Source organism: Actinophytocola sp. KF-1 (assembly GCF_054661535.1).
In genome coordinates this window covers 1-56,958 of sequence record NZ_BAAFVK010000026.1, presented here as the reverse complement: position 1 = coordinate 56,958, position 56,958 = coordinate 1, and the positions used below count along the sequence as shown (strand labels likewise).

Here is a 56,958-nt window from a genome sequence, read left to right as displayed (position 1 = left end):
TCCTGCCAACCGTGATCGTCCATTGGGATCTTTCATCGCGCAGTTGTAATAGATCGGCAGTGTCGTTCCGCTCGTTGATCACCTTAGACGTGAGCGAGTGAGGAAAGTGTTAAACCTGGTCGTCACTGAGGCGAAGAAGGGACTCAAGGTAAGTTTCTGGAACGTTGAGAATGAGTGACAGTTCCCGAAGTTCCCAAGTCTGCACGTGCACGAAATGTATAGGATCTGACAAAATGTAACTGGCGCGAGTCGGGGTTAATTGCTTGTGCTGAAAAGATCGAGTTGTCGTGTTCTCAAGCTTAAGCGAGAGTTTCTTCAGTGGCTCACGTGCTCGCTGGGCGTGAACTAGCTGACTATGTCTCGCTAGGATCTGCCGCCGATTGATGGAGCAAAATCTTGTGACGTGGGTGACCAGGTCGCAGGCGTCATCATAGTTTAGTTCGGTACGCCTGGAGATACTGCCTCCGTAAATGCGTGCGAAACCATCGAACTCGCCATGAGTGAGCAACAGGGTAGGGGCGCCCATGTCCTCCGCGCGGCGGACAGCGTACCCCATTCCCCTTCGGCCCTTTTCAACGCATATCGCTATAAACCCGCTAGCATATGCCAGTGCCGAGTCCGCTTGTTCGTCCCGCGTTTGTCGATCTATTTCAATCAAATCGCCCGGCTGGATATATCGCCCCGGGAGGTCAACTTGCCATCCGAATTTTTTGGTGATGGTAGCCGCAGCAATCAGGCTTAAGTGGACGAGTTCGCTGTGGGCTGTATGCGCGATAGCGCTTATTGGAGTGGCTATGTAAATAATTGGCGCGTGGAGTTCTGTCGGGCGCGGACGGAGCAGATGTCGAGTGACCTTGATGTCGTGGCAAAGTTGGAGAATCGCCTGATGTTCTGCCTCACTATTTAGATCCGCATGGACAAGATGAGCAATAAGTTCACTGGATGGAAAGCCGGTAATCGAAACTCCGGACCGTCGCATCAACAATTCGGTACATAAAATAGCAGCTCCAACTGTCCAGCTTCGCTCGTTCGTACTCGATGTTGGTGAGCGCGGCGCAGTGAAATCGAGTATTGGTGCGCGGGTAATCGCAATCATCGAGTGCGCAATGATCTCGTGGACAGAAGCACAATGCGACACCCCCTCTGCAAGGCTGGTCGCAAGTTTTTTCAACTCTCGATCGTTGACGACTGGAGGGGAGATCGCCAAAGTCGGAGCCGGATCTGCCGCAGGAGGCAACTGGCCACTTGCACACGATATTAGAGTTTCGAGTACACCCCTCAGGTCCGCGGCCGTTAGAGATTTCATCGCCGGGGCCTCACACTTCTGGACCTGTCATTCGAACTCTAGACTTCAGGTTCTGGCTTCACTGATTCTGCGTGCGTGCTGCCAAAATAGAATCCCGTTGCCGCACTCACCAGTGCAATGAGTGGACTAAAGAGTACGTCGTACAGGGATCGGATATCCGCGGTGTTAACCCCTGTCCAATGTTGTATCGCGAGGAGAAGCAGACCTATAGCTAAGACGCCGGCCAGCAGTGCGACGAGGCGTTTTGCGAGGAACTCGCGCACGTTCTCTCTCTGTTCGGCTAAACTTAGACCGCGAACATTTTTCGCGAGATTGCTGGAGAGTACTTTTTCCCTAACTTCCTCCCCCGCGTGCGCTCCGGAGGGGCGCCTTTTGGGCGGCGCCCCTCCGGCTTTTTGGCCGCGTTCATTCGAGGGCGACGGCTGCGGTAGTTTCTTATCCGACACGTCTCCTCCTGTCGAACGCAGAATCTTGGGGTTAGGCTACTTCAGAACTAGCTGGCGGACTGTGTTCTTTTCTGGGTCCTCGATCAAGATGTTCTTGCCCTCGTCCTGCTCGTCAGCGAGGTACTTTTGAACCGCAATTGCTCGACGCAGCACCTCGGTCATCGTCGTTCCTTCGCGGTCGGCGAGGTCTCGCAAAATGTCTACGACTTCTTGTGAGAGATTCACGGTCAGCTTAGTGGTCGACTTACTACTGGGCATGGTCGCTCCTCGAGGACTCCGTTTGAGGCAGTTCGGGTACGACACAAGCCACGGAGCAGCCGCCGCGAGGCTGCGCAGCGGCTGACTGTAGCCCAAGCCATACAGCTGCCATACCGATGCTAGACGTATGTCGTCTGTATGTCAACCGTACATTATACGTACGGCCATGTGCCTCGGGAGCGGAGAAGTTGACCGGCTGGTTGTCGATCTTCGGATCGCGGCTCCGCTTGGACGGCTCGTCGATCTGGCGTGTTGCCATGGAGCTCCTGGCGCTCGACGCCAGGAGCGGAGGTCTGGGCGAGTCCGGCAGGAGACGAGATGCCTGGGCCTCTGGGGGCATCACGACCTCCCTGCTGTCTTGTAGGAGTGTCTCGCTCACCGGTCTCGGTGAGCGGTGGTTCACGAGCTTGTGTTGCTGGACGTCGCCTGCGATCAATGCCTCGTTACGTACGTACGGGGTTCGGTATGATTCGTAACATTTCTGGAGTCCCTGTCACAGCGCCGTCTCGAACAAGGGGCTATCCCTCAGTTAACTTCGCCGACGCTGCAGTAGGTTTATGGCTTGCGGTTGGGTAGTCGCCGCGGTTGGAGTAGTCACGAGGGTCCCTTGCCCCTGCCTGTTCTGATGGACAGGTCGTGCATGCCCTGGTGACGCAGTCAGCTTCCCGCTCAGTGAGGCGTTACAGATCAACCTTAGGGTCCGAAACTCTGCGGTGGCGGGGTGCTTCCCCACGATCCCGTCAGCTGCACAACCAGTGCTCATCCCTCGTCGATCCGGCACGCGACGCAGTGCGATCTTGGAGCCAATGGCCTCGTTCGTGAGCTGCCAGCCGGAGCAGAGGTCAAGGATGTGCAGTTGGGTGCGAGTTTGGGTGCGAACATGCCGCCATCCATGCCTCTGGATCTACAGGCTTGTCCTCTGATTGCGGCGTTCTCCCCAGTCGCCGAGCGTGCCACGACTTGTAGTCGATTTAGGTTCCAGCCAGTGAGGGTTCGACTCCCTTCGGCCCCACTAGCTCTGAACAGCGAACCTGTCACTGTGCCGCCATCACGCCCACCCCGTGGGGCGAAACGGGTACCTACATTCGACCCAAATGCGGTGGGTCGAGTGTGTCCTTGAGGCATCGAGCGGCTGATCTCACTGACCACGTCGTACCGCGACTGGACGCCTCCACCGGAGCGTGAGGTTGTCGGATGGTCCTCCGCACTGCGCTATGAGAGGGCGTTGGGGGCGAGTCGTGTGGCGGGTCTGTGGCGTTCGTACGCTGGTATCGACCAGAGATCTATTCTCTGGTGCAGTGAGCCGAGTAGCCGTGGACTGCTACCGCATCCACGCGCGATGCAACTAAGGTTCGTGTGATGATCGTTCCAGCTCCCGATGACGTGCATCAGGTCCTTGAGGAAGCCATCCGTCGTACTTACGAGAAGGAACGGTCTCTGTTCGACGATTGCGCGCACGAACGATCGATAGTTGCTCAGATCTGCCGGCACCTCGCCGGATTCGTCGAGGCACGAGACGGCTGGGAATCGAGGTGGTCAGTTGATGTCGAGTACAATCGCCACCACATTTACCCGTACCGTGGGCGGTACACCTCGAAGCAGTTGCCCGGCTTCAGCGAGAATGCTGTGTTTCCGGATTTGATCATTCACGACCGGCAGGCCTCGACACGGGACCACAACCTGCTTGTTCTGGAAGCCAAGCACAACCCAAGCCTCGTAGACCGGCGGAGGGAACGCCGGAAGCTCGAAGCGTTCCTGGGCGATTACGAATATCGCCATGCGGTCTTCCTCGAGTTCCCGCGGAGGGAACGGCCGCGGTGGGTGTGCATCGCGGACAGAACATCGGGTCGCGTCTAGAGTTACTCCTATCTGTTGGAATGCCGGCGCGCGACGGGAAGACACGGCGGTCGCCGGTGTTCGCATTCGAAGACCTGGCGCGGCGGCATGGTCCTCAAGCCACGTTGTGGTATCGACCATCGGTAACGATGGAAGTGTCTCCAGTGACATACGGTTCGTCATTCCAAGCCATGTCAGGAGATCTTATGGCCGAGGACATTCAGTCGGGCCAAGAGGATATCCCTGTGTCCGATGCCTTGGACCGGGTGCTGTCGGCACCTACCGCGGCGCGTGGGAGTCGTACTGATCGAATCCGCGCCTACGGGGCAGTCGTCATTTTTTACGGAACAGCCGAGCTGGTCGCGCTGTTTTGGAAAAGTCTTCAGCGGTTTGGGTTGACCGACACCCAGGGGGTGTGGATTTCGATAGGTTGCGGCATCTCGGGATCGCGATACTTCTCATCGCGCAGAGGTTCGGCGCATTATCCAAGCGAAGACATGCAACGGGTCCGCCGTTGAGCTACTCGATGGGTGCGATAGGTGCTACCGCATTCCATTCAATACGGTGGCCGAACGTGCCCGTGCGGCATCAAGCGGTTGATGTCGTGACGTCGCTAGCCATGTCGCACCCCCACCGAGCGCGAAGTCATTGGGCGATCGACCTCGCTGCGGCATGAGAGTGCCATCGTTGGAGGTCGATTCGGGGCGGAACATCAGAGGTGCGACGAGAGGCATGTTGAGCACGGCGACTCAGTTGGCCAAGCTTAAAGCAAGCGCACCGAGTGATACCAACAGGCTGAACCAGGCAGCCAAAGGGTAAAAATAGTCCTTTGTCACGGTCCAGCGATTTTGGTTTCGCATCGGATCAAGAAACAACGCATCTCTTTCCGGGATCTCGTCCAGGGAGCCGGTCGACTCACGTCGCGCTAATGAGTACCTGTCAGCGTAGTGTTGTCGAAGAGTAGGAAGCAGATCGTGACGCCTCACGGCCACCAGTGCGCTCGCGAAGTAGAGGAAACTAACGTAAACATGGAGCTTTCGTTGGAGTGAGCTTGCGCTTCCATGTTGCGACAGTTGTACGTCGATAAGTGGGTACGACTGGGCGAGTGCAAAGTCGGCCACGGCGGGCGGAGACTTCCACGTCCGTCGCCGTTGTTGCACAAGGCAAAACAAATTTCTGGCAGCTTTGCCCGCGAAGTTGACGCATTCTACCGCCTTGTATTGCTCGGCCGTGCCCTCCCTGGCAATTCTTAGAATGCGTGCTATCTCCCGGAAGAAACGGACTTCCCAGCCACCCTCGCTCCACAGCCAGAAGGATCCCACAACGGCTAACATAACCTGACCTGCAGCCAAGATGAAGGGAAAAAGTTCATCGGGTTCGTTTGTTGCGTCCTGCATGCCAGAGATCAAGAATGGCAGCGCGACCGTGCCGCTGATCAGCATCATTGCGCCAATAAATCTTGGTAAGATTCGCCACAGGATCATACTTGGTAAGCCCATGTGGAACAAGTGTCCGGAGAGTCGATGCTGGCACTCATCGAAGGACGTCGCGTTCTGCGCTTGATCGATCTTCCTTATGCAGGCATATACAGCATTCGTATCGAACAACGGGCGGAATCGTGGATGTCTCCGACTCAGGTCGATCAGAGAGTTCCAGGTTGATTCTTGCTCGTTCGTGGCTGACATCCAGATAGCTCCTGTTGTTGTCACGTGACGGCTGGCGACGCGGTTGTATCGCGCAAGAAAGAGACGGACGGACAGGTGCACGATCGTAGTCGCGGCACGGCGATCCGCCACCGGCTCTACGTCAACCTACAGCGTTAACCAGACCTCTGGCAGTCGACGGTAATACGCCTGCAAACGTCGGCTGAACCTCACGCCGACCTGACGATCACGGCAGGAAGATGCCCCGAGCTGGTGGTGCCCGATCAAGTCTTCGGGCGCCGGGCCAGGCGTCAAAAGGTGAACGCTCGCTCCTCGCATGTAAGTGCGTTCAGGATCTACGCACGTTGGCAGGACAACGACCTACGCCGATCTCGTCTATGAGGTCCCGTTGTGGCTCTCTACTCCCGGCGTCCTACGGCCTTGATGCGAGCCGGCGCAGTGTCCGGTGGGGCCGCGGCGCTGGATCGGCTGTCGACGAAGTCGGGACGTTCACTACTGGCCCTCTAAATATGCGTACGCCCAGGTCAGACGTTGTGACCGCGGGTTGTAGCCGATCTAGGTTCCAGCCAGTGAGGGATTGGCTCCCTTCGGCCCCACAGGGCCTCGCTGTGCGACGTGGATCAGTTCATGGCGGGCATCCGAAGATCGATCTGGAAGCCTCGGCTGCCGTGTGTGATCACTGCTTCGCAGTATGCGTGCCCGGATTGGTTCACGGCGGCGCTGATGAGGTGCTCGTAGCGCGCGCTCATCGTTGCCGTGAGTTCGCCTACGCGGTCGCCGTTCAGGCGTACCTCGATCGCGTAGGCGCCCTTGTGTTTGCCGGACGACACCGTGGATGACACCAGCTGTGCGGCCACCCGGGTCAGGGCCCGGGATGGCGAATGGTGACGAGACAGCACCGCCTGGTGGTTCTCCTCCTTTGTCACCGTCACCTGGCGTGCCGGATCGAGTAGGTCGATCTCCTCCGCGAGGTTCTCGAGCAGCAAGGTGTCCGCTCCTGCCAGGTGCAGGTACATGCCGTAGCGCCGGCTGTGGCCTCCGCCCGTGATTCGTGCCGGGCAGGTTCCCACGTAGCCGTCGTTCTTGAGTGCGAGAAGGACTGCCTGATAGGCAGGGGCGTCGTAGCGGCTGAGGTAACCGACGGTCACCGCGCCGGTGTCAGTGGCGACATCAACCCGCACGGCATTGTTGTCGTGAGGGTTCTCGGTTTCGGGTACGAGGATGGCGACGACCTGCTGATGTTGGCTGAAGTCGGTCCCGATTTCCGCTCCATTGGCCAGCCTGTGCAACGCCGGCTGGTAGTGCGACTCCCCGACGACCGGGACGCGTCCTTCGGCGGAGAGACGGCGTCGGCGCGGATGCGACGGGAGCGGAGCGCGGTATTGGTCGGAATCGTGTCCGGCGGCCGGTATCTGTGCCGCCGACGCGGTCCGCGAGGACGGCGGACGCCGCGCCGGCGCGGCGTTCTGGGGGCGAACTTGCCGGGTCTTCGACATGTCCGTCACTGCGCTGGCCAGTGCAGCACTCGCGGTCGTGGTGGAGAAGTCAAAGATCGCCTGGTAATTCGCTGTTCCGGTGAGTGTCAACCGCCCGTATCGGAGGATCGGCAGCTGTCGGTTGTCCTTGAAGCGGCGGTCCGGGCCGCCTTTCACGTTGACGTACCGCCACGTCTGTCCGACGACCTCGGAGTCCGACGGCACCGCCCCGTCCTCGATGAATTGCTGTGGCGCTGCTTCGGCGCGCGCGTCGTCGTACGCGACATCCGCGTAGTGCTTGCCGTCCCTGATCAGGATCCGGTCCGGCAGGAAATACACGGAGCGATGAGAGGTGGAGAGCGAAGGAATGGAGATGTTCGCCGACAGGTTCGGCGGCCCGCCGATATCCCTTGTCAAGGACAGCCGCTTCACCAGCGACGACGCGCCGGCGTTGACCTTGTGTTGATGGGTTGTCGACACCGCTCCCGCCGCGACGACGTGCCAGGCGCGCTGGGCCTGAGCGGCCTGGCCGAACGCGTCGACGAGCCGTTGGAAGCGCTGTGCCTCTTCCTCGCCGTGCACGTCGTAGAACACCACCACCTTCCTGCGGATCTCGTCCTTCCAGAACAGCCACACCGTCAGCGGCAGCCCGGCCAATAACACCAGTGGTGTCACGAACGCGAGCGCGACGGTCAGCGCAAGGCACCATGGCCAGAAACGCGGCGACCTCGCCGCGTCGTTGAGTTGGGCGACCAGATCGCTCGACCCGACTTCGGTCATTTCGAGGGCCGTCGCGCCCGACACATCGGACAGCACAACCTCACTCGGGGAGGGTGAGCCAGGAGTAGGCGTCCGCAAGCTTGCCGGAATGCGTGCCTTTCCCTGAGACGAACGGACGGTGGCGCGATATGACGCCAGGCCGCCGCCGAGTGAGACGTAAGTACCGCGTGGCCCGGTACCGAGCCGGAATCCGGGAACACCGATCGACGCTCCCAGCCCTGTGCGCGACATGTTCACTCGCACCGGGCCGACCTTGACGCTCGTGCGCAGATAAAACGACATGACCGACCTTCGACGGAGGAGTTGCTCGGACGTTCGTCGCGGATCGGCACGACCGCGTTACGAAGTGGACGCGATCTCTCTGTATTTCTGTTCGAGGCCAGTGCCTCTGGGAGGGCAGTAGCGGCTGTTCTCGACGAGGAGGCTCCTGATGACACAGTCTGCGCAGAAGGCCCACCCACAGAAGCCCGGCTTCGCCGAGGGCTCCGAGGTTCGGGTGCACCAGGTGACCGACACGAACTGGGAGACGCTCTCGCCGCTGGAGTACTTCACCGGCGCGTGTGTGCTCGAGGTCAAGGCCGGGCAGGACACGGACTTCGCCTCGGTGCCGCGGGTGTTTGTGTGGTTCCTGCCTCGTTACGGGCGCTACACGAAGGCCGCGATCCTGCACGACTACCTGTGCCGGGGGCCTGTCGCGACCGGTGAGCTGCCGAGGGCCGACGCTGACCGGATCTTCCGGCAGGCGATGCGCGAATTGGACGTCGCGTTTCTGCGGCGGTGGATCATGTGGGCGGCGGTGCGGCTCGGTGCGCTGACGACCGAACAGGGACGGCGGGGTTGGTTCCGGTCCTGTTGGCAGGTGTTCCCGATCGTGCTCGTCGCCCTGTTGGTCGTTGCCTTGCCCGCGTTGGTGATCGTCGGGGCGTTGTTCCTCTTCTACCTGGTGGAGCTGGTCGTGTGGCTGGTTCTGGTGGTGAACCGGCACGTGCGGGGTGGTGACGCCGAGCGCGTCAACGTGCCCAGCTTCTTGTTCTGGCTTTGAGAACCCGGGTTCGGCGGCTGGGACCGTCGAACCCGGAATCCTCACCTTTCCAGCAACCCGTACGCGCCGACGCCGGCGTGTTCGTGGGGCTTGTCGGCCAGCATGCGGTCCGCCACCTCGAAGGCCGTGCCCTGACCCTCGGCCACCGCGTTGGCGATGAGGCCGCCGAAGGTCGCTGCCGCGAACGACGTGCCGCTCCACGTGGCGCCGCCGTGGAACTCGCCTGGGTCGGTCGGCAGGGGGAGGTCGCCTGCCTTCTTGTACGTCACGTGCCCCTCGACGAAGAGGCTGGTCACCTCGTCGCCGGGGGCCACGACCTGCACCCAGAGCACGTCGGGGCTGAACTCCGCGCGCACGAAACCGTCGCCCGCGTTGCCGACGGCGCCGACGGCGATCGCGCCATCGCAGGCCGCGGGGAACGCCGGCAGGCGGTTGACGTCCCGCCCGTTCTCCGGCTTGGCGTCGCCGTGGTTGCCCGCGGCCGCCACGACCACCACCTTGTTGCGCAGCACGTTCACCGCCCGCTGCAACGCCAGCGGCGCCTCACCGTCGTCGGTGAAGCACACCAGCGGCAGCACGAGGACGCTGACGTTCTGGTCGACGAACTGGGCCATCGCCGTGGCGACGTCCCACACGCTCGCCGTGGCGAAGCGGTCGTGCAGCACGCCCTTCGCGATCACCACCGCGCCCGGCGCCGCCTCGAGGATCAGGCCCGTGGTGAACGTGGCGTGGCCGCTGAGTTGGGTGAACGGGAAGTCGCGCGCGAACAACGAGTCGCCGAGGGTGATCACCCGGCCGGTGAATTGCTCACTCGGGTACAGCTTCGTGTCGATCAGGCCGACCCGGACCTTGTCGCCGGTGCCCTTCGCCAGCACGGGCGAATTGTTCGTCGCCGCCGGGTAGCCGGAGCCGCCGATGTGCGGGGCGCCGTGCACGCCGTGCATCGTTCGATTCTTGCCGATCTCCGGGCACCAGCCGTCGGTGGAATTCCGGAAATGCTGGCGCAGTGCGATGAGTACCACGTCGAGATTCGACGTGGGTGCGCCCCGCAGCGGGAACCGGCCCGGCGCCGTCTTGCCGTTGGCGACGAGCAGGTCGGCGGACGTCTTGACGTCCTCGATGGTGATCAGCCCCAGGTCGAGCGTCCGGTCCACCTGCTTCGAGCCCTCTCGGACCGGCACGTTCATGGTGGCGAGCGCGTCCTCCACCAGCGGCAGGTACGGCAGGTCGACGACGATGTCCTCGGGGCCGTCGTCGACGAACGATTCCAGATTTATGACGGTCTCAGTCATTTTCCACCTCGGTCTCCAAGGGCCGTGGCCGGCCTACGTCGGTGTGGAGAACTGGTACGAGGGAGTAGATACAGATCAATATCCGGAATTTTGATGAACCGGTCCAGGAATGCGACTCGTCGTGACGCCGCGGTCACGCGTTGTTCGACAAGACCGGTGACAAGATCTCAGCAAGGTTTTCCCTGCACCCGTGCGCGAGCCTGATTTCGCCAGTCGTGGTTCGCCAGAGGGGTGGGAAATCATGGATGACACGACCGCCATCGGAACTCTCGTCGGGTGCGCGGCGGAGGGGGACGAGTCCGCGTGGGGCGACATCGTCCGGTCCTACACGCCGCTGCTGTCGGCCGTGTGCCGGCGGCACGGCCTGTCCAGAGTGGACGCCGACGACGTCGGTGGCCGGGTCTGGCTGCACCTGCTCATCAACATCTCCCGGCTCCGGGAACCCGCCGCCCTGCCCGGGTGGCTGCGGACGACCACCCGCCGGGAGTGCCAGGCCGTGCTGCGCCACCGCGGACAGCAACCGCACGCGCCGCTCGACGACCACGAGCCCGCCGACGTCGCCGGACAGTCCGTCGACGCCCGCCTGCTCGCCGCGGAACGCCGGATGGCGCTCGAGACGGCCGTCGCCGGCCTGTCCGCCGCCGACCGGCGGCTGCTCGCCCTGCTGTTCTCCGACCCGCCGACCCCCTACGCCGAGATCAGCCGCAGGCTCGGCATGCCGGTCGGCGCCATCGGGCCGACCCGCCAGCGGATCCTGAAGCGGCTGCGCCAGGCACACGTCCTGCGCTACTACAGGCCCACCGCGTGATCGGCGCCGTCGAGCGCGGCCAGCCGGACGCGGACGTCCTCCGCGTCCGGCACGGCCAGGTCGGCGTACACCGCCAGCGCCTCCTGCCACCGCACCCGGGCCTGCTTGAGGTCACCCAGTGACTCGTTGACGGCGGCGATGCCCGCGTGCGCACTCGCCTGCTCGTAGCGGTCGCCGATCTCGACGGCCACGGTCAGCGCCGCGGTGTGCCGCGCGGCCGCCTCGTCCCGGGCACCCGACTCGGCGAACGCGCGGCCGAGGCCGTTGAGCGCCTCCGCCTCGCCCGCCCGCTCGCCGATCTCCTGGAAGCGGGTCAGCGCGCACTGCAGCTCGTCGATCGCCACGTCCGCCTGCCCCAGCCGCAGGTGCACGTTGCCCAGGTCGTTCAACGCGTACGCCTCGCCGACCCGGTAGCCGGCCGCGCGGAACAGCCCCAGCGCCCGCTGGTGGTGGTCGACGGCCAGGTCGAGCCGGTCCTGCCGCTGGTACACGAGCCCGAGGTTGCCGAGCGCCTCCGCCTGCCCGACCTGGTCGCCGAGCCGTTCGTACGTGCCGAGCGCCAGCTCCAGGTGCCGGGCGGACTCGCACAGGTTCCCCTGCCGCCACTGGATGACGCCGAGGTTGCTGTGCGCGCTCGCCTGCCCCACCTCGTCGCCGATCTCCACGTACCGGTCCAGCGCCCGGCGCAGGTGGTCCTCCGCGTGCCCCAGCAGCCCCTGGTGCCAGTACACGAGACCCAGGTTGAGCAGCGCCCGCGCCTCACCGGCGCCGTCGCCGATGCGCGCGGCCGCCTCGCACGCGAGGCCGTGGATGGTGAAGGCGTCCGCGTTCAGGCCCGCCGCGTCGAGGTAGCGGAACAGCGTGTTCGCGAGGCCCACGGTGTGGGCGGGCCAGCCGTGTGCCTCGGCGTGCACGGCCGCGGCGACCAGGTTGGCGCGTTCGGCGTCCAGCCACGCCTTCGCCGCGTCGGCGGTGGGGAAGTGGCGGGGCGGCACCCTCGGCGCGGTGACGTGCGGTCGGCGGTGGCGCTCGGCCGGGTGCAGGACGTCCATGGCCGCGCCGGCGGTCGCCAGGTAGAAGTCGAACAGCCGGTCCAGCGCCGCACGCCGCTCGCTCGCCGAGTTCTGCTCGGTCGCGAGCTGGTTCGCGTACGCGCGCAGCAGGTCGTGCATCGCGTACCGGCCCGGCCGGCCTGTCTGGATGAGATGGGCGCGGGCGAGGACGTCCAGCAGCCGGCCTGCCTGCGCGACGTCGGTGTCGCCGAGGGCGGCGGCCGCCGACGGGTCGAGGTCCGGCCCGGGGTGCAGGCCGAGCAGCCGGAACGCGGCCGCGGCCTCGTCGGTCAGGTGCTGGTAGGACCAGGAGAACACGGCCCGGACCGCGGTGCGGGGGTCGAGCCCGGCGTCGAGCAGGTCCAGCCGTCGCTGCTCGTCGGCCAGCTCCTCGACCAGCGCCGACAGCGACGTCGCGGGCCGGGCCGCGGCCAGCTCGGCCGCGATGCGCAGCGCCAGCGGCAGGCGCGCGCACTCCTCGGCCAGCGCCTCGGCGGCGTAGGGCTCGGCGGTGACCCGGTGCCCGATCAAGCAGCTGAGCAGGTGCACGGCGTCGCGGAGCGGCAGCAGGTCCAGGTCGAGGCGGCGGGCGCCGTGCCGGACCACCAACCCGGCCAGCGAGTCCCGGCTCGTCACCACCACCAGGCAGCCGGGGGCGCCCGGCAGCAGCGGGCGGACCTGGTCGGCGGTCGCGGCGTTGTCCAGCAGGACGAGCATCCGCCGGTCGCTCAGCTCCGTGCGGTAGCGGGCCGCGCGCTCGTCGGTGTCCAGGGGGATCTCGCTGCCGACGAGGCCGAGCGCGGACAGGAAGCGCGCCAGCGCGTCGGACACCGGCATCGGCTGCTCGGAGTCGAAACCGCGGAGATCCACGTAGAGCTGGCCGTCGGGAAACCGGTCCCGCACCCGGTGCGCCCAGCGCAGCGCCAGCGACGTCTTGCCGACCCCCGCGGTGCCCGACACCGCCGACACCACGACCGCCGTCGAACCGCTCTCCTCCTCGCCGAGCAGGTCGTCCAACGCGGCGAGCTCACGCTCCCGCCCGGTGAAGGCGTAGACGTCCGCGGGCAGCTGCGCGGGCACCGGGCGCGCAGGCACGATCCGCCGCGGCACCGCAGGCTCGGGACGCGGGTCGAGCTCGCCGCGCAGCACCGCTTCGTGGACCGCGCGCAGCTCCTGTCCCGGGTCGGTGCCGAGCTCGTCGGCGAGCCGCGCGCCGGTGGTGGCGAACAGCTCGAGTGCCTCGGCCTCCCGGCCCGACACGGCCAGCGCCCGCATCAGCAGGGCCACCAGCGGCTCCGCCAGCGGGTGGTCGATGAGGAGCGCGCGCACGACGGTGACCACCTCGTCGGGGCGGCCGAGCCGCAACGTGCCCCGCGCCCACGACGCGACGACGTCCAGCCGCTCTTTCACGAGGCTGTCGCGAATTCGCTCCGCCCACCCGCCGGACGTCCCGCCCAGGGGAATTCCGCGCCAGAGATCAATAGCGGAACGCAAGGTCGAGACGCGCTCGTCGTCGGATTTTCCCGCGTCCCGCGCGGCCCTGGCGAGACGGCGAAAACGGTGGAGGTCCACCCGGTCGAGGTCGACGCGCAATATGTAGCCACCCGCGCCGCGCGCAAGGCTCGCCCGGGATTCCTCGACGATGTGCCGGACCCGGGTCAGGTGCGCGTACAGCGACGCCCTGGCGCTGGCCGGCCGGTTGTCGCCCCACACCCGTTCGGCCAGCGTCTGCAGTGATACCGGACGCCCCGCGTCGACGAGGAGGCTCGCCAGGACGGTCCGTTGCTGGGGCGGACCGAGCTCGACCGGCCGGTCAGCGCCATTGACCTCGACGACGCCGAGCAGTCGAAACATGATCGGGGAATTCGGCATGGTCATCGCGCGTACCTCGGCCCCTATGGGATGACCTTTCCAAGATAACGCGCACGGCAAGTGCTTTTGACGACGCGCACGGAGTGGAATCGCGGCGCTCTGGTGCGTCGCGGGCGGCGGCAGACCGGTCAGGAATCGAGAAGCGCTGGTTACCAGGGCGCCCCTAGCGTCACGGGCATGACGGAGAAACAACAGGCCACGCGCACACCCGGCACGCCAGGGGCCTTCTCGCGGTGGATGCAGCGGAAGGCGAACGCCAGGATGGCACGCAAGATCCGGAGTGGACGGGGCTCGTTCATGGGGATGGACGTCCTCATCCTGAACACGGTCGGCAGGCGGTCGGGGGCGCGTCGCGAGACGCCGGTGGCGTGGTTCGCCGACGCGGACGGGGCGCGGTTGATCGTCGCGTCGGGAGGGGGGAGCCGCCATCCGGACTGGCATGCCAACCTCGTCGCGCATCCCGGTGACGTGACGGTCGAGCTGCCCGGGGAGGGGCCCGTGCCGGTGACGCCACAGTGGCTTGACGGTGCGGAGCGGGACGCCGCATGGCAGCGGATCGTCGCTGCTCAACCCCGGTTGGGGAAGTACCAGAGCAAGTCGGCGCGGCGGTACCCGGTCATCCGGCTCTCGCCGCGCTGACCGTCCACAGTCGCTACCAGGTCAGCTCCGCCTCGTACGGGGCCGGGTCGAGGCCCTTGGCGGTCAGCCACTCCCTGTTCAGGTGTGTCGTCCGGTACGGGGCGCCGCTGTCGGTGATCAGTGTCGCCACAGGACCGTGCTCGCCCATCGTCGTCGTGAGGTGGTGGATGCCCCACAGGCTCGTGCCTGTCGCCGGGCCCGCGTCGATCCAGCGGTCGTGCAGCCACAGCAGGGCCGCCGCTGACGCCGCGTCCGGCACCGGGATCGCCAGGTCCAGCACCCCCGGGTGGAAGCCGGGCTCGACGCGGGGGCGGCCTATGCCAGGAATGCGGGACGGCATGCCGGTGCCGTAGTCGCGGGCGCCGGTGGCCCACGCCGGGAAGTACGCGGAGTTCTCCGGGTCCACCAGGGCGAGCTTGGTCGGCAGTCCTTCCCTGCGGATGTGACGGCCGATCGCGGTGGCCGTGGCGGCCGTGCCAGCGCCGACGACGATCCACTGTGGAGGTTCCGGAAGCTGGGCGAACAGCTCGTCCGCGATGGTCGGCGGCCACGCGGTCACAGCGGGTTCGGCGGCGGAGAAGTGGTCGAGGAAGTGGCCGCCCCAGCGGTCCGCCAGTGCGCGGGCCTCCTGTTGCAGTGCGGCGGGCGGGTGTTCCGCCCGCTGCCAGCGGCCACCTTCCTCGTCGATGCGGGCCAGCACGCCCTCCGCGGCCTTCGCGGGGACCAGCGCGGTGGACGTGAGGTTCAGCATGCCGGCGAAGTGGGCGGCCGCGATCGCCACCGGGCCCGCGGTCGCCGTGATCACCTCGGTGGAGTCCGTGATGTCGCCGCTCGCGATGGCGTGGCAGAACATGGCGGCCACGGTGCGGTGTTTGGTGCTGCCCGTGGGGAGCGCGGATTCGTCCTTCATGACGATCTCGACGCCGCCCGCCCGCAGCGTGCGCAGCGGGGTCGGGACGTGCCGCGCCCGGATCGTGCGGATCGCCTCGGCCGCCCACGTGGTCATGGGTCGAATCTAGATCGACCGCGGGGCGGCCGGGGTTCGCTCGTGGCTTACAAAGTCCAGCTCGGCGTCCACGCGTCCGGGACCTCGACCCGTCTGCTCTCGAGGTAGCGGCGGAGCCCGCCGAGCGCGGGGTGGGGGTTGTCGGCGCGCCAGATCAGCGACATCGGGTAGACCGGGGTCGGATCGCGCAGCGGGATGCGCCGCAGGTCGTAGCTGTCGGGCCACAGGTACCGCGTGCCCGCCCCGACGAGCGTCGCCAGCTCCGCCGAGTCCGCCAGCTCGTCGAGCAGGGCTTCGTTGCCGAAGGTGGGGCCGACGACGTCGATCGTGAGGCCGAACGTGGCCGCGAGGTCCTCGTAGTACGCGAACCACTCGGACCCGGGCGCCATGCCGGGCATCCAGATCCGGTGCCCGGCGAGCTGGGCCGGCGTGACCGAGGGCGCGTTCGCGAGCGGGTGGGCCGGGCCGACCAGCAACTGGTGCTGGTCGTCGAGCACGCGGGCGGTCCTGATCGCGTCCGGCAGCCGCCCCGCGGGCACGGCGTGGAAGGTGGCGTCGACGGTTCCCGCCGCCACGGCGGCGATCGCGGCGTGGACGTCGGCGTTCATGGTCACGACGTCCAGCTCGACCTCGGGATGGGTGCGGTAGAAGTCGTGCAGGAGCCCGGCCGGTGCGATCCGCTTGCTGAGGACGTCGACGCGCAGCGCCCGCTTTCCCGGGCGCACGGACGCGTCGGCGCGGGCCGCCACCCGCAGGAGCTCCCTGGCGTGGGGCAGGAACGCCTGCCCGTCCACCGTGAGCCGCGCGCCGCGAGGCGTGCGCGTGAACAGCCGCACGTCGAGGTCCTTCTCCAGCGCGGCGATGCGTTTGGACACCGCCTGCTGCGTGATCGACAGCGCGTCGGCGGCGTCCTGGAACCGGCCAGCGTCCGCGACGGCGACGAAGGTGTGCACGGCGTCGAGATCCATCCGGCCACCGTACGCCCACAACGGACGGTTGTGGCTCGCCGGTGATCCGGTTGTTTGACCTGCGATCCGTTGCTCGACTTCGATCACCGCAGGCAAAGAGAGGTTGTGACGTGGTCCGGAGATCGCTGGGTCGGCAGTTCGGGTGGTTGTGGGCGGCGTACGCGGTCAGCGCGTACGGCTCCGGGTTGGGTTTCGGCGCGTTGCCACTGATCGCCGTGCTGGTGTTGCACGCCGGCCCCGCAGAGGTGTCCCTGCTGTCCGCCGTGGGACCCGCCGTGGGCGCGCTGATCGCGTTGCCGCTCGGACCGTGGGTGGAGTTCCGCCGCAAGCGACCCGTGATGATCGCGATGGACCTCGTCCGGTTCGGGGTCATGATCACGATCCCGGTCACGTACGCGGCCGGGCTGCTCGGGTTCGGGCAGTTGCTGGCCGTCGCCGCGGTCGTGGCGGCGGCCAAGATCGCGTTCGGCGCGGCGAGCGGCGCCCACCTCAAGGCCCTGGTCCCGCGGGAGGACCTGCTCGTCGCCAACGCCCGCTTCGAGTCGACGACGTGGAGTGCCACCGCGATCGGCCCGCCGTTGGGTGGCGCGGCCATCGGCCTGTTCGGACCGGTGACGACCCTGGTCGCCGACGCGGTCAGCTACCTGTTGTCCGCGCTGGGCATCGCCATGATCGGCGGGAAGGAAGCGCCGCCGCGGCGCACCGGCACGAGCCGGGTGCGGGCCGGTGCGGTACTCGACGGCTGGCGGCACCTCCTGACCCACCCCGGCCTGCGGGCGCTCTACCTCAACCAGCTGCTCGTCGCCGGGCTGATCATGGCGACCGAGCCGCTGCTGGCCGTCGTCATGCTCCGCGACCTCGACTTCCCGCCGTGGCAGTACGGGCTCGCGTTCGCGCTGCCCTGCCTCGGCGGGCTGGCCGGCGCCCGCATGGCCCGCCGCGTGGTGGCACGGCACGGCACGCACCGGGTCCTGCGGGTCGCGGGCACATTGCGCGCGGTCTGGCTGATCGGGCTCGCGTTCGTGCAGCCGGTGTCGTCGGGCTCGTCACCGTGATCGGGGTCGAACTCGCGATCATCGTCTGCATGAGCCTGTACAACCCGGTGCTGGCCACGTGCCGTCTCGAGCACACTCCCTCCGACCGGCTCGCCCGCACGCTGACGGCGTGGTCGGTCAGCAGCAGCGCCGCCATCGCGGTTCTCAGCGCGCTCGCCGGGCTGCTCGCCGAGGTCACCAGCCCCCGCACGGCGATCACCGTGGCAGGACTGGTGATCCTCGCGAGCCCGCTGCTGCTGCCGCGTCCCGCGGACGTCGCCGCTCAGAAGGAGACGCGCTCCACGCTGTCCGCGCGCAGCACCGACTCCTGATCGAACTGTGCCTTGTAGTCGGTGCGGATCTCCTCCAGCTCCCGGTTCGCGTCGCGGTCGCCGAACGGGTACAGGATGATCAGGACGTACGAGTCCTCCTTGCCGCCCATCCACTGGCCGTGCGCCTCCAGCCAGGTGAGGCCGTCCGGGAACGCGGGGGTGACCTCCTTGTCCAGGAACAGCTCGAAGTCCGCCGGGGTGATGGGCGTGCCGTCCGGGCGGCTGCCGCCGAAGTACAGCTCGGTGCGGCGGTACGACTCGCCCGGCGTGGGGACGGAAGTGGCCGCCCCTCGCGAGTCCGAGGCAGCGGTGGTGGTCGCGCCTGCCGTCGTCAAACCCAGGAACAGGGCGGCCAGCATGCCGGCCACCGCGGTGCGTCGTGTCGTCATGCGCCCATCCAACCGCCGGGAACGGGATTTCCCACCTGGTGGTTAGGGTCTTGTCCGTGAGAGCAGAAGGCACCTTCACCACGCACGAGTTCACGCCGGTCGACGCCAAGCCGGCCTTCGAGGTGCGCACGGGCACCGACGTCGGGATCGCGACCATGGAGAAGCGGTACGCGGGCCAGGTCGACGGCCGCTCCGCCACCTTCTTCACCGCCGCGTTCGACCAGGCGACCGGCGTCGGCACCTACGTCGCCATGGAGTCCTTCGACGGGTCGCTCGACGGCGTGGCCGGCACCTTCAACTTCGCGCACCTCGCGTCCACCCGCGGCGGCGACCGCGTCGACGAGGCGTTCGTGATCGTCCCCGGCAGCGGCACCGGCGGGCTCGCGGGCATCGCCGGGTCCGGCGGGCTGACCGTCGACGCCGACGGCACGCACCGGGTCTGGTTCGACTACACGCTCGAGAAGTAGCGCTTCACCAGCTCGTCGCGAACGCGGCCAGGTCCGCCGCCGCGCCCGTGATCATCGGCGGTGCACGTGACAGGTCCTCACTTCGACTGCGGCAGCTTCACCGTTCCTTTCCTGGCGCGGGCCGCGGACGGCGGTGGGACGACCGGGCCGATGTCCCCGTCCGGCGCCTCGTCGAGGTCGACGATCACCGGCGCGTGGTCGCTCGGCCCCGTGCCCTTGCGCGCGTGCCGGTCCACCCACGCCGCCCGCACCCGGCCCGCCACCGGCGCGGACGCCAGCACCAGGTCGATCCGCATGCCCAGGTCCTGGTGGAACATGCCGGCCCGGTAGTCCCAGTAGGTGAAGACGCGCTCGTCCGGCCAGCGGTCCCGCACCACGTCCCGCAAACCGAGGTCGGTCAGCGCGGTCAGCGCCGCCCGCTCCGGCGGCGTGACGTGGGTCTGGCCGACGTACGCCGCCGGGTCGAACACGTCCGCGTCGGTCGGCGCGATGTTCATGTCCCCGCAGAGCATCACCGCGTCGGGCCCCGCCGACACGACCTCGCGCAGCGCCGCCAGCCACGCGAGCTTGTACCGGTAGTGGTCCGAGTCGGGTTCCCTGCCGTTCGGGACGTACAGCGAGTGCACCCGCACCCCGCCGCACGTGGCCGCGATCGCGCGGGCCTCGGGGTGCGGGAACCCCGGCGCCCCGGCCACCCCGGTCGTCACGTCGTCGAGGCCGACCCTCGACAGGATCGCGACGCCGTTCCACCGCGCCTCGCCCGCCGCCGCGTACTCGTACCCGCGCTCGGCCAGTTCCGCGCTCAGTAACGCGGCGAAGGCGTCGTCGGCCAGCTTGGTTTCCTGCAGGCACACCACGTCCGGCCGCCGCTGGTCGAGCCAGGGCAGCAACCTCGGCATCCGCTGCTTGACGGAGTTCACGTTCCATGTCGCCACTCGCACGCCACAGACGCTAGCCCCACCCACCGACAATTCACGCGACGGCGGCGGCGATCGTCCCCATCGCCGCGCGCATCTGCGCCCCGGTCGGCACGGATGCCGGGTCGACCAGCCACTGCGCGGCGAGCCCGCCGATCAGTGCCTGGAACACCGCGCCGACGGCCTCGCCCCGGATCCCGAACAGCTCGGCCAGCGCCGCCTGCGCTTGCTCGTTGGCCTGCGCGAACGCGGCTTTCAGCGCCGGTTTCCGGTCCAGGAACCCCAGCAGTTCGAACTGGACCGCCCACAGCCGGTGGTTCTCCGCGAACGACCGGATCACCTGCGTCCACATCGCCTCGAACCGCGCCGCCGGGTCCGCCTGGCCGGTCGTCGCCAAGGCCTTGCCCAGGTCGTCGCCCCAGTCGGCCAGTGCCTGGTAGAGGGCGGCGTTCAGCAGGTCGTCCTTGGTGCCGTAGTGGTAGCCGATCGCCGCCAGGCTCACCCCGGCCGCCGCCGCGATGTCGCGCGCGGTCGTCCGCGCGTAGCCCTTCTCGTACAGGCACTGGATGGCGCCGGTCAGGAGATCCTCGCGATTACCCATGACACAACTGTACAACACAAACGTCTTGCACAAGTGTCTGACACAGACGTACAGTTCTGTCCATGACGAATCGCACCGTTCTCGTTTCCGGCGCCGGCATCGCGGGCCTCACCCTCGCCCACTGGCTGCGGCGGCACGGCTTCTCGCCGACCGTCGTGGAGCGGGCTCCCGGTCCGCGCACCGGCGGCTACAAGATCGACATCCGGGGTGCGGCCCTGCGGGTCGTCGAGCGGATGGGCCTGCTCGACGACGTCCGCGCCCGCGTGACCGGCGTGCGCGTGGGCTCCGTGGTGGACGCCCGCGGCAGACGCGTCGCGAGCATGGACGGCGACACCTTCGGCGGCCGCGAGCACGGTGACGCCGAGATCCTGCGCGGCGACCTGCAGCGCCTGATCCTCGACGCCACGCAGGACGTCGAGTACCTGTGGGGCGACGCCATCGCGGGCCTCGAGCAGACCGGTGACGCCGTCGCCGTGACCTTCGCGAGCGGCGTGACCAGGGCGTTCGACCTGGTCGTCGGCGCGGACGGGCTGCACTCGGCCACTCGACGGCTGGTGTTCGGCGACGGCCACGTCCGCGACCTCGGCCACCGGGTGGCGATCTTCAGCGTGCCCGGACACCTCGGGCTGGACCGCGAGGAGACGACCTACGTGAGCCCCGGCCGCACCGCGCTCGTGTACTCGACCGCGCAGGACGCCGGGGCCAAGGCCATGTTCCTGTTCGCCGACGACGCCCCCGTGCCCGAGGACGGCCGCGCCTACCTCGCCGAGAAGTACCGGGACGAGGGCTGGGTCGTGCCCGCCCTGCTGACGGCCATGGACACCGCGGACGACTTCTACCTGGACTCCCTCAGCCAGGTCCACCTGGACCGCTGGTCGTCGGGGCGGGTCGCGCTCGTCGGCGACGCCGCGCACTGCGCCTCCGTGGCGTCCGGGCAGGGCACGAGCCTCGCGCTGGTCGGCGCGTACGTCCTCGCGGGCGAACTGGCCGCGGCGGACGGCGACCACGTGGCGGGGTTCGCGAACTACGAGGCCGCGCTGCGCGACTTCGTCGCCGCCAACCAGAAGCTCGGGCCGGCGAACGTCAAGCGCATGGTGCTGTCGACCCGGGCAGGCGTGTGGGCCTCGATGACGTTCCTGGCGCTGCTGTCGAAGCTGCCCGGCAAGGACCGCCTGATGGCGAAGGCCGTCGAGCCCATCCACCGGGCGGCCTGCGCGATCACGCTCAGGGAGTACGCGACCACCCTGTCTTGATCTCCCCGGGCGCGTCGGTGAATGCTCACCCGCAACGCTTCGACACCGCGAGGGCAGAGCATTGAACGAGCCACGCAGCCGGTGGTCCATGGTCGCGGTGTTCGCGCTGCTGGGGGCCGTCACGCAGGTCCTGTGGGTCACCTACGCGCCGGTCACCGACGCGGCGGGCCGCCACTACGACGTCGGCGACACGGCCGTCGGCTGGCTCGCGAACGTGTTCCCCCTGCTCTACGTGGTCCTCGCGATCCCCGCGGGGATCGTGCTCGACCGGCGGTTCCGCGGCGGGCTCGCGGCCGGGGCGCTGCTCACCGCGGCGGGCGCGGTGATCCGGGTCCTGGGGGACACCTACGTGTTCGCGCTGGCCGGGCAGCTCGTCGTGGGCGTCGCGCAGCCGCTGGTGCTCAACGCCATCACCGGGATCGCCGGGCGCTACCTGGCCGAACGGGACCGGCCGACGGGCATCGCGATCGGGTCGGCCAGCACGTTCGCCGGGTTGATCGCCGGGTTCGGGCTCGGGGCCGTGTTCACCGAGGACATCCGCACGTTGCTGCTGGTGCAGGCCGGACTCGCGGTGGTCGCGGCCGTCGCCGTGCTGTCGGTGCTGCGCACGCCCGCCGAACACCGCGCCGAGACCGCGCCCGCCGGGCTGGGGGCGCTGCGGAACGCGTGGGGCGACCCGTTCATCCGCCGCCTGTGTGCGCTGGTCTTCGTCCCGTTCGGGGTGTTCGTCGCCATGTCGACGTTCGCGCAGCCGCTGCTCGAACCCGCGGGCGTGCCGGAGGAGACCGCCGGGCTGATCCTCGTCGCGAACGTGGTCGCCGGGGTCCTCGGATGTGCCGTCGTGCCGGTCTGGGTCAACCGCCGCGGCCGCGAGCTGCCCGTCCTGGCGACGTCGGTGCTGGTCACGGTGGTCGCGTGCGTGGTGCTCGCGTTCGCGCCCGGGGTGGTGACGGGGTTCGCGGCGCTCGCGCTCATCGGGTTCGGTCTGCTCCCCGCGTTGCCGATCGTGCTGGCGCTGACCGAGCGGCGGGCGGGCAGCAGCGAGAGCACGGCGGCCGGGCTGATGTGGCTGGCCGGCAACCTGGGCGGGCTGGTCGTGGCGGCCGCGGTCGGTGCGCTCGTGGGGGAACCGCTGCTCGCGTTCTTGTTGCTGGCTGTGCTGAGCCTGCTGACGTTGCCCCTGTTGTGGTCCTTCAGCCGGGTGAGTACGTCCGGGACAGTGCCATCACCGACTCCGTGATCCGGTCCCGCAGTTCGGCGGGCGCCAGCACCTCGACGTCCGCGCCGAAGCCGAGGAACAGGCGGTGCGCGTGCGCCATCTTCTCGATCGGCACGGTCGCGGTCACCCAGCCGTCGGCGTCCGGCGCCGACGCGGTCTCCTCGACGGCGCGGTGGATCGCGGGCTCGACCGCGTCGACCAGTTGTGCCCGCAGCTCGGGGGAGACGCGGATGGTCGCGGTGCCGACGTGGCGGCGCGCGTCGAAGTCGTCGAGGTAGGTCTGCCAGAACGCGGCGAGGTCGAAGTCCGCGGGTCGCTGGAAGCCATCGCCGAGCACCGTCAGCGCGCGGATCTGGGACACCCGGTACGTGCTGACGCGCCTGCCCGCCGCCACGAGGTACCAGCGCCCTGCCTTGAGCACCAGTCCGTATGGGTCCAACGTCCGGGTGACCTCGGTCGGGGCACGCCAGCGGTGGTACTCGATGTGGATCCGGCGTTCGCGCCAGACCGCGTCGGCCGCGGCCGCGAGCGCGGGCGTGTCGTCCGGCTCCGCGTACCAGCTGGGGGCGTCGAGGTGGAAGCGCTGCTGGATGCGGGTGGCGCGGTCGCGCAGCTCCGGCGGGAGGGACGCGGTGAGCTTCAGCCAGGCCGCGGCCACTTCCGCGCCCAGCCCCAGCTCCTGTGCGGGACCGGGGAGGCCCGTGAGGAAGAGGGATTCCGCCTCGTTCTCGGTGAGCCCGGTCAGGCGCGTCCGGTAGCCGTCGAGCAGCTGGTAGCCGCCCGCGTGCCCGGCCTCGCCGTACAGGGGGACGCCCGCCGCGTGCAGTGCGTCGACGTCGCGGTAGACGGTGCGGACGGAGACCTCCAGCTCGCCGGCGAGCTGGGCGGCCGTCATCCGGCCCCTGGTCTGCAACAGGAGCAGCAGCTGGACGATCCGGGACGCGCGCACGGGAAGAAACCCTAGATCAGCTGACATTCGTTGTCAGTGGATGCGCCATAGCGTGCGCCCCATGACGAACAACTTCGACTTCCTCGTCGGCACCTGGCAGACGAAACAGCGCAAGACCACGCCGTTCGCGGGCACCGACGAGTGGGAGACCACCGACGGGACCATGGTCAACCACAGCCTGTTCGACGGCGCCGCGAACGTCGACGAGGTGGACCTGCCGGGCTTCGGCTTCCGGGGAATCTCGCTCCGGCTACAGGACCCGGTCACCCAGGACTGGTCCATCTACTGGGTGAACTCCCGTGACGGGAAGTTGGCACTGCCGCCGGTCGTGGGGCGCTTCGACGACGCCGGTGTCGGCGAGTTCTTCAGCGACGAGGAGTGGGAAGGCAGGCAGATCCGCGTGCGCTACCGGTGGTCGGGGATCACCGGGACGACCGCGCGGTGGGAGCAGGCGTTCTCCACCGATGGTGGCGAGACCTGGGAAACCAACTGGGTGGCGGACTTCAACCGCGCGTAGCCGTCGTCGCGGCGCGGACCCGAGGGGCGTCCGCGCCGCGGCAGGCAAAGAGTGTGGATGTCCACACCCCAACACTGTGGTTCACCCCATGGCGCGGCAGCCGCGGATCGCCGATCGTTGACCCGTGAGGATTTCCACGAACACGGGAGCAGGTCATGCGTTTTCTGGTCGGGATGCTGTCCGCCGCGGCGTTGACCGCCGGGGTGACCACGCAGGCAGCGGCACGGGACGACGTGCTGAAGGCGGCGGTCGAGTCCTTGGTGGACGCCGGTGCCCCGGGGGCGATCGGGTACACGCGCACGGGCGACAGCCGCCGGTACGCGGCCGCCGGATACGCCGACGTAGTACGGCGAGAGCCCGCCGACGCACGGATGCGGTTCCGAATAGCCAGTAACACCAAGGCGTTCACGGCGGCCGTCGTGCTGCAGCTCGTGGGGGAGAGACGCCTGTCGCTGGACGCGCCGGTGGCCACGTGGTTACCGCGGATGCCGAGCGACATCACCGTGCGGCAACTGCTCAACCACACGAGCGGCCTGTACGACCCGACGGAGGAACCGTCGTTCTGGACGCCGTACCTGTCCGGCGACCGGGGCTACGTGTACCGGCCGCGCGACCTCGTCGCCCCGGGCACTGGCCCACGATCGCGTGCCCGGCTACTCGAACACGAACTACCTGGTGGCCGGAATGCTGATCGAGGAGGTGACCGGCCGGAGCGCGACATGGGAGATGTACCGGCGGATCCTGGTGCCCCTGCACCTGGTGCACACGTCGTTTCCCACCGCGGACCCGAGAATGCACGGCCGGTACTTACACGGCTATGCGCTCGACGGCACGGACCTGACGGTCTTCAGCCCGTCATACGACTGGACAGCGGGAGCGTTGGTGTCCACTGTGGACGACCTGGCGAAGTTCCACCGTTCCTTGTTCGACGGCACGTTGCTTCGGCCCGCCGAGATCGCGGAGATGAAACGGACCGTGGTCGTGGACAGGGTGTCGATGGGACTGGGCGTGGACCGCATCGACGTGCCGTGTGGCAACGGCGAGACGCGAACTGTCTGGGGCAACTCCGGAGGAGGCCCGGGCTACAACAGCTACTCACTGATCTCGGAGGACGGTGCCCGCCAACTGGTGATCGCCATGAACGTGTTCGACATCGCGGAGGACGTGGCAGACCGCCCCGCGGTCCCGGAAGGCGCGTCCCTGCTACCGGCGATGAAGGGGGTGTTCTGCTGAACCAACCCGGCGAGCGCGGTGGGCCGGATCAGCTCCACCCGGAACCGGTTGCCCTCGTTGAGCGGGAGCACGCCGGTGTCGCCGTCGGCACCGCGGATCAGGCCCGCCTTCCCAACGTGACGAAGACGGTCATCTGGTCGGTGCCGAACATGGCGTCCGGGTCGCCCTCCACCAGGAACGACGGCAGCTTGTGCTCGTCGTCGTCCTCGCCTTCGCCGCGCCTGCCGCCGAGCGCCAGCCGCCCATGCCACCATGGCCGAGCGCACCCGCGGTACCGCCACGCACTGGACCACCCTCGGCCATCGCGCCGCCACTGGCACCGAGGCCGCCGACACCGGGCCCGGAACCAGCGGCACGCTGCCGCCACGGGTACCCAGAAGTGGAGCAACGGCAACTGATCGACAGCATCCGGTGGCGGACCGTGCCGGGTTCCCGTGGGACACCGTGCCGATGGCTTGTGGGAATAGGTCCATGGCTCGCTCGCCGCGGACAGCGAGCCGAGAACGGGCGGTCGGCCCTGCCACCGCTGCCGTGTTCGGGGTGGCAGTAGTGGGTGCCGTTGCGGACCATGGCGTAGAGGACGTCGCAGCGTCGGCGGGCTAGGCAGATCAGAGCGGCGGTTCTTGCCCCGGGGCATTTGCGGTCGTAGTAGGCGCGCCTGGTCTGGTCATGCAAGGCGGCGAACACGGTGAGGAGGATGCCGTTTGAGCTTCCGGGTCCCGGTCCGGGCTGGATGTTCGCCTGTGGTTGATGTTCCGGAGCGGCGGGTGAGGGGGCGATGCCGGAGGGCGGTCCTCAAGCTGTCCGCGAGTCGCCGCAGGACAGTGTCGGCGGCGGTGACGCCCAGACTGTGACGGGTTGCTCGTCCACTGCGGTCATGATCACCTCAACCAGTCGGTCGCCCCTGCGGGGCGCGTGAGCTTTGGCGATAGCGGTCGGGCCGCCGCAGTGGGAGAGGATTTCCAGCGCCGCGGATCCGGGTTGGACAGTCGGATGGCCTCGCGGGCAGGTCGTCGTCGAACCCGACCAGCACCTCTGGCTCGGCCAGGGTTTCGTCGCCGACGTCGACCGGGCGCAGCGTGTGGGTCAGGGCGCGAGCGGTGTCGGCGATGCGGCGCATCGCCGACACCAGGCAGACAGGCGACCCGGTGCCCGCTTGCGCGGGCCGACCGACTGGCAAAGCCGCGATCGTCGCGGGCTGGTCGACCACGACCAGCAGCGGTCCGTGCTGGACGAGGGTTGGTGAACGAAGCCCGCGGATGCGGTTGTGGTCCTGACGCCGTTGCCGGGCATCGAGGTCAGGACCCGCGAGAGGGGTATCGACGGCTTTGCGTTGTGGGAGAACGGCCTTCATGCCAGGCGGTCGCCTATGCGCAGTGCGTGAACCTTCGCGATCGCGGGCGGCGGGCTGTGGCGATGTCCGTCGTGGCCGGGTTCGGTCACAGGTCGTTGAAGGGGGCCGCGTAGGCGAACGGTCCCTGGATCCGGGAGTCGTAGGTGGACAGTGGGCGGGCCTGGAAGTGGTCGCCCCATTCGAGGACGGGAGGGGTGATGCCGAAGCGGGTGGCTGGTTCGAAGCCGAAGCGTGGGTAGTAGTCGGTGTGGCCGAGCAGTACGACCACCGGTTCGTCCAAGGCGTCCGCGGCGCCGAGGACGGCGTGCATCAGCGCGCTGCCGATGCCGGACTTCTGCACCGACGGGTCGACACCGAGCGGGCCCAGGCCCAGCGCGGGTGTCTCGGCGACGTGGGCTCGCGTGCACACCACGTGGCCCACCACCCGGCCGTCGACCTCCGCGACCAGGGACAGCGGTGGTAGCCACGCGTCGGACGCGCGCAAGGCGGTCACCAGGTTCGCCTCGATCTCCCCGTCGAAGGCGGCTCGGTGGATCTCGGTGATCCTGGGCAGGTCCGTGGTCTCTTCTCGTCTCACCAGCACGGCGGTCACTGTCGCACACCGAGCCGGATTCGGTGAGCCAATAATTCCGGCGCCAGCACCACGACGGCGCCCGGTTCCACGCGGACCAGGCCCTCGTCGGCCAGTCTGCGCAGCGCGCGGTTCACCGACACCCTCGTCAGGCCGAGCGTCTCCGCGAGTCCTTGCTGTGCACCGGGCAGCGGCACGCTGGCTGCGGCAGCACGTACCAGCCACGTCGCCACCCTGGTCGTGGCGTCCGCGTAGCTGGTCAGCACCGCGTCCTCCTGGCTGCGGCGCAGCTGGCTCGCCAGGTGGCGGAACACGTGCCTGCGCACCGACGGGACGTCGACCAGTGCCAGGAACTCGGCTGCCGGGATCAGGCGCACGCGGCTGCGGGTGGTGGTCAGCCAGGTCGCCGTGTGGCCGCCGCCGTCCAGCACCGCTGCCTTGTCGACCGCGCACGGGGCCGGGAACTCGCCCAGCCTGCGGCGGTGACCGTCCTCGGTCTCGTGGACGGCGGTCAGCGCGCCCGTCTCCACGACGATCAGGTGCCTGGCCGGCTCGCCGCGGACCGCCACCACCGTGCCGGGTGCCAGGTCGCGGGTCGGGGACACCGCCGCGAGGTGGTCCAGGTGGGCGGGCGCCACCTGGGCGAGCAACGGAACGTCGGCCAGCACGGTTCGCAGTATCGCGTGATACAGCGTCCGGCACCGGCACCGGCCTAGCGTGGCCCGCATGGTCGTGCTCGAACTCGCCTTCGACGACAACCCCGCCCGGCTCGCCGCCCGGCCCGCGCACCGGCGGCGGCTCGCCGAGCTGCACGCGGCCGGCGTCCTGGTGATGGCCGGGCCGTTCGCCGACGACTCCGGGGCCCTGCTGGTGTTCGACGCCGAGCGGTCCGAAGTGGACCGGGTGCTGGCCGGCGACCCCTACTACGCCACGGAGGGGGTGCGGGTCGTGGGGTTACGGGAGTGGTCGCCCGTCGTCCAGTAGGCGCGGCGCCGTGTCGCGGATCAACGACAGAAGGGTGGTGCTCAGCATCAGGTGCACCTGGTCGCGGGTGAGGTCACCGCGCACCAGCCACTCCCGGGCCGCGGACTTCACCATGCCGCCGTAGGACCGGACCATCGCCCGCAGCTCCGGGGGCGTCGCCGACAGGCGGGCCGCCTCCAGCACGCGGTCGGCGGCCAGCTCGTCGGCATCGGCGAGGATCGCCTCGACCTCCGGGTCCTGGCCGATGGCACCCGTGGCGGCCAGCCACGTCTTGCTGTTGCGGGCCACGCCCTCCAGGAACCAGTCCACGGCCGCCCGCACGCGGGTGTCGAGCGGGCCCTCCGGCAACTGCTCGATCGCGAACCTCGGGATGGTCACCATGCGGCGGACCACCTCGAGGTACAGGTCACGCTTGGTGCCGAAGTAGTGGTTGATCAGCCCGCGCGCCACCCCGGCACGCGCGGCCAGCTCCGTCGTCGACACCGCCGCGTACGGGCGTTCGCCGAACAGGTGCATCGCGCACGCCAGGATCTGTTCGCGGCGCTCGTCTGGTTCCAGCCTGCGCCTGCGTGGTGCCGCGGTCACTCGTCACCGATCTGTTGGCGGACGGTCAACAACCGGGAGTATAGGAGTGCCTGCCATAGTTCAACCTGGTGAACGTAGCATCGGCGGCCGCGAGTTCGTCCTCGGCGAGCAGCCGCGGCGTGCCGAGCGCCGCCGCGCGGGCGTACACGTCCGACAGCCACTCGACCAGTTCGAGCCGCTCGCACGCCTGCTCGACCGTGTCGCCGTGGGCGACCGAGCCGTGGTTGCGCATCAGCACCGCCGACCGGTCCGCGAGCGCGTCCACCACCGAGCGCGCCAGCTCGGGCGACCCGAACGTCGCGTAGTCCGCCACCCGCACCACCCCGCCCAGCCGCACGGTCAGGTAGTGCACGGGCGGCAGCACGTCGTGGGTGAGCCCGACCGCGATCGACGCGGGTGAGTGGGCGTGCGCGACCGCGCCGACGGACGGGAACGCCTGGTAGACCGCCAGGTGCAGGGGCAGCTCGGACGTCGGCGGCAGCTCCCCGGTCAGCACCTCGCCGGCCGCCGACACGAGCGTCAGGTCGGCCGGGGTCAGCGCGCCGAGCACGGTGCCGGAGCCGGTCACCAGCACGTCCTCGCCCACCCGCATGGACAGGTTGCCGGACGTGCCCGTCACGAGCCCGCCCGCCGCGAGCCTGCGGCCCGCCGCGACGAGCCGGTCAGTCGCGGGCACCGGGGCTCCCGACGAGCGTCCGCAGCCGGGACAGCAACTCGCTGCGGCTGGACGCGCCCAGCCGCTGCCGCATCCGTGCCACGTGGTGCTCCACCGTCTTCGCCGAGATGAACAACCGGTCCCCGACATCCTTGTACGTCATCCCCGACACCACCAGCTCGGCGACCTGCAGTTCGCGCTCCGACAGGCTCACCTCGGGCAGCGCCGCCGACGGCTCGTCCGACACCCGCCGCGCCGCGACCGGCTTGCCCTGCAGCAGCCGCGCGCAGTCCAGCAGCCGCACCATCGCCTTGCGGTCGGTGGTCTTGGTGGCGGCCCGGCCCGCGAGGCGGGCGCCGTCCCACGTGAAACCGGCCGCGTGCAGGCCGCGGGCCGCGTCCTCGACGGCGTCCGGGTCGACCTTGCCCGCCATCAGCTCCGCCCAGCACCGGCCCGCCGCGGCGACCATGCCGAACTGCTCGTCCTGCGCGGCGGCCCGCGCCATGGCCTCGGCGTGCTCCTCCGCCACCTCGACCTGGTTGGCGATCACGGCCGCGTGCAGCCCGCCCCACCACAGCGGGGTCGCCCACAGCGGCGGGTCGCCCAGCCCCTTGAGCAGCGTGCGGGCCTGCTCCAGGTGCGCGGCGAGCCTGCTCTCCTCGCGCAACCGCGCCGCGGCCACCATCAGCTCGCCGAGCGGGAGGATCGTGAACAGGTCCATGGGGTGGCGCAGCAGCGCCTCACCGGCCTGCACCCACGCCCGGCCCAACGTGTCCGTGTCGCCCGCGCGGCGGGCCACGCCCAGCTCGACGGCCACCGCGAACAGCCAGTCGCGGGGCTCCAGGTGGTTGCTCCGCAGGGCGTTGAACTGCTCGGCGGCCGCCGTGAGATCGCCGCGCACCATGGCGATCCACGTGCGCATCAGCTGGTGGCGCGTGGCGAGCGGCGCGCCGCCCGTCCCGGCCGCGATGGCCCGTTCCACCAGCGACGACGCGGTGCTGAGCTCACCGTGGTGCAGTGCGAGCAGCGCACCGAGCGCGGCCGGGCTGTCCGGCAGCAGCACGCCCCGGCCGACCGGTTCGAGCAGCCCCGCCGCGCGCACCATCATCGACAGCGCGGTCGTCGGCGTCCCGGACACCGACTCGTGCAACCCGTTCGCCATCAGGGTCAGCGCGCTGGACAGCGAGGTCGGTGGCCCGTCGGACGACGTCTGCGACCGCAGCTCCCGCGCGTCGGCGAGGTCACCGACGCCGAGCAGGCCGAGCGCGGCCAGCTGCTTGCCCTCGTCCGTGCCCGCCCACCGGTACAGCTGCGCGCTGCGGAACAGCTGACCGCGGTGCGCGAGCGCGGCCGCCGCCACCCCGGCCGCGTGGCGCCGCTCCGCGGCGGACTCCGTGGTGATCACCTCGTCGGCCAGCCGCAGCGCCCCGTCCAGGTCCCCGGCCAGCGCGAGCGCCTCCGCACGCCGTGCCGCGACCTGCAGGGGCGGGCGGCCCGCCGTCACCGCGGCCTCGTACAGCCGCGCCGACAACGCCGGGTCGGTGGGCAGTGCCTCGGCGGCCGCCGCCTCGAACGCCCGTGCCGCCGCGGCACCGCCGATGCCCGTGCCCAGCAGCGGCCGGACCAGCGCCAGCACCTGGCCGCCCCGCGCGAGCCGCAGTTCGGCGAGCCGCTGCCGCATCCACGCCCGCCGCTCCACCGGGACGAGCGCGCGGATGGCGCGCCGCGCGATCGGCAGCAACGCGCCCGCGGTGCCGAAGAGCCCTGTCGACCGCGCGGCCTCCGCGATCTCGCCGACCGCCGCCGCGTCCCGGTCGAGCAGCTCCGCCAGCAGGTCGAGGTGCAGGCCGACCCCGGCGTCGGCGGCCAGCACGAACCGCAGCACGTCCTCGTCGAGCCGGGCCAGCTCGGGGCGGAACTCGGCGAGCGCGGCGGCGGGCACCTCGGGTCGCTGCCCGTCGAGCGCCCGGACGAGCCGGTCGACGAACCCGGGCACCCCGCCGGTCTCGGTGTGCACGAACTCGGCGAGCTGGTCGGCCCGCCGGCCGGCGGGCAGGCAGGCCTTGACCTGCTCCCGCGTGAACGGGGCGGGTATGAGCTGCTCCGGCGCGAGGTCGAGCACCTCGGCCAGCGCGGCGGGCCGCGGCCACGGCCTGGCCGCCACGACCAGGCGGGTCCGCGTCGCGGCCGCACGCAGCAGCGCGAGGTCGGCGTCGTCGAGGAGGTGGGCGTCGTCGACCAGGAGCACGTCGCCGGTGACCTGGTCGAACGGGCCGCTGTGGACGGGCGCGCCGAGCGTGGCGCCGATGTGGTGGAGCAGGGTGGTCTTGCCGTACCCGCCGGGCGCGACCACGGACACGTGTGCCCGGGTGTCGGCGGCCAGCGCCTCGAGGTGCCGCCGCGCGGCGTCGTCCAGGATCGGCGTCACTCAGAGTCCTTGTCTTCAGCCCTCGTCGGGGTCGACGCGGCGGCGTCGCCGGGGCGGGTCGTCGGTGGCCAGTACGCGGTCGTCGTCCGCGAAGTCCCAGGACCGCTGGTCGCGGTCCAGCTCGTCGACCTCGGCGCCGCCGCGCACGCGGCGGGTCAGGCGGGCGAGGCCGCGGGCGGGCGGGTCCAGCGCGGGGATCTCGACCGGCGGCCGGGGCGGCGGTGGCCCGATGTCGGCGACCTCGGAGTCGATGTCGTCGAACCGCATGAGGTCGGTGTGCTGGGTGACCGAGCCCGTGACGGTCGGGGAGACCTGGACGGGCCGCGCCTGCACGGTCGGTTTGGCGACCCGGCCACCCGCGAGCGCCGCGCCGCGGGCGATCGTCGTGGTCGGGTCCTCGGCCGCGACCACGCGCACCCGCACCGCGGCCGACACCAGCTCGGCGATCAGCGGCACCTGCGCGCAGCCGCCGACCAGCACGACGGCGCGGAGCGCGTCCGGTCCGGCGCCCTGGATCGCGCGCCGCAGGATCTGCACGGTGTGCTCGACGACCGGCCGGATCATGCCGTCGAAGTCGGTGCGGTTGACCATCACGGTCGCCTTCTTCGCCCCCGGCGGCGCGGGGACGGTCACCGCGACGGCCGTGGACAGCCGTTCCTTCGCCTCGGCGCACGCGGCGCGCAGTGCGGCGAGCGCGGCAGGCGAGTCGGGCAGTTCGCCCAGCTCGGCGGCCACGTGCTCGGCGAGCAGGTCGTCGAAGAGGTCGCCGCCGAGCACGTCCGCGCTGTCCGCGTGCGCACGCAGCTCGAACCCGAACGCGCCCCGCCGCAGCACGGCCGCCTCGAAGCGGCCCGCGCCGAGCGAGTACACCGCGATCTCCTGCCCGACCTCGACGCGGTCGGTCGCCGCGTAGGCCTCCGCGGCCGCGACCGGCCGGGGGAGCATGGTCAGCTCGGGCAGGTTCAGCTCGCGCAGCGCCGCCTGCAGCACGGACCGGCGGTGTGCACCCCAGCCCACCGGGTGGGTGACCACCAACCGGCTGGCGGGCATGCCCTCGTGCGCCTCCACGCGGTCCACCACCCCCGCGACGAACGCGGCCGCGAGCGACTCGGCCGGGTAGTGCCGTCCCCCTAGGGCGATGGGGACCTCGTCACCGATCCGGTCGAGGAAGTCGCGGGCGACCCGGTCCGGTGCCGCGGCCGCGCCACGACGCGCGGCCGCGCCGACCTCCACAGCGTCGTCGCTGGTCAGGAGCAGTACGGACGCGACACCCTGGTCGGCGCCGTCATCGAGGGGCACGACCGTGGGCTCGCTCCAGCTGTCGTGCCGGTTGTGGCTGACCGCCGCCGTGGTGCGCGCGGTGCCGAGGTCGATCCCGAGGGCGTAGGGCATTGCGGGCGTTACCTCCGTCCGTGCGGGCGGGCTATGTCGTACCAGGGTGCGGGACCCCGTAGGGCAACCCCCAGTGGGGCGGTGGGCGAGCCCCTAACCCCCTAACGAGTGAGTCATTGTTAGCCCTATGGGGCGAAACGACAACTCGGAGTGATCCCCGATGTCCCCCGCGCCCGGCGTCCCTAGGTTGATCTCCGCACGGCGCCGCGGCGTTGTCGAGCCGCACCGTCCCCACCTGGCCACCGCCGCGCGCCAGTTCGAATCCGCTAGGAGAAATTCGTTGTCTTTCTCAGCAGAGACCCTGCACGACTTCGCGTTGAGGCTGCTCAACGACGAGGCCGCGAGGGCTGCCTACGCCGCCGATCCGGTGGGCGTGCTCGGGGAGGCGGGGTTCTCCGACTTGACACCCGCAGACATGCAGGAGGTTCTGACCTTGGTTCGCGACGACATGCCCGTGGCCGCACCGGCCGAGGCCAACGCATCGGCCGAGGCCGAGGCGACGGCCGCGGCTGACGGCTCGGCCGCCCCGATGGACGGCGAGTGCGCCACCGAGGCCCCTGCCGAGGCGCCCGCCCTCCCGGGCCTCGGCGACCTGCCGGTGCTGGGCGACCTCCCGGCGGGGCTGCCCGCCCTGCCCGAGCTGGGTGACCTGGCCGCGGGCGTGCCGGGCCTGGGTGCCCTGCCCGCGCTGGGTGACCTGCCGGTGGACGTCCCCGCCGGCCTGCCCGCCCTGGGTGACCTGCCCGTCGACGTCCCGGCCGGCCTGCCCGCGCTCCCCGAGCTGGGCGACCTGCCCGGCCTCGGCGCCCTGCCCGCGCTGGGTGACCTGCCGGTGGACGTTCCCGCCGGCCTGCCCGCCCTGGGTGACCTGCCCGTCGACGTCCCGGCCGGCCTCCCCGCCCTGCCGGAGCTGGGCGACCTGCCCACCGGCCTCCCGACCGGTCTCCCGGGCCTCGGCGACCTGTCGACCCCGCTCGGCGACCTGACCGCGGGCCTCGACACGGACACCACCCGCCTCGGCGCGGACGTGGACGGCGACCTGGTCGACACCGCGGTCGCCGGCTTCCTGTCGAACCCGTACAACTCCGACGCCCCGACGATCTCGAGCTCGACCAGCACCGCGCTGGGTGACCTCGCGGGCGGCGCGAAGCTCGACCCGGAGGAGTTCGGCGGCTCGGTCCAGGGTTCGTCGGACCTCGTCGACCTCGACGCGGGCCTGGTCGGCCACGCCAGCGGCGACGTCGCCGCCTGGGGCGCGGTGGACACGCCCGCCGGTGGTCTCGCGGGCGGCCTGCACGCCAGCACCGAGGGCTTCGCGGTCGCCGCGCAGTCCCCGCTCGGCAGCATCTCGGCCAACTCGGACGGCGACTTCACCATCGACCCGGCGAACCCGGCCGACCTGCTGGACGTCGACCACCTCGGCACCACCGGCGACGCCGTCGCCGGGACGGTCGCGCACGTCGCGTCGACCGGCGCCGCCGCGGTCACCGACGGCCTCGAGGCGGGCAGCGACCAGCTCGCGGGCTTCCTCACCGGCCCGGCCGCCCCGGTCGCGGACGTCCTGGACACCGCGACCAGCACGGTGACCGACGGCATCGAGCAGGGTGGCGACACCGTCACCGACCACGTGTCGACCCTGCCCGCCGTCGACGACCTGCCGCAGCTCCCCGAGCTGCCCGCGCTGCCGGACGTGCCGACGATCGACTCGGCCGCGCTGCCCGCGGTCGGTGACGTCACCGGTGCGGTCTCCGACACGGTGGCAGGCGTGACCAGCCACCTGCCGGCCGACACCTCGTCGCTGCCGGTCGACACGAGCGCCGTCACCGGCCTCGTGTCCAGCAACCCGGTGACCGATGCCGTCCACGACAGCCCGGTGGGTGGGCTCGTCTCGGGTGTCACCGATCACCTCCCGCAGGACGCCCCGCTGCTGGGCGACCTGGATCTGGGTCTGTAACGCGCCTTTTCAGCCCAGTGGGAAAACGGGGTTAGCCCCAACCCCGAGGAGCCGGGGTCCGTACGCAGTACGGGCCCCGGCCCCCCTTTCACCCAGATGGGGGAGCACGGCACACTCGACCGGGTGAGGACTCAGCCCTGGCTCAGCGTTCTCGACGACACCATCGCGGCGTGCATCACGCATCACCGCACTGACCTGGCAGGAAAGCTGGAGAAGCGCCGTTCGCTGCTCCTCGAACCGACGCTCCGGGTGCCCGTGATCGGCGAGCTGAACCAGGGCAAAAGTCAGTTGGTCAACGCCCTCGTGACGGCGAATGTGTGTGCCGTGGGTGACGATGTGACCACAATCACGCCAACGACTGTAACGCATTCGGCGACCCCCACCGCGGCGCTCGTGACCGAGGCGCCGACGTCCGGGCGGCGCGCGATCGGCCCGTCGAACGAGCCGACGCGGGTGCCCGTGCCGGTGGACGAGGTCGCCCAGCGGGCGCTGGTCAGCCCGCCGGACGTGCACGCCGAGGTCGGCCTGCCGCGGGAGCTGCTCGCCGCCGGGCTCGTGCTGATCGACACGCCCGCGCTCAACTCCACCGGCCCGCAGCGCACCAAGTCCACGTTCGCCGCGCTCGCCACCGCCGACGCCGTGCTCATGATCAGCGACGCCACCGGGGAGCTGTGCGCCTCCGAGCTGGACCTGCTCAAGGAGGTCACGTCGCTCTGCCCCGTCGTCACGGTCGTGCTCACGAAGATCGACATCGTGCCGCGGTGGCGCAAGGTCGCCGAGCGCAACCGCGCCCGCCTCGCCGCCGCCGGCCTGCGGGTGAAGGTCGTGCCGGTGTCGGCGACCGTCCGGCTGGCCGCCGCGCAGACCGGGGACAAGCAGCTCAACGAGGAGTCCGGCTTCGCCGACCTCGTGCGCACCCTGTCCCAGGACGTGCTGCGCAACGGCGACGCGATCGCCCGCGGCGCCACCGCCGTGCTGGCCGCGCAGGCCACCAAGGAGCTGATCGGCCCGCTGACCACCGCGCTGACCGAGACCCGCACCGGTGAGCAGGGCCGCGCCCAGACGCAGTACCGCGCCGCGCAGCACCGGCTCGACGAGCTGCGCAGGCGCACGACCCGCTGGCAGACCATGCTCTCCGACGAGGTCGCCGACCTCATCTCCGACGTGGAGTACGACCTGCGCGACCGCACCCGCAAGATCGTCCGCGTCGCCGACGAGTTCTTCGACACCGCCGACCCGGCCAGGACGTGGGAGGACTTCGGCGACTGGCTGCGGGACGCGCTCGTGGACACCGCCGAGGTCAACTTCGCCTGGCTCGTCGAGCGCTTCCAGTGGGTGGCCGAGAAGATCGCCCGGCAGGTGGCGCTGGAGGAGGCCGTGCCGGAGGAGGTCGCGACCGACGGCCTGCTCGACCACGTCGGCGGGCTGGAGCCGCCGAGGATCGAGAAGTTCACGGTCGGCCAGCAGCTGTTCGTCGGTCTGCGCGGCTCGTACGGCGGCCTGCTCATGTTCGGCCTCGCCACCACGATCGCGGGCATGCCGCTGATCAACCCGATCTCGCTGTCCGCGGGTGCCGCGTTCGGCGCGAAGAGCATCTGGGACGAGCGGACCGGCAGGCTGAAGCGGCGGCAGGCCCTCGCCAAGCAGACGGCACAGCGCCACGTGGACGACTTCTTCCTCTCCTACGGCAAGGCCAGCAAGGACACCGCCCGCCAGGTGCAGAGAAGGCTGCGCGACCACTTCCAGTCGGTCGTGGAGCGGCTGCAGTCGGGCATCGCCGAACAGGCGACCGCCGCCAAGCGGGCCGCGGAGGCGGAGCTGGCCGAGCGGCGGCGCCGCAGCCAGGAGATCGCCGCCGAGATCGACCGGCTCGCCGGGCTGCACAAGCGGATCCAGGCCCTGACCGGGCCGGCCACGCCCCGGGAGCTGACAGCGTGAGCGGAGCTTGCGGAGTGAACCGGTCGGGCACGGCAGCACGGCGTCCCGGAGCCTGCGAGGGGGCGGCGTGACCCTGGCAGACCGCGCGCACTCGATGGTGCGCGACGCACTCGAGCTGTACCGGGACAGCCCGCGCGCCACCAACTGGCTGCGCCGCCACCTCGACCGGCTCGCCGAGCCGCTGCGGGTCGCGGTCGCCGGGCAGCCGGAGACGGGCAAGTCGACGCTGGTGAACTCGCTCGTCGGCGAGGAGATCGCGCCGCTGTCGGTGGAGGAGGGCAGGCAGGTCCTCGCCTGGTACCGAGGGGGCATGCACCCGAGGGCGCAGGTGTACCCGGTACAGGCGCCGCCACGGGACGTGCCCGCCGCGCGGATGGGCGGGCGCCTCCACATCGACCTGGAGGGGTGGCGGGCCGACCAACTCGATCGGGTGGTCGTGGACTGGCCGTCGCGCACGCTGCGTGGTCTCACGCTGATCGACACGCCGGGCATCGACTCCTCGGCGGTCGGCTCGCGGATCTCGCTGGACGCGGACGCCGTGCTCTACCTCATGCGGCAGCCGCACGCCACGGACGTCGGGTTCCTGCAGTCGCTGCAGGACCACCCCATCGCGCGGGAGGCGCCGGTCAACTCGATCGTCGTGCTGTCGCGGGCCGACGAGGTCGGCGGTGGCCGGATCGACGCGCTGACCTCGGCGAAGCGGCTGGCCCGCAGGTACCGCACGGACGTCGGGCTGACCGGCCTGTGCCAGAACGTGATCGCCGTGTCCGGCCTGCTGGCGCAGGCGGGTCGCACGCTGACCGACGAGGAGATGGCGTCGCTCGGTGTGCTGGCCGAGGCGCCCCGCAGGCAGCTGGAGATCGCGATGGTCTCGGCGGACCGGTTCGTCGGCGACGGCGTGGCGCTGCGCCTGGACGCGCGCACCCGGCTCGCGCTGCTCGAACGGTTCGGGATGTTCGGCATCCGCCTGGTCACCACGTTGATCCGCCAGGGCTTCACCACCGTGGACGCGCTGTCGGCGGAGCTCGTGGACCGCAGCGGGCTCACCGAGCTGCGCGAGTCGATCCGGCAGTGCTTCACCGACCGGCACGACGTGCTGAAGGCGCGGTCGGCGCTGCTGGCGCTGGAGGTCGTGCTGCGGATGGAGCCCCGGCCCGCCGCGCGCAGGCTGGTGTCGGCGCTGGAGGCCCTGGTGGTCAGCGCACACGACTTCCGCGAGCTGCGGCTGCTGGCCGCGCTGCACGGCGGGCGGACCACGCTGCCGGACCCGCTGGCCGACGAGGCGCGCAGGCTCGTCGGCGGCGTCGGCACGGAACTGGCCGCGCGGCTGGGTTTCGAGCGCGAGGCGGCGGGGCACGAACTGCACGACGCGGTGTCCGACGCGCTGCGCCGCTGGCAGGAGCAGGCGGAGAACCACGCGCTCGGGTCGGTGCAGCGCCGGGCCGCGCGGGTGGTGGTGCGCAGCTGCGAGGGCATGGTGGCGCAGCTCGCCAGGTACTGACCGGTGGGTCGCACAGCCGTGCACCCGGCGGTGCTCTAGGTTTGTCGGCCTGACAGAACGTTCTTCCGAGGAGGAATCCCGTGGCGCGCGACCCCGACACCATCCAGCGGGAGATCGAGCAGGCGCGGGACGCGCTCGCGTCCACGCTGGACCAGCTCGGCACGAAGGCCAACCCGAAGAAGCTGGTGACCGAGGCCAAGGCGGGCGCGGCGAGCACGCTGAACTCCCCGAAGGTCAAGTACCCGCTGATCGGCGTCGGCGCGCTGATCCTGCTGCTGCTGATCCGCAAGCTCTTCCGCTGACCGCGATGCGGTGAAGGACCCCTTCGTCACCCGACAGCGTGACGAAGGGGTCCCCCATCGGGTCAGCTGCCCGAGGCGGCTGGTTCTTCCTTCTGCGATTCCCCGGCCTTCTCGGCGTCGGACTCCGCGCGCGGAGTCGGGGCCGGCTTCCGCTCCTGCTGCCCGGACTCCTCCGGCTCGGCCGGAGCGGGGACCTCGGCGGGCTGCTCCGGCTCGGTCTTCGCGAGGCGGGCCGTCAGGTACGCCGTGGTGAACTCGACCGCGTCGCCGTTCAGCAGGTGCACCACGGTCTTGTGGCCGGGCTCGTCCGGCGCGATCTTCTCCACCAGCTGGTCCGCGCGATCGCGGGCCGCGATGAGGCCCGGCGCGCGGGCCGTCAGGGTCTGGCCTCTTCCCGTGACCGCGACCGCCCAGTCGTCGCCGTCCGGTGTGTAGTTCACTTCGATCGGGTCAGCCATCTCGTACTCCCGCCCTCCTCGGTCCTCCCCGCCCCCGTGGGGAAGACACGTTCCGCTGACCATAATCGATCGGCGGTCACCGTGCGTGCTCAATTCGGCCGTAGACCGAACCAGACCAACCGCATGACAAGTTCGGCGGCGTCGGCGGCCGACACGTCACGGTGGACATACCACGTGGCCAGCCGTTCACACGCGCCGACGACGATCTCCGCGTACGCCTCCAGCTCGGCGTGCGGCACGTCCGGCAGGAACGACGAGAACAGCGTGACGTTGATCTCCGTCTGCTGCTGGCGGCCCGCCTCGATCTCGTCGACGGCCTGCTGGCCCGCGACCGTCGCCTCGGCCTGGATGATCTTCCACGACTGCCGGTGCGAGTCGATGAACTCGAAGAACGCGGTCAGCCCGCGCCGCAGCGCCTCCTCCGCGGACTCGACGCCCTCGACGGAGGCGATCGTCGCCGCGAGCAGCTCGGCGCGCGCCGTCCTGATGCAGGCGACGAGCAGGCCCTCCTTGGACCCGAAGTACTCGTAGATCATCGGTTTGGAGACGCCGACGCGCTCGGCGATCTCGTCCATGGACGTGTCGCGGTAGCCGCGCTCGGCGAAGATCTCCTCCGCGACCCGCAGCATCTGCTGCTCGCGCTCCGCGCGCGGCATCCGCTTCCTCGGCTGTTCCCTCACAGGCCCCACGGCGTTACTCTACCGGAAGTAACCTACTCCGAGTAAGGTAGGGCGGCATGGAGTTCCACACCGTGGTGATCGGCACCGGCTTCTCCGGTCTGGGCATGGCCATCCAGCTCAAGAAGGACGGCCGCGAGGACTTCGTCGTGCTCGAGAAGGCCGCCGACGTCGGCGGCACGTGGCGCGACAACACCTACCCGGGCTGCGCCTGTGACATCCAGTCGCACATGTACTCGTTCTCCTTCGAGCAGAACCCGCGCTGGTCGCGGTCCTTCTCGCCGCAGCCGGAGATCTGGCAGTACCTGCGCGACGTCACCGACCGGTACGGCCTGCGCCGCCACATCCGGTTCGGCGTCGAGGTCACCGGCGCCCGCTGGGACGCCGACGAGCACCGCTGGCACGTCACCACCAGCAAGGGCGACTTCACCGCGAAGTTCCTGGTCTCCGGCATCGGCGGCCTGCACATCCCGAACATCCCCAAGCTGCCGGGCGCGGAGCGGTTCCGCGGGAAGGCGTTCCACTCCGCCCGGTGGGACCACGACTACGACCTCACCGGCAAGCGGGTGGCGGTCGTCGGCACGGGTGCGAGCGCGATCCAGTTCGTCCCGCGCATCCAGCCGGACGTCGCGAAGCTGACGCTCTTCCAGCGCACCCCGCCGTGGATCATGCCCAAGCCCGACCACGCGATGCCGGAATGGGTGAAGACCCTGTTCCGCCTGGTCCCGGGCACGCAGCGGCTCTACCGCGACGCCATCTACTGGCTGCTGGAGGCGCGTGCGATCGGCTTCAACGGCAGGCCCACGCTGATGAGGCTCGCGTCGCGGATCGCGAAGGCGCACATGCACAAGGCGGTCAAGGACCCGGAACTGCGCCGCAAGCTCACGCCCGACTACGTGATGGGCTGCAAGCGGGTGCTCATCGCCAACGACTACTACCCGGCGCTCACGAAAGCCAACGTCGAGGTCAACACCGACGGCATCCGCGAGGTCACCGAGCACGGGATCGTCGACGACAAGGGCGTCGAGCACGAGGTCGACGCGATCATCTACGGCACCGGCTTCCACGTCACCGACGCCTTCGACTACCTGGACATCACCGGTCTCGACGGGCGTGACCTGTCCAAGGACTGGCGGGACAACGGCATCCAGACCCACCTCGGGATCACCGTCGCGGGCTACCCCAACCTCTTCTTCCTGCTCGGCCCGAACACCGCGCTCGGCCACAACTCGGTCGTGTTCATGATCGAGTCGCAGATCAGGTACGTGTCGCAGGCGATGGCGCTGGTCGAGGAGCACGGCGCCCAGGGGCTGGACACGAAGGAGAGCGCGCAGGCGCGGTTCCAGTCCGACATGCAGCGCAGGCTGGTCAAGGGCGTGTGGACGCAGGGCGGCTGCAAGAGCTGGTACCTGGACTCGCGCGGCGTGAACCGCACCATCTGGCCGGGCTTCACCTGGCGGTACTGGCTGCGCACCCGCAAGATCGAGCCTGCCGACTTCGACCTGGTCGGCTAGCCCAGGCGTGCACTGCGCCTGCACCGCTGTGCACTGGCGCTGGCGGCGGCACCGCCGTGCCCGCGACGCTTCTCCCCGAACGAACACGTGAGGGGAGACGTCCGTGGCCAAGCTGTCGCCTGCGCAGATCGCCGAGTACGCCCACGACGCCGGGTTCCGCGGTCAGGACCTGACGGTGGCGGTCGCCGTGGCGATGGCCGAGTCCGGCGGGGACACCCGCGCGCACAACCCGGTGCCGCCGGACGACTCGTACGGGCTGTGGCAGATCAACATGATCGGCTCGCTCGGGCCGGCCCGGCGCGACCAGTTCGACATCGACAGCAACCGCGAGCTGTTCGACCCGGAGGAGAACGCCAAGGCCGCGTGGGCCATCTCCGGCCACGGCGACTCGTTCCGGCCGTGGACCACCTACACGAGCGGCGCGTACAAGAAGTACCTCGACGACGCCCGCCGTGGCATCCGGGCCATGAAGAAGAAGGACGACGACCGGAAGCCCGGCAAGGATCACGGTCGCGGGCAGGGGCGCGACCGGGACGGGTTCGCCGTCGACCCGGACGCGCTGTCCGGCTACGCCCGCACGACCCGCCACATCGCCGACGACCTGCGGGACCTCTCGACCCACCAGCTCAGGAACGTCCGCGGCCTCGCCGACGACAGCTTCGGCAGGATCGGGAAGGAAACCGGGTTCGCCGCCGCGCTGGACCACTTCGGCGCGGCACTGCAACAGCAGGTCAAGGGCCTCGGCGGGAAGGCCGACCGGATCGCGCACTCGGTGTCGCGGACGGCCCGGGACTACCGCGAGGAGGAGCAGGACATCGAGCAGGTGCTGCTCGGTTTGCTGAAAGACCGGTAGGTCTGTCGCGAAAGCCGCGTTTCACCTGCTTAAACTGTCGAACGTGTACACCGTCCGGGGCATATCTGGTATCTGGGAACAGCGTGGGACCATCGACCGATGCCCACGGTTCTCACAGAGGCCGGTACTCTGAGCTACGTGGTGATGACCCAAGAGCATCAACCACTGACTCGAGATGTAGCTGACCGGGCACCGCAAGTGTCGAGAAGCCTTGCGGTCAGCGGATCGCCAGGCGGCGTGGTCCTCTTAGACCATGGCGGGATCTGCGGACGAAGGTCGACACGGGGGTTGACACGTTGAGCCAACGAGCGCCGGGGATGTCCGCCGTGCTGGCGGTCACCGAGTTCCGCGCGCTCTGGTTCGCCGAGGCGCAGTCGATCTTCGGCGACCAGCTGGCCAAGGTCGCGCTCACGATCCTCGTCTACGACCGCACCGAGTCGGCGCTGTTCGCCGCGCTCGTCTACGCGTTGTCGTACGTGTCCGCGCTGGCGGGCGGCCTCGGGCTGTCCCAGCTGGCCGACCGGTTCCCGCGCCGGTCGCTGATGGTCACGTGCACCTCGGTCCAGGCCGTGCTGGTCGGGTTGATGGCCATCCCGGGCATGCACATAGCGGCGCTCTGCGCCCTCGTACTGGGCGTCGGGCTCGCGCAGGCACCCGCACTCGCCGCGCAGAACGCCGTGACCAGGGAGATCTTCACCGACGACGAGCTGTACCTGCGCAGCCAGGACCTGCGCGGCATCACCACGAACACGCTGATGCTGCTCGGCCTTGCGCTCGGCGGCGTCCTGGTCGTCGCGATCGGCACCACGTGGGCGCTGTCGATCAACGCGGTCACGTTCCTGGTCAGCGCGGTCGTCATCCGCCGCTTCCTGCGCAACCGCCGCGCGGCGGGCCGCAAGGAGGACGGCTGGTTCGGCGCCGCGAAGTGGGTGTTCGGCAACAACCGCATGCGGGTGCTGCTGACGCTGTCCTGGCTCGTCGGGTTCGTCGTGATCCCCGAGGGCCTGGTCGCGCCGCTCGCGAAGGAGCTGAACGCCCCGGACGCCGCCGTCGGCTGGCTGCTCGCCGCCGACCCGCTCGGCTTCGTCTTCGGCACGTACGTGCTGTCCAGGTTCGTCTCGGCCGAGCACCGCGTGCGGATCGTGGGCGCGCTCGCGACGGCGTCGTGCGCGTGCCTCATCGCGTTCGCGCTCGAGCCGCACGTGGTGTTCGCGCTGGTGCTGCTGGCGCTGGCAGGCGCGTTCGGCGCCTACCAGATCACCGTCAGCGCCACGTTCAACACACTCGTCCCCAACGAGATCCGGGGCGGTGCGTTCGGCGTGATCCGTGCCGGGCTCCGGGTGTCCCAGGGCATCGGCGTGGCGATCGGGGGCGCGGTGGCCGAAGGGATTGGCTCCGCGTCCACCACGATCGCGCTCGCCGGTGCGGTCGGTGTGGTGATCGCCGTGCCTGCCACCATCGCGTGGGCCAGGCAGAACCGCGCCGAGAACGCGGTCTACGCGGCCGGGGCGAGGAGCGACAAGGCGAAGAACCGGACCGGGGGGCGGCCGGAGACGTCACGGGCGTGACGAACCGTCGAATTCGTCCGGGGACGGTGTTGGCAGATCAGTACTCGCGGTCCGACATCACGAATTCACCTCCCGCCGACGGGCTGCGATCAGTGACCCGAGCCGTCACTGACAGCGAACCTACGGAGGTGGCGCATAACTCACAGTGGGAACTCATCAGGGGGACCTCCCGCCCGGGGGCTGGCAGCAGGTGTCGTCAATCCGCCTACACCGGGTCAACGACTGAGAGAATAGTAACCGGTCGGTGTGCATCGCGGTTTTCCCACCGTTCCGCACACATTGGTGAGCGATGTTGATGCAGGATGTAGGCCCATGTCGTTCACCGCTCGAGAGGGAGCCAGGCCGGTGGCACCTGACGACGCGAGTACGCCGGCGGAGCCGGTGGCACTGTCGTCCACCAGTGTGAACGACGAACGCGCCGCGAAGAAGAGCGAGCGCAAACTGAACATCGTCCATCCCCGCGAGTGGGCGTTGTGGAGCCAGCCGCGGCGGATCGTCACCTACCACCTCGGCTTCGAGGCCGTGGCACTGGCCGCGATGATCTGGGCCTGTGTCACCGCGCCCGCGCCCGGCCGGGCGGACTGGTTCCGGTTCGTGGCACTGGCGTTGTGCGCGACACTGCACATCCAGTTGTCACGGCGGCAGGAGGAGCGGCGCCGGAGCAAGCGCACGAAGCCCCAGGTCTATGTGGACCTGACCGGCATCTGGTCCTTCCCCGGCGTGCTGGTGCTGCCCATCCACCTGGCGTTGCTGCTGATCGTCGTCAGCCGTGCCCAGCGCTGGTTCGTCGCGCGCAGGCAGCCGCACCGGTTCGTGTTCGCGGCGTTCTCGATGATGCTCGCCGCGACCATCGCCCACGAGGTCGTCGACGTGCTCGGCGACCGGGGGTGGGTGTCGTTCGGCGCGATGGGCTCGCTGAGCTCCTTCAAGGAGTTCGCGGTGATGGTCGTCGCCGGGTTGATCTACGGCGGTCTGCAGGCGCTGTTCATCGGCATCGTCCTCGCGCTCGCGGACAGCCAGGCGACCGTGCGGACCCTGTTGGGCAGCAAGGAGGACAACGAGCTCGAGGCGGTCACCATCGCGCTGGGCGTCGTGGCCGCGGTGCTCGCCGTCAACCTCCCCGCCGCGCTGGTGATCATGGTGGCCATCGGCGTGATCGGCAACCGGATCGCCGAGGTCCGTCAGTTGCAGGTGGACGTTCGAACGGATCCCAAGACGGGGTTGCTCAACATGCGAGGCTGGCGCGAGGTCGCCGAGCGGGAGATGAACCGGGCGAGCCGCGACGACCTGCCGTGCGCGTTGCTCATGGTCGACCTCGACCACTTCAAGTCGATCAACGACACGTGGGGGCACCCGGCGGGCGACGACGTGCTCGAGTACGTCGCGCACGCGCTGCGCAGCGCGACCCGCCCGAGCGACGTGATCGGCAGGTTCGGCGGCGAGGAGTTCGTCCTCCTGTTGCCCGACGCCGACTCCGCCGAGGCCGAGGCGGCCGGGGAACGAATCCGCCAGACGATTTCCGAACTGCACGTGCCGACCACGGACAAACGCGGTGGTCCGGTGGCCATCTCGAATCGGACCACCTCGATCGGGGTCGCTGTATACCCCGTTCACGCGACCGCCTTGGACTCTCTGCTGCAGGCCGCCGACGCCGCCGTTTACGAAGCCAAAGAAGGCGGCAGAAACCAGGTCCGTCTCGCGGGCTGACGAGAGCGCACACCCCGAGTTGCGATTTCGCAGAGATTTCGGATTCGAGGTTTGGAACGCGGATACCCGTTTCGATCACCCTGGGGAACCACGCGGACCCTCTCTGTAGTACCGGGGTAGGGGGCAGAGATCAGGGTCAATCCGGATGGCCGAGGTGATCTCGGCGAGTAGCCTTCGGGCCATGGGGAAACCAGGACGGTTGCCCCGGTTCAGCGCACTGGTGGCGATCGTGCTGGCGGCGGCCGGCTTCGCGGTGATCGCCTCCCGGCCGGACCCGCCGAGGTACGAGCCGCCGACGGGGGACGTCGCCAAGGCGGCACAAGCGATCGAGGACCAGCTCGACCCCGAGTCGGGGCGGGACCCGATCGCGGACCTCCCGGCGGACTTCGAAGAGGTCAGCGGGCGCGAACCGGTGCACATGACAGCGCCTGACGGCACGACACGTGCCGTGCACCCGGACGGGGGGTGCTCGTCGCCGTGGGGGGCGACGCAGTGGGACTACAGCGTGGGGTGCAAGGCGCACGACCTGGGCTACGACCTGCTCCGCTACGCCGAGGCCAAGGGGCAGCCGCTGTCGCCCGAGCTGCGGGAACGGCTCGACGACCGGCTCTCCGCCGACATGCACGCGCAGTGCCGCTACAACCCGCTCGGCTCGCCGGGCACCTGCGAGGTCGTCGCGTCCATCTACACCGCGGGCCTCGTCGTCAACTCCTGGCACCAGCGGTGGGGGCCGCCGCGCAACGAGCCGGTCGGCGTGTGGTCGATCGCGATGATCGTGATCATGTTGCTGATCATGGCGCGGGCGCCGGCCATCGCGCGCAAGGGCGCGCCGAAGGTCCGCTCGGTACACCACCGGCCCGTGCTGACCGAGACCGAGCAGGCACAGGCGCACAGCATGAGCCTGCTGCGCATCCTCAGCCTGACCGGCATCGTCCTCGGCGAGTCGCTGCTGGCGTTCACCATGCGCGGCGACTCGGAACCGGCGTGGGCCTGGCCGCTCACCTGGTTGCTGCAGCTGGTGCCGCTGTTCTTCCTCGCGGGCGGTCATTCGAACCTGCTGGCGTGGCGGGCCGTGGAGGGCCACTACGTCACCTATCTCGTCAGCCGGGTCGGCTGGCTGATCCGGCCGGTGCTCGCGTTCGTGATCGCGTGGCTGGTCATCCCGCTGTCGCTCGAACTGCTGCGGGTCCCGGAGAGCGGGGTCGCCGCGTTCAGCAGGATCATCGTCCAGCCGCTGTGGCTGCTCGGCCTGTACGTGCTGGTCGTGGCGCTCACCCCGCTCATGCACCGGTTGCACACGGCGTTCCCGGTGGTCACGCCGCTGGTGCTGCTGGCGGCGGTGGCCGGGCTGAGCTTCGTCGGCGGCTCGGTGGCCGCGCACGCGGGCGGCGTGCTGGTCGCGCTGCTGTTCGCCCAGCTGGCCTTCCACTACGCCGACCGGACGCTCTGGCGGATCCCGCGGCGGGTGCTGCTCGCGGCCGCCGCGGCCGCGTTCGCCGGGCTGGTGCTGCTCACGGTGTTCGGCGCGCAGCCGAAGCTGCAGCTCGCCGAGCCGACCGGGTACGCGGCGTTCGCGCCGTCCCTCGCCGGCGTGCTGCTCATCGGCATCGTGCAGACCGCGCTGGTGGCGCTGCCCCGCGAGGCAGGCCTGCGTGCGCTCACCACCAGCGCCCCGGCGCGCGTCGCCGCCGTGGTCAGGGCCGCGCCCATGACCGTCTACCTGGTGTACCTGTGCGCGATGCTCGTGCTGGAGGGCCTGCTCGGGGTGGTGAGCAAGGCGGGTGTCGGCTGGCTCACCGAACCGCGCATGATCTTCGCCGTCGGGCTGATCGCCATGCCGACGCTGCTCGCGTTCCTGTGGTTCGAGCGCCGCCCGCCCGCACCAGCCGAACCGGCGACCGGCCCGCCGCCCGTACGGGGCCGGCAGGACACCCTCGCCGCGGTCCTCGGCGTCGCGTACGGCGCGCTCGGCGTGGTCGGCTTCGCCGTCGCGGGGCTGTCCGGGTGGGACGGGTCGGCCGACGTGCTGGGCCTGCCCGTCGACCCGATGGCGAACCTGATCCACCTGCTCATGGGCTGGTACCTGCTGCACTGCGTCCACCTGCACACCAGCGCGCGGCCGGGGCCGTGGCTGGTGACGGCCATCGCATGCGTGCCGCCCATGCTGACGACCGTCAGCGGGCCCGGCACCGTGGTGCACGGCGTGACAATGGCCGGGGCACTGGTCGTCGCCCTGGTGTGTACGCCCGTGCTGACCCGGGCAACCAGTCCTGGACCGGCACCCGCCGGACGCTGACCCGGGGCGAAATCCCGCGTCGGTGCGATCACGTTCGGCGACGTATGCCACCCTACGGGACAACCGTGCGGGGTCCGGGCGCGTCTCTAGTCCGGGAGAGCGGTTTCAGCGGGAGCGGGAGGGAACAGGGGTGAGTTATCGGCCGCCGAGGTCAGAAGGGCCACGGCCCGGGCGTGGCCGGCAGCAGCCGCCGTCGCGTGACGGCAGGCGCACGCCTCCACCCGTGAACTCCGGGCGCGTGGTCGCGGGTCGTACCGGCGGCATCGCCGACCGGCGTGAGCGTGCCCGCGCCGAAGCCCCGACCGAGCGCAGCAAGCCCGCGCCGAGGACGTCGGACGCGCGCTGGCAGCCCAAGCCGCCGCCCGCGCCGAGGCCCCGGCCGAGGAAGTCCCGCAGGCCCGGCCTGATCGGCGCCAAGACGCTCGTCGCGCTGCTGTCCGCGGTCGTGCTGGTCGGCACCGGCTACTACGCGAACCGGCTCGACGAGTTCGCCGACGGGCTCGCCACCCGGGACGTCATCGACCAGCCGCAGGTCGAGAAGCCCGCGGACGGCGCGATCGACATCCTGATGGTCGGCATGGACAGCCGTACCGACGCGCAGGGCCACCCGCTGTCCGACGAGCAGCTCGCCATGCTGAACGCGGGCGTCTCGGACGGCGAGCAGAACACCGACACGCTGATCATGATCCGGATCCCGAATGACGGCGGTCCCGCGGTCGGCGTGTCCATGCCGCGCGACTCCTACGTCGAGATCCCCGGCTACGGCCAGCACAAGATCAACTCCGCGTACGCGCGCGCCAAGAACGAGGCCATGGCCAGGCTGCGCGAGGAGGGCGTCGCCGACGAGGCCGAGCTGCAGGTGCGCTCCAACCAGGAGGGCGCGAAGAAGCTGATCGAGACGATCCAGAACCTGACCGGCGCGGGCATCGACCACTACGCCGAGATCAACCTGCTCGGCTTCTACGACATCACCAAGGCCATCGGCGGCATCGAGGTGTGCCTGAACCGGGCCGTCAAGGACGAGTACTCCGGCGCGGACTTCATCAAGGGGCGGCAGACGATCGCGGGCCGGAAGGCGCTCGCGTTCGTGCGGCAGCGCCACGGCCTGCCCAACGGCGATCTGGACCGCATCGTGCGCCAGCAGGTGTTCATGTCCGGGATGGCCAAGAAGATGCTCTCCGGCGACATGCTCGCGCCGGGCTCGGAGACGCTCGACAAGCTGCAGGCGGCGATCCAGAAGTCGGTCGTGCTGGACCAGGACTGGAACATCATGCAGTTCGCCCAGCAGATGATGGGCATCACCGGCGGCAAGGTGGAGTTCAAGACCATCCCGCACGGCACGATCGACCTGCAGACCGACAGCGACGGCTCCGCGGTCGAGGTCGACCCGGACGAGGTGAAGGCGTTCGTCGACGGCCTGATCGGCAAAAAGGACGACAAGGGCGGAACGGGCGCGCAGACGGACGACAGCACCCAGGACAACAGCAAGACGACCGTCAACGTGCGTAACGCGTCGAACGTCGGCGGTCTCGCCAAGTCCGTCGCCGACGAACTGGGTGCCAGGGGCTTCACCAAGGGGGACGTCGGCAACGCCGACAACCGTGACTCCACTGTGGTCCGGTACCCCGCCGGCGAGAAGGCCGCCGGCGACCGGGTGGCCGCCGCGCTGGGCGGGAACATGCAGGTCGAGGAGGACGCGAACCTCCCGGCCGGCACCGTGACCGTCCTCCTGGGAGCCGACTACGCCGGCCCCGGTGCGTCCGGTTCGGACAGTGCGGCCGGGAACGGCGACGGGCTCGCGGGCGACCGGCTCCTCGACCTGTCGGGCAGCGGCGCGGCGCACGCCCAGCAGCCCAAGCAGAACACCGGTGGCTGCGTCAACTGACGTAGCCGAATCCTGCTGTTCGGACGTAGGAGTTCACCCGAAAGGGGTACTCGCAAAAGCAAATACTGAAAACCCGCGTAATCGGTCGCGGGTTGGTCGCTTCCTCATATGTCGGCAGGCCGGTCGGGGACCGGGGTGCCACGGAGAGAGGGGCGATCGTGCAGCTGGACACAGCGAACTACCAGCGGATTCTCGGCGACGAGCTGCGCCGTCTGCGCAAGCAGCGCGGGTGGACGCGGCGAGATCTCAACCGTCGGCTGCAGAGCGACATCTCCCTCCAGACCCTCGCCACGTACGAGCTCGGCACGAGACAGTGTTCGGTCGTGCGGCTCGTGGAGATCTGCCTCGCGCTCGACGAGGTGCCCCACGAGCTGATGGCGCGGGTCCACCAGCGGGTGTTCAGCGACTCCCCGGTCGGTCGCATCCGCATCGACCTGCACAAGGTCGTCCGCGACGCGCAGCCGGAGCTGCTGCCGCTGCGGCGGTGGGCGAAGGGGCGGCTCAGCGAGCTGAACGGCACGCCGGGGCCCGCGGACGTGAGCCTGGACATCTCCGCGCTGGAGCGGATGGCCGAGCTGTGCGGGCTGGAGACGGTGGAGCTGATCGCCCGGCTCCGCGCCATCTCCGGGACACCCGGTCCGGGCTAGCGCTGTCGCGCCGCCGGTTTTTGTCGGTGCACCGGTTTACTCTCCTTCGCATGGCCCGACCAGAGAACGCGGTGGCGACGGCCGCCGAGCGCCCGATGCTGGAAGTGTGGCTGGACACCTTCCGCGCCGCCGTCGTCGACAAGATCACCGGTCTGTCCGAAGTGGACATCCGGCGCAGGCTGGTGCCGTCGCTCACCACCGTCGGCGGCGTGGTGAAGCACCTGCGATGGGTGGAGACCGGCTGGTTCGAGTACTTACTCGGCGCGCGCTCCGGCGACAACCGGCGCGCGCACCCTCGGGACTGGGAGTTCACCGTCCAGCCCGATGACACCGCCGCCTCGCTGATCGAGGAGTACCGGGCCGCGTGCGCCCGCTCGCGCGAGGTGGCGAAGGACTTCGCACTCGACGACGTCGTACCGCACCACGAGATGGGCAGCGTGTCCGTGCGCTGGATCTACGTGCACCTGATCGAGGAGACCGCGCGGCACGCCGGGCACCTGGACATCCTGCGGGAGCAGATCGAGGTTTTGTAGTCACCCCGCCGGGTAGTTCTGGTGTGTACCGGACTCCAGTCGGGAGGTGCAGAACGATGCCGGACAGGAGTGGCCCAGCCGAGGGCGTCAAGGGCGTCGTCGAGGACATCAAGGGCAGGTTCAAGGAAGCGGCCGGCGCGATCACGGGGGATGACTCCAAGGTCCGTGAAGGTCAGGCCCAGCAGGACAAGGCCGGGGCACAACGCGAGGTGGCGGAGAAGGAAGCCGCCGCGGAGCGCGCGAGGGCCGAAGCGGACATGCATGAGGCGCGCGAAAGGTCCCACCAGGACCGATGAGCGCACCATGCCCACGGCGCCGGTGACGACACGTCCCGGCGCCGTGGATTGTCTCGATGCCGACGGTGGCGCCGGGGATGCTCCTCGGCGCCACCGTGCGTCCCGCTACCTGCGGACCGCCGCGACCGCCTCGAGTAGACGGTCCACATCGGACTTGCTGGTGTACGGGGCGATACCCGCGCGCACCGCGCCGCCGTTCTCGATGCCCAGCACCTTCGCGCACTCGTAGGCGTAGAACGTGCCCGCCGGTGCGTTCACGCCGCGGTCCGCCAGCGCGCGGTACGTCTCCGCCGGTGCCACGCCGGTCACCGTGAACAGCGTGGTAGGCGTGCGCTGCCGGTCCGGGTCGCCGTAGCGCTCGACGCCGGACAGGTCCGCGAGTCCGTTGTCCAACTGGGACAGCAGCACCTGCTCGTGGTGCTCCAGCGCCTCCATCGACGCGGCAAGGCGGTCGCGGCGCGAGCCCGTGCCGGGGACCAGGTCCGCCAGGAAGTCGACCGCGGCCGTCGTGCCCGCCAGCGACTCGTAGGGCAGGGTGCCGTACTCGAAGCGCTCCGGCACGATGTCCGACGACGGCAGCAGCTTGTCCGGGCGCAGTTCCTCCAGCAACGCGGGCGCGGCGGCGAGCATGCCCAGGTGCGGGCCGAGGAACTTGTACGGTGAGCACGCGTAGAAGTCCGCGCCCAGCGCGGCCACGTCGACGAACGCGTGCGGGGTGTAGTGCACGCCGTCGACGTACACCAGCGCACCGACGGCGTGCGCCGTCGCCGCGATCGTCGGGATGTCGGGGCGGCTGCCCAGCAGGTTGGACGCCGCGGTCACCGCCACGAGCCGGGTGCGCGCGGAGATCACGGTCGCCACGTCGTCGGCGGTCAGCACGCCGGTGGCGGGGTCGAACGTGGCCCACCGCACGGTGGCGCCGGCGGCCTGCGCGGCCTGGACCCACGGGCGGACGTTCGCGTCGTGGTCCAGCCGGGTCACCACCACCTCGTCGCCGGGGCCCCACGTCTTCGCGAGCGTCCGGGCGAAGTCGTAGGTGAGCTGGGTCATGCTGCGGCCGAACACGATGCCCGCCGGGTCGCCCCCGACGAGATCGGCGCCCGCCGCACGGGCGGCGTCGACGATCTCGGTGGCCCTGCGCTCCGCCGCGGTGACCGTCCCCTTGTTCGCGACCGCCGACCGCAGCACGCCGGCGACCGCGTCGGCGACCTGTGCCGGTGACTGCGAGCCACCCGGCCCGTCGAAGTGGGCGGCACCCTCGTCGAGTGCGGGGAAGTGTGCCCGCACCGCGGTCACGTCGTAGGACATGCAGACCTCCGGCCAGCCGTCGAAGTGGTACGCCACCTACATTAGGCATGGCAGACGACCGGCCGACGACGGCCAGGACACCGCGAGTCTCGCTCTCACGCATACCGAGTTGTACGTTTCGTGCAGAAGGTCGCCGGCGCGGGCGCCGGCGATGTGCATGAAACCGGCAACTCGGTGTGCGCGAGAGCGCGACTCGCGATGGTGGGCGCGGCGCGTGCTAGAGGTCCAGCTCCACCACCACGGCGGCGTGGTCGGACGCCTGCTGGTTGTGGTTCCGCATCTCCGGGTACGTGTACCAGTCGGTCGGGCGCGTGGTCCTGGTGCCCCACAGGCCGTGCCGGAACACGTGACCGGACCGGAAGCGGCGTTTCAGCGACTTCGACACCAGCACGTAGTCGAGCCGGTTGCGGATGCCGCACGCGTCGAACGTGCCGGGCCGCTTGCCGACGTCGAACCCGGGGAGGTCGTAGCACGACAGCAGCGGCCCGTCGAACAGGTCCTTCAGGTTCGCGGGCGGCTGGGTCAGCGACGGCTGGCCCTCGTTCAGGTCGCCGAGCACGACCACGTTCTTCCGCGCGGCCACCAGCTCGTCCGCGATGCGGCGGACCTCCTGCGCCTGCCGCCTGCGTTTCGCGCCACCGCCGCCCGACTGCGACTTGAAGTGGTTGACCAGCACGTGCAGCACCGCGCCGGACGGGGTGCGGATCTCGTACTGCGGGCAGTCGCGGGAGAACACCGGGTCGTCGCCGTCCTTGATGTCCACATTGGACCTGATGGACCGGATGTCGTAGCCCGCCTTGGTCATGATGCCGACGTCGATGCCGCGGTCGTCGTTGCCGTCCACCAGCATCACGTGCTCGTACCGGCCGCCGAGCAGTTCCTTGTTGAGCCGCACCAGCGACGGGCGGTCCTCCACCTCGACGAGCGCGAGCACGTCCGCGTCGATGTCGGCGATCACACGGGCCGTGGTGCGGGTGCCGATCTCGTCGACCGGCTCCTTCGCCAGCTCCACCCAGCCGATCCAGTCGGCGCGGCCCTTCGCGATGATCTCGACGTCCTTGGCGGGGTCCTGCGGCTCGCGGTCGAACGTGCCGCGGTTCTTGCGCAGCCACGCCCACCTCGGGTCGCGGGCCTGGTTGCGGCGCACCACGCCGTTCCGGACCGTGTAGATCTCCAGCACCACCAGGAGTTCCCGCATCCGGTCGCGGGCCGCGGGGGTGTACTCCTCGGCCGCGGCGAGCTCGTTGAACTCGGAGTAGGCGGCCAGGATCGGCGCGCCTGCCGACCGGTCGGACGTGTCGAACGCCTTCGGTCGCGCGAACAGGTTCTCGACGTTGAACGACGCCACTCTCATACCGGAGAGGTCGTGGCGGCCGACCTACCGATACGTCCACTGGGGATGCCGGCCCAGAAGGGCGACCAGCCGGTCGCCGGGCGCTGCCCAGAAGGGCGTGCCGACCACCGCCGCGAACCGCGCGGGCCGGTCCTCGGGCGACACCAGCAGTGGTACCAGGTCGAGCATCTCGCTCGCCAGCTCGTCCGGCACCGTCCCGTCCGCGCCGCACGCGCGCGCCACGTCCCACCCGTGCACCGCCACCTCCAGCGCACCGGTGGTGGTGACGATCGCGGTCGTCAGCGCCAGCTCGCCGAGGTCGACCTCCTTGCGGGGCACGGGCGGTGTCCACGCGCCGACCAACCGGGTGGCCCGGTCCCGCAGCATCGCGATCGGGTCGCTGCCCGTGTAGTCGCCGGAGTCGGGGAACACCCGGCCGAGCGTGGCCGCCTCGTGCAGGGCCAGCAGCGAGTCGTTGACGTGGTCCAGCAGGGTCCGCAGGTCCCAGCCCGCGCACGGGGTCGGGCGGCCGAGGTCCACGCCGTCGGCGGCGTCGAGGCAGGTCAGGGCGTGGTCGACGGCGCGTGCCAGCAGGCCGACGCCGCCGAGCAGCGGCCTCATGCCGTGCTCGGCAGGCCGAACGTGTCGAACAGGCGCAGGTCGAAGAACGACACCACGTGCGTGAACCGGTCGCCGCGCACCGTGAACGTCTGCAGCGTGAACGGCCGGAACACGCCGTCGTCGCCGCGCAGGTACATGCCGAGCGCGGGCTCGCCGTTGGCCTCGGTGTGCGCGAACCGGAAGTCGCCCGGACCGCCGGGGCACTGGCGGGCCAGGTGCCGTGCCACCTGTTCGGGGCCCTGGAACCAGGTGGTGAACGGCGGCATCTCCCACACCGCGTCCTCGGCCAGCAGGGCCACGATCGCGTCGACGTCCTTGCGTTCGAACGCCTCGACGTACCGGGCCAGCAGCCGCCGCTTGTCCTCGGTGCTCGGCTCGACCACGTCGTCCGGCGTCGGCGCGACCGCCTCGAGCTGGGCGCGGGCCCGCTGCAACGCCGAGTTCACGGCCGCGGTCGTGGTGCCGAGTAGTTCCGCGACCTCGGCGGCCCGCCACGCGAGCACGTCCCGCAGGATCAGCACGGCCCGCTGCCTGGCGGGCAGGTGCTGCAGCGCGGCGACGAACGCGAGCCGCGTGCTCTCCTGCGTGGTGACGATCGCGGCCGGGTCCTCGTCGTCGTCGCTCGGCATCGGCTCGAGCCACGGCACCTCGTCGCGCTTCTCGAGCGGCAGGCCGCCGGTGTCGCTGGGGCCGCCGAGCCCGGTGGGCAGCGGACGCCGGCCGCGGCTCTCCAGCGCGGTCAGGCACTGGGTGGTCGCGATCCGGTACAGCCAGGTGCGCAGCGTGGAGCGGCCCTCGAACTTGTCGTAGCCGCGCCACGCGCGGAGCATGGTCTCCTGGACCAGGTCCTCGGCGTCGTGCACCGAGCCGAGCATGCGGTAGCAGTGCGCGAGCAGCTCCCTGCGGTACGGGTCCGCCTGGCTCAGGAAGTCCGGCTCCGTCTCGACGGTCATGCGCCCGGTCCTTTCTCCTCGTACCGGTACAGACCTCCGCTGGGTGGGAAACTCATCGGCCGGCCGCCGACGAGTTTCCCACGGGCCGTCAGTGCAGCACCCGAAACCGCAGGTGCGTGGCCGCCGGGGTGGCGATCGCGCTGACCCGCTCCAGTCGCATGCCCGAGGGCAGCGTCTCGAACAGGCGGGTGCCGCCGCCGATCAGGATCGGGACCACGTGCACGGACAGCTCGTCGACCAGCCCGAGCGGCAGCCCCTGCTGCATGACGGTCGCGCCGTGCAGGCCGACCACCTTGTCCCCGGCCACCGCCTTGGCCTGCTCGATGGCGCTCTTCACCCCGTCGGTGACGAACGTGTACACGGGCGGGTAGGCCTTGGCCGGCGCGTGGTGGGTGACCACGAAGACGGGGACGTCGCCCATCGGGCCGCCGTCACCCCAGCCGCCGTCACCCTCGTTCTTGTCGAACGACTTGCGCCCCATCACGACCGCGCCGCAGGACGCCATCGCCTCCTCGATGATCGCCTTGTCGTCGTCGGTCGGGTCCTTGAACAACCAGTCGTGCAGGGTGTCGGCGCCGTCGCCGAACGGGTTCTCGCGGCTGTCGTTGGGGCCGGTGACGTAGCCGTCGAGGGACATGGACATGTCGCAGATGACGCGTGCCATTTCGGTTTCCTCCTACGCTGCGGTGGATGCGGTGAGACTCGCCTCGCACGCGGCGACCAGTTGGGCGTCGGCCCTGGTCCGCGCACCGCGCCCGCACCTGGGACAGCGCACCGCCACGGTGCGGGCGACCTCGTCGACCGCGACCTCGAGCGCCCGCCCGCACGGCCGGCACCAGCGGTGCCCGGTGATCCGGCTGACGTGCAGGTCGCTGTGGCAGCACTGGTGGATCCAGCGCCGGTGGGCGGGGCAGGTGACGCGGTCGAGCGGGTCGAGCCAGCCGGTCTCCTCGGCCGTGTCCTCGGCCATGAGCGCGTCGGCCAGTGCGTTCCTGGTGACCAGGGTGGTTGTCATGGCGCTGTCCTCTCCGCTCGGCGTGTCTCACCGACGCGTCGGACGGGGGGAGCGGTTTTCGACAGGGTCTGTGAAGATTTTTTGGACGCGGGGTCGGGGGTGGGGTTTTGGGTTGTGCGGGGGGTGCCCGCCTGGTCCGTTTCGCGGGGGGTGCCCGCCAGGCCCGCTCCGCGGGCGGAGCCCGCCAGGCCCGCTCCGCGGGCGGAGCCCGCCAGGCCCGCTCCGCGGGCGGAGCCCGCCAGGCCCGCTCCGCGGGCGGAGCCCGCCAGGCCCGC

Annotated in this window: 49 protein-coding genes and 4 pseudogenes; 25 read left to right on the top strand and 28 right to left on the bottom strand. The window is 70.0% G+C overall.

Annotation, left to right across the window (positions count from 1 at the left end; genetic code table 11):
• Nucleotides 1–109: 109 nt before the first annotated feature.
• Both ACYQ77_RS43985 and ACYQ77_RS43980 read right to left on the bottom strand, forming a co-directional pair.
• Nucleotides 110–1,171: a hypothetical protein gene (locus ACYQ77_RS43985; RefSeq protein WP_459723415.1), complete on the bottom strand. Its 1,062-nt coding sequence runs from the start codon at nt 1,169–1,171 to the stop codon at nt 110–112.
• 617 nt (nt 1,172–1,788) lie between these two features.
• Complete coding sequence (locus ACYQ77_RS43980) at nt 1,789–2,010, bottom strand: ribbon-helix-helix protein, CopG family (protein WP_459723413.1); 222 nt, start codon at nt 2,008–2,010, stop codon at nt 1,789–1,791.
• Nucleotides 2,011–3,369: 1,359 nt separating this feature from the next.
• On the opposite strand from ACYQ77_RS43980, the gene ACYQ77_RS43975 reads away from it, so the two are divergent.
• Nucleotides 3,370–3,867 (top strand): hypothetical protein, encoded by a 498-nt coding sequence (locus ACYQ77_RS43975; RefSeq protein WP_459723412.1) that lies wholly within the window; start codon nt 3,370–3,372, stop codon nt 3,865–3,867.
• Between the two features lie 728 nt (nt 3,868–4,595).
• Here ACYQ77_RS43975 and ACYQ77_RS43970 read toward each other — a convergent pair.
• From ACYQ77_RS43970 to ACYQ77_RS43960, 3 genes and pseudogenes are all read right to left on the bottom strand, one after another.
• Nucleotides 4,596–5,531, bottom strand: a complete 936-nt coding sequence (locus ACYQ77_RS43970) for a hypothetical protein (RefSeq protein ID WP_459723410.1) — start codon at nt 5,529–5,531, stop codon at nt 4,596–4,598.
• Nucleotides 5,532–6,130: 599 nt separating this feature from the next.
• Nucleotides 6,131–7,801, bottom strand: coding sequence for a hypothetical protein (locus ACYQ77_RS43965; RefSeq protein WP_459723424.1), 1,671 nt, complete (start codon nt 7,799–7,801; stop codon nt 6,131–6,133).
• A 120-nt stretch (nt 7,802–7,921) separates the two neighbouring features.
• Nucleotides 7,922–8,047, bottom strand: a pseudogene (locus ACYQ77_RS43960) (DUF4236 domain-containing protein); the annotation flags it as partial.
• Nucleotides 8,048–8,195: 148 nt separating this feature from the next.
• On the opposite strand from ACYQ77_RS43960, the gene ACYQ77_RS43955 reads away from it, so the two are divergent.
• Nucleotides 8,196–8,807 (top strand): DUF1353 domain-containing protein, encoded by a 612-nt coding sequence (locus ACYQ77_RS43955; RefSeq protein ID WP_459723409.1) that lies wholly within the window; start codon nt 8,196–8,198, stop codon nt 8,805–8,807.
• A 41-nt stretch (nt 8,808–8,848) separates the two neighbouring features.
• Here ACYQ77_RS43955 and ACYQ77_RS43950 read toward each other — a convergent pair whose 3' ends face one another.
• The gene (locus ACYQ77_RS43950) at nt 8,849–10,099 is read right to left on the bottom strand and encodes a S8 family peptidase (protein ID WP_459723408.1); all 1,251 of its coding nucleotides are present in this window, start codon (nt 10,097–10,099) and stop codon (nt 8,849–8,851) included.
• A gap of 241 nt (nt 10,100–10,340) precedes the next feature.
• Between ACYQ77_RS43950 and ACYQ77_RS43945 the strand changes: the two genes are divergently transcribed.
• Complete coding sequence (locus tag ACYQ77_RS43945) at nt 10,341–10,907, top strand: RNA polymerase sigma factor (RefSeq protein ID WP_459723407.1); 567 nt, start codon at nt 10,341–10,343, stop codon at nt 10,905–10,907.
• Here the strand turns inward: ACYQ77_RS43945 and ACYQ77_RS43940 are convergent.
• Complete coding sequence (locus ACYQ77_RS43940; RefSeq protein ID WP_459723406.1) at nt 10,889–13,837, bottom strand: AfsR/SARP family transcriptional regulator; 2,949 nt, start codon at nt 13,835–13,837, stop codon at nt 10,889–10,891. The genes ACYQ77_RS43945 and ACYQ77_RS43940 overlap by 19 nt on opposite strands.
• 171 nt (nt 13,838–14,008) lie before the next feature.
• Between ACYQ77_RS43940 and ACYQ77_RS43935 the strand changes: the two genes are divergently transcribed.
• Complete coding sequence (locus tag ACYQ77_RS43935) at nt 14,009–14,470, top strand: nitroreductase family deazaflavin-dependent oxidoreductase (protein WP_459723404.1); 462 nt, start codon at nt 14,009–14,011, stop codon at nt 14,468–14,470.
• Between the two features lie 13 nt (nt 14,471–14,483).
• On the opposite strand, the gene ACYQ77_RS43930 is transcribed toward ACYQ77_RS43935, so the two are convergent.
• Both ACYQ77_RS43930 and ACYQ77_RS43925 read right to left on the bottom strand, forming a co-directional pair.
• Complete coding sequence (locus tag ACYQ77_RS43930; protein ID WP_459723402.1) at nt 14,484–15,476, bottom strand: pyridoxal-phosphate dependent enzyme; 993 nt, start codon at nt 15,474–15,476, stop codon at nt 14,484–14,486.
• A gap of 47 nt (nt 15,477–15,523) precedes the next feature.
• Nucleotides 15,524–16,444, bottom strand: coding sequence for a LysR family transcriptional regulator (locus ACYQ77_RS43925; RefSeq protein WP_459723401.1), 921 nt, complete (start codon nt 16,442–16,444; stop codon nt 15,524–15,526).
• Nucleotides 16,445–16,554: 110 nt separating this feature from the next.
• Here ACYQ77_RS43925 and ACYQ77_RS43920 point away from each other — a divergent pair.
• A pseudogene (locus tag ACYQ77_RS43920) lies at nt 16,555–17,810 on the top strand (MFS transporter).
• On the opposite strand, the gene ACYQ77_RS43915 reads toward ACYQ77_RS43920, so the two are convergent.
• Nucleotides 17,762–18,199, bottom strand: a complete 438-nt coding sequence (locus ACYQ77_RS43915; protein ID WP_459723400.1) for a DUF3574 domain-containing protein — start codon at nt 18,197–18,199, stop codon at nt 17,762–17,764. The pseudogene ACYQ77_RS43920 and the gene ACYQ77_RS43915 overlap by 49 nt on opposite strands.
• 56 nt (nt 18,200–18,255) lie before the next feature.
• Between ACYQ77_RS43915 and ACYQ77_RS43910 the strand changes: the two genes are divergently transcribed.
• A complete protein-coding gene (locus tag ACYQ77_RS43910; RefSeq protein ID WP_459723399.1) occupies nt 18,256–18,666 on the top strand; it encodes a DUF3224 domain-containing protein in 411 nt (136 codons plus the stop codon).
• Between the two features lie 77 nt (nt 18,667–18,743).
• On the opposite strand, the gene ACYQ77_RS43905 is transcribed toward ACYQ77_RS43910, so the two are convergent.
• Both ACYQ77_RS43905 and ACYQ77_RS43900 read right to left on the bottom strand, forming a co-directional pair.
• Nucleotides 18,744–19,607 carry an exodeoxyribonuclease III gene (locus ACYQ77_RS43905; RefSeq protein WP_459723397.1) on the bottom strand — a complete coding sequence of 288 codons (864 nt, stop codon included), beginning with the start codon at nt 19,605–19,607 and terminating at the stop codon, nt 18,744–18,746.
• Between the two features lie 31 nt (nt 19,608–19,638).
• Complete coding sequence (locus ACYQ77_RS43900; protein ID WP_459723396.1) at nt 19,639–20,184, bottom strand: TetR/AcrR family transcriptional regulator; 546 nt, start codon at nt 20,182–20,184, stop codon at nt 19,639–19,641.
• Between the two features lie 62 nt (nt 20,185–20,246).
• On the opposite strand from ACYQ77_RS43900, the gene ACYQ77_RS43895 reads away from it, so the two are divergent.
• On the top strand, nt 20,247–21,437 hold the full coding sequence (locus tag ACYQ77_RS43895) for an FAD-dependent monooxygenase (protein ID WP_459723395.1): 1,191 nt from the start codon (nt 20,247–20,249) through the stop codon (nt 21,435–21,437).
• 88 nt (nt 21,438–21,525) lie between these two features.
• Nucleotides 21,526–22,677, top strand: a complete 1,152-nt coding sequence (locus ACYQ77_RS43890; protein ID WP_459723394.1) for an MFS transporter — start codon at nt 21,526–21,528, stop codon at nt 22,675–22,677.
• Here ACYQ77_RS43890 and ACYQ77_RS43885 read toward each other — a convergent pair.
• Complete coding sequence (locus ACYQ77_RS43885; RefSeq protein WP_459723392.1) at nt 22,631–23,605, bottom strand: helix-turn-helix transcriptional regulator; 975 nt, start codon at nt 23,603–23,605, stop codon at nt 22,631–22,633. The genes ACYQ77_RS43890 and ACYQ77_RS43885 overlap by 47 nt on opposite strands.
• 61 nt (nt 23,606–23,666) lie before the next feature.
• Here ACYQ77_RS43885 and ACYQ77_RS43880 point away from each other — a divergent pair, with 61 nt between their 5' ends.
• From ACYQ77_RS43880 to ACYQ77_RS43870, 3 genes and pseudogenes are all read left to right on the top strand, one after another.
• On the top strand, nt 23,667–24,122 hold the full coding sequence (locus ACYQ77_RS43880) for a hypothetical protein (protein ID WP_459723391.1): 456 nt from the start codon (nt 23,667–23,669) through the stop codon (nt 24,120–24,122).
• 155 nt (nt 24,123–24,277) lie between these two features.
• A pseudogene (locus ACYQ77_RS43875) lies at nt 24,278–24,631 on the top strand (serine hydrolase); the annotation flags it as partial.
• A gap of 136 nt (nt 24,632–24,767) precedes the next feature.
• Nucleotides 24,768–25,355, top strand: coding sequence for a serine hydrolase domain-containing protein (locus ACYQ77_RS43870; RefSeq protein WP_459723389.1), 588 nt, complete (start codon nt 24,768–24,770; stop codon nt 25,353–25,355).
• Nucleotides 25,356–25,877: 522 nt separating this feature from the next.
• Here the strand turns inward: ACYQ77_RS43870 and ACYQ77_RS43865 are convergent.
• The 3 genes and pseudogenes from ACYQ77_RS43865 to ACYQ77_RS43855 form a co-directional block, all read right to left on the bottom strand.
• Nucleotides 25,878–26,592 (bottom strand): annotated as a pseudogene (locus tag ACYQ77_RS43865) (IS110 family transposase); the annotation flags it as partial.
• Nucleotides 26,593–26,794: 202 nt separating this feature from the next.
• On the bottom strand, nt 26,795–27,292 hold the full coding sequence (locus ACYQ77_RS43860) for a GNAT family N-acetyltransferase (RefSeq protein WP_459723388.1): 498 nt from the start codon (nt 27,290–27,292) through the stop codon (nt 26,795–26,797).
• Between the two features lie 5 nt (nt 27,293–27,297).
• Nucleotides 27,298–27,948: a Crp/Fnr family transcriptional regulator gene (locus ACYQ77_RS43855; RefSeq protein ID WP_459723387.1), complete on the bottom strand. Its 651-nt coding sequence runs from the start codon at nt 27,946–27,948 to the stop codon at nt 27,298–27,300.
• Nucleotides 27,949–28,006: 58 nt separating this feature from the next.
• On the opposite strand from ACYQ77_RS43855, the gene ACYQ77_RS43850 reads away from it, so the two are divergent.
• Nucleotides 28,007–28,264, top strand: a complete 258-nt coding sequence (locus ACYQ77_RS43850) for a YciI family protein (protein ID WP_459723385.1) — start codon at nt 28,007–28,009, stop codon at nt 28,262–28,264.
• Here ACYQ77_RS43850 and ACYQ77_RS43845 read toward each other — a convergent pair.
• Genes ACYQ77_RS43845 through ACYQ77_RS43830 form a run of 4 tightly spaced genes read right to left on the bottom strand, consistent with a single transcriptional unit; the run spans nt 28,235 to nt 33,324 of the window.
• Nucleotides 28,235–28,849, bottom strand: a complete 615-nt coding sequence (locus ACYQ77_RS43845; protein ID WP_459723384.1) for a TetR/AcrR family transcriptional regulator — start codon at nt 28,847–28,849, stop codon at nt 28,235–28,237. The two genes, ACYQ77_RS43850 and ACYQ77_RS43845, sit on opposite strands and share 30 nt — an antisense overlap.
• A 25-nt stretch (nt 28,850–28,874) precedes the next feature.
• Complete coding sequence (locus ACYQ77_RS43840) at nt 28,875–29,525, bottom strand: class II aldolase/adducin family protein (protein ID WP_459723382.1); 651 nt, start codon at nt 29,523–29,525, stop codon at nt 28,875–28,877.
• Nucleotides 29,512–31,932: a helix-turn-helix transcriptional regulator gene (locus tag ACYQ77_RS43835; protein ID WP_459723381.1), complete on the bottom strand. Its 2,421-nt coding sequence runs from the start codon at nt 31,930–31,932 to the stop codon at nt 29,512–29,514. The genes ACYQ77_RS43840 and ACYQ77_RS43835 overlap by 14 nt, the downstream gene beginning before the upstream one ends.
• 15 nt (nt 31,933–31,947) lie before the next feature.
• A complete protein-coding gene (locus tag ACYQ77_RS43830; RefSeq protein WP_459723380.1) occupies nt 31,948–33,324 on the bottom strand; it encodes an Hsp70 family protein in 1,377 nt (458 codons plus the stop codon).
• A gap of 280 nt (nt 33,325–33,604) precedes the next feature.
• Here ACYQ77_RS43830 and ACYQ77_RS43825 point away from each other — a divergent pair, with 280 nt between their 5' ends.
• The 4 genes from ACYQ77_RS43825 (at nt 33,605) to ACYQ77_RS43810 (ending at nt 39,019) form a co-directional block, all read left to right on the top strand.
• A complete protein-coding gene (locus ACYQ77_RS43825; RefSeq protein WP_459723378.1) occupies nt 33,605–35,278 on the top strand; it encodes an IniB N-terminal domain-containing protein in 1,674 nt (557 codons plus the stop codon).
• A 96-nt stretch (nt 35,279–35,374) separates the two neighbouring features.
• Entirely contained in the window at nt 35,375–37,216 is a 1,842-nt protein-coding gene (locus ACYQ77_RS43820) for a dynamin family protein (protein WP_459723377.1), read from the top strand.
• A 67-nt stretch (nt 37,217–37,283) separates the two neighbouring features.
• Nucleotides 37,284–38,717 carry a P-loop NTPase family protein gene (locus ACYQ77_RS43815; protein WP_459723376.1) on the top strand — a complete coding sequence of 478 codons (1,434 nt, stop codon included), beginning with the start codon at nt 37,284–37,286 and terminating at the stop codon, nt 38,715–38,717.
• An 80-nt stretch (nt 38,718–38,797) separates the two neighbouring features.
• A complete protein-coding gene (locus ACYQ77_RS43810; protein ID WP_184808577.1) occupies nt 38,798–39,019 on the top strand; it encodes a DUF3618 domain-containing protein in 222 nt (73 codons plus the stop codon).
• 62 nt (nt 39,020–39,081) lie between these two features.
• Here the strand turns inward: ACYQ77_RS43810 and ACYQ77_RS43805 are convergent, their stop codons facing one another.
• Together ACYQ77_RS43805 and ACYQ77_RS43800 are read right to left on the bottom strand one after the other, a co-directional pair.
• Entirely contained in the window at nt 39,082–39,477 is a 396-nt protein-coding gene (locus tag ACYQ77_RS43805; protein ID WP_459723374.1) for a hypothetical protein, read from the bottom strand.
• Between the two features lie 89 nt (nt 39,478–39,566).
• Nucleotides 39,567–40,166: a TetR/AcrR family transcriptional regulator gene (locus ACYQ77_RS43800; RefSeq protein WP_459723373.1), complete on the bottom strand. Its 600-nt coding sequence runs from the start codon at nt 40,164–40,166 to the stop codon at nt 39,567–39,569.
• 47 nt (nt 40,167–40,213) lie between these two features.
• Here ACYQ77_RS43800 and ACYQ77_RS43795 point away from each other — a divergent pair, with 47 nt between their 5' ends.
• The 9 genes from ACYQ77_RS43795 to mbp1 all read left to right on the top strand — a co-directional run bounded on the left by ACYQ77_RS43795 (nt 40,214) and on the right by mbp1 (nt 51,453).
• Entirely contained in the window at nt 40,214–41,668 is a 1,455-nt protein-coding gene (locus tag ACYQ77_RS43795; RefSeq protein ID WP_459723372.1) for a flavin-containing monooxygenase, read from the top strand.
• A 103-nt stretch (nt 41,669–41,771) separates the two neighbouring features.
• On the top strand, nt 41,772–42,521 hold the full coding sequence (locus ACYQ77_RS43790; protein ID WP_459723370.1) for a transglycosylase SLT domain-containing protein: 750 nt from the start codon (nt 41,772–41,774) through the stop codon (nt 42,519–42,521).
• Between the two features lie 317 nt (nt 42,522–42,838).
• Nucleotides 42,839–44,089 carry an MFS transporter gene (locus ACYQ77_RS43785; RefSeq protein ID WP_459723368.1) on the top strand — a complete coding sequence of 417 codons (1,251 nt, stop codon included), beginning with the start codon at nt 42,839–42,841 and terminating at the stop codon, nt 44,087–44,089.
• A 345-nt stretch (nt 44,090–44,434) separates the two neighbouring features.
• Complete coding sequence (locus ACYQ77_RS43780) at nt 44,435–45,796, top strand: GGDEF domain-containing protein (RefSeq protein WP_459723366.1); 1,362 nt, start codon at nt 44,435–44,437, stop codon at nt 45,794–45,796.
• 181 nt (nt 45,797–45,977) lie between these two features.
• Nucleotides 45,978–48,092 carry a phospholipase A2 gene (locus ACYQ77_RS43775; protein WP_459723364.1) on the top strand — a complete coding sequence of 705 codons (2,115 nt, stop codon included), beginning with the start codon at nt 45,978–45,980 and terminating at the stop codon, nt 48,090–48,092.
• Between the two features lie 223 nt (nt 48,093–48,315).
• Nucleotides 48,316–49,977, top strand: coding sequence for an LCP family protein (locus ACYQ77_RS43770; protein ID WP_459723362.1), 1,662 nt, complete (start codon nt 48,316–48,318; stop codon nt 49,975–49,977).
• Between the two features lie 158 nt (nt 49,978–50,135).
• On the top strand, nt 50,136–50,624 hold the full coding sequence (locus tag ACYQ77_RS43765; RefSeq protein WP_459723361.1) for a helix-turn-helix domain-containing protein: 489 nt from the start codon (nt 50,136–50,138) through the stop codon (nt 50,622–50,624).
• Nucleotides 50,625–50,674: 50 nt separating this feature from the next.
• The gene (locus tag ACYQ77_RS43760) at nt 50,675–51,157 is read left to right on the top strand and encodes a DinB family protein (protein ID WP_459723359.1); all 483 of its coding nucleotides are present in this window, start codon (nt 50,675–50,677) and stop codon (nt 51,155–51,157) included.
• A 56-nt stretch (nt 51,158–51,213) separates the two neighbouring features.
• Nucleotides 51,214–51,453, top strand: coding sequence for a microaggregate-binding protein 1 (gene mbp1, locus ACYQ77_RS43755; RefSeq protein WP_459723357.1), 240 nt, complete (start codon nt 51,214–51,216; stop codon nt 51,451–51,453).
• Nucleotides 51,454–51,558: 105 nt separating this feature from the next.
• Here mbp1 and ACYQ77_RS43750 read toward each other — a convergent pair whose 3' ends face one another.
• The 6 genes from ACYQ77_RS43750 to ACYQ77_RS43725 all read right to left on the bottom strand — a co-directional run bounded on the left by ACYQ77_RS43750 (nt 51,559) and on the right by ACYQ77_RS43725 (nt 56,683).
• Nucleotides 51,559–52,761 carry a cysteine desulfurase-like protein gene (locus tag ACYQ77_RS43750; protein ID WP_459723422.1) on the bottom strand — a complete coding sequence of 401 codons (1,203 nt, stop codon included), beginning with the start codon at nt 52,759–52,761 and terminating at the stop codon, nt 51,559–51,561.
• Nucleotides 52,762–52,978: 217 nt separating this feature from the next.
• Nucleotides 52,979–54,115 carry an endonuclease/exonuclease/phosphatase family protein gene (locus ACYQ77_RS43745; protein ID WP_459723356.1) on the bottom strand — a complete coding sequence of 379 codons (1,137 nt, stop codon included), beginning with the start codon at nt 54,113–54,115 and terminating at the stop codon, nt 52,979–52,981.
• 24 nt (nt 54,116–54,139) lie between these two features.
• A complete protein-coding gene (locus tag ACYQ77_RS43740; protein ID WP_459723354.1) occupies nt 54,140–54,715 on the bottom strand; it encodes a TIGR03086 family metal-binding protein in 576 nt (191 codons plus the stop codon).
• Entirely contained in the window at nt 54,712–55,668 is a 957-nt protein-coding gene (locus ACYQ77_RS43735) for a sigma-70 family RNA polymerase sigma factor (RefSeq protein WP_459723353.1), read from the bottom strand. The genes ACYQ77_RS43740 and ACYQ77_RS43735 overlap by 4 nt, the downstream gene beginning before the upstream one ends.
• An 88-nt stretch (nt 55,669–55,756) precedes the next feature.
• Nucleotides 55,757–56,332: a dihydrofolate reductase family protein gene (locus ACYQ77_RS43730; protein WP_459723351.1), complete on the bottom strand. Its 576-nt coding sequence runs from the start codon at nt 56,330–56,332 to the stop codon at nt 55,757–55,759.
• A gap of 12 nt (nt 56,333–56,344) precedes the next feature.
• Nucleotides 56,345–56,683 (bottom strand): hypothetical protein, encoded by a 339-nt coding sequence (locus ACYQ77_RS43725; RefSeq protein ID WP_459723349.1) that lies wholly within the window; start codon nt 56,681–56,683, stop codon nt 56,345–56,347.
• Between the last annotated feature and the right edge of the window lie 275 nt (nt 56,684–56,958).

Excerpts from the sequence above, each read along its gene's own strand:
- ACYQ77_RS43980 (WP_459723413.1), bottom strand. The coding sequence starts at position 2,010 with ATGCCCAGTAGTAAGTCGACCACTAAGCTGACCGTGAATCTCTCACAA.
- ACYQ77_RS43975 (WP_459723412.1), top strand. The coding sequence starts at position 3,370 with ATGATCGTTCCAGCTCCCGATGACGTGCATCAGGTCCTTGAGGAAGCC.
- ACYQ77_RS43970 (WP_459723410.1), bottom strand. The coding sequence starts at position 5,531 with ATGTCAGCCACGAACGAGCAAGAATCAACCTGGAACTCTCTGATCGAC.
- ACYQ77_RS43955 (WP_459723409.1), top strand. The coding sequence starts at position 8,196 with ATGACACAGTCTGCGCAGAAGGCCCACCCACAGAAGCCCGGCTTCGCC.
- ACYQ77_RS43950 (WP_459723408.1), bottom strand. The coding sequence starts at position 10,099 with ATGACTGAGACCGTCATAAATCTGGAATCGTTCGTCGACGACGGCCCC.
- ACYQ77_RS43945 (WP_459723407.1), top strand. The coding sequence starts at position 10,341 with ATGGATGACACGACCGCCATCGGAACTCTCGTCGGGTGCGCGGCGGAG.
- ACYQ77_RS43940 (WP_459723406.1), bottom strand. The coding sequence starts at position 13,837 with ATGACCATGCCGAATTCCCCGATCATGTTTCGACTGCTCGGCGTCGTC.
- ACYQ77_RS43935 (WP_459723404.1), top strand. The coding sequence starts at position 14,009 with ATGACGGAGAAACAACAGGCCACGCGCACACCCGGCACGCCAGGGGCC.
- ACYQ77_RS43930 (WP_459723402.1), bottom strand. The coding sequence starts at position 15,476 with ATGACCACGTGGGCGGCCGAGGCGATCCGCACGATCCGGGCGCGGCAC.
- ACYQ77_RS43925 (WP_459723401.1), bottom strand. The coding sequence starts at position 16,444 with ATGGATCTCGACGCCGTGCACACCTTCGTCGCCGTCGCGGACGCTGGC.
- ACYQ77_RS43915 (WP_459723400.1), bottom strand. The coding sequence starts at position 18,199 with ATGACGACACGACGCACCGCGGTGGCCGGCATGCTGGCCGCCCTGTTC.
- ACYQ77_RS43900 (WP_459723396.1), bottom strand. The coding sequence starts at position 20,184 with ATGGGTAATCGCGAGGATCTCCTGACCGGCGCCATCCAGTGCCTGTAC.
- ACYQ77_RS43895 (WP_459723395.1), top strand. The coding sequence starts at position 20,247 with ATGACGAATCGCACCGTTCTCGTTTCCGGCGCCGGCATCGCGGGCCTC.
- ACYQ77_RS43890 (WP_459723394.1), top strand. The coding sequence starts at position 21,526 with ATGGTCGCGGTGTTCGCGCTGCTGGGGGCCGTCACGCAGGTCCTGTGG.
- ACYQ77_RS43880 (WP_459723391.1), top strand. The coding sequence starts at position 23,667 with ATGACGAACAACTTCGACTTCCTCGTCGGCACCTGGCAGACGAAACAG.
- ACYQ77_RS43850 (WP_459723385.1), top strand. The coding sequence starts at position 28,007 with ATGGTCGTGCTCGAACTCGCCTTCGACGACAACCCCGCCCGGCTCGCC.
- ACYQ77_RS43830 (WP_459723380.1), bottom strand. The coding sequence starts at position 33,324 with ATGCCCTACGCCCTCGGGATCGACCTCGGCACCGCGCGCACCACGGCG.
- ACYQ77_RS43820 (WP_459723377.1), top strand. The coding sequence starts at position 35,375 with ATGGGGGAGCACGGCACACTCGACCGGGTGAGGACTCAGCCCTGGCTC.
- ACYQ77_RS43805 (WP_459723374.1), bottom strand. The coding sequence starts at position 39,477 with ATGGCTGACCCGATCGAAGTGAACTACACACCGGACGGCGACGACTGG.
- ACYQ77_RS43795 (WP_459723372.1), top strand. The coding sequence starts at position 40,214 with ATGGAGTTCCACACCGTGGTGATCGGCACCGGCTTCTCCGGTCTGGGC.
- ACYQ77_RS43785 (WP_459723368.1), top strand. The coding sequence starts at position 42,839 with ATGTCCGCCGTGCTGGCGGTCACCGAGTTCCGCGCGCTCTGGTTCGCC.
- ACYQ77_RS43775 (WP_459723364.1), top strand. The coding sequence starts at position 45,978 with ATGGGGAAACCAGGACGGTTGCCCCGGTTCAGCGCACTGGTGGCGATC.
- ACYQ77_RS43760 (WP_459723359.1), top strand. The coding sequence starts at position 50,675 with ATGGCCCGACCAGAGAACGCGGTGGCGACGGCCGCCGAGCGCCCGATG.
- mbp1 (WP_459723357.1), top strand. The coding sequence starts at position 51,214 with ATGCCGGACAGGAGTGGCCCAGCCGAGGGCGTCAAGGGCGTCGTCGAG.
- ACYQ77_RS43750 (WP_459723422.1), bottom strand. The coding sequence starts at position 52,761 with ATGTCCTACGACGTGACCGCGGTGCGGGCACACTTCCCCGCACTCGAC.
- ACYQ77_RS43745 (WP_459723356.1), bottom strand. The coding sequence starts at position 54,115 with ATGAGAGTGGCGTCGTTCAACGTCGAGAACCTGTTCGCGCGACCGAAG.
- ACYQ77_RS43740 (WP_459723354.1), bottom strand. The coding sequence starts at position 54,715 with ATGAGGCCGCTGCTCGGCGGCGTCGGCCTGCTGGCACGCGCCGTCGAC.
- ACYQ77_RS43735 (WP_459723353.1), bottom strand. The coding sequence starts at position 55,668 with ATGACCGTCGAGACGGAGCCGGACTTCCTGAGCCAGGCGGACCCGTAC.
- ACYQ77_RS43730 (WP_459723351.1), bottom strand. The coding sequence starts at position 56,332 with ATGGCACGCGTCATCTGCGACATGTCCATGTCCCTCGACGGCTACGTC.
- ACYQ77_RS43725 (WP_459723349.1), bottom strand. The coding sequence starts at position 56,683 with ATGACAACCACCCTGGTCACCAGGAACGCACTGGCCGACGCGCTCATG.